42 protein-coding genes, 4 pseudogenes and 1 riboswitch are annotated in these 57,671 nt (G+C 61.1%); of the genes and pseudogenes, 26 read left to right on the plus strand and 20 right to left on the minus strand.

The genetic code is table 11. From position 1 onward, the window contains the following. Positions 1-49 precede the first annotated feature (49 nt). The 4 genes from EPN59_RS01780 to glnA form a co-directional block, all read right to left on the minus strand. Positions 50-2,140, minus strand: coding sequence for a prolyl oligopeptidase family serine peptidase (locus EPN59_RS01780; RefSeq protein ID WP_293033966.1), 2,091 nt, complete (start codon positions 2,138-2,140; stop codon positions 50-52). Positions 2,141-2,249: 109 nt separating this feature from the next. Next, the gene (gene ntrC, locus EPN59_RS01785) at positions 2,250-3,803 is read right to left on the minus strand and encodes a nitrogen regulation protein NR(I) (protein WP_293033965.1); all 1,554 of its coding nucleotides are present in this window, start codon (positions 3,801-3,803) and stop codon (positions 2,250-2,252) included. Between the two features lie 37 nt (positions 3,804-3,840). Then, complete coding sequence (gene glnL, locus EPN59_RS01790; protein ID WP_293033964.1) at positions 3,841-4,983, minus strand: nitrogen regulation protein NR(II); 1,143 nt, start codon at positions 4,981-4,983, stop codon at positions 3,841-3,843. Between the two features lie 240 nt (positions 4,984-5,223). Next, complete coding sequence (glnA, locus tag EPN59_RS01795; RefSeq protein ID WP_293045392.1) at positions 5,224-6,639, minus strand: type I glutamate--ammonia ligase; 1,416 nt, start codon at positions 6,637-6,639, stop codon at positions 5,224-5,226. Between the two features lie 500 nt (positions 6,640-7,139). Between glnA and EPN59_RS01800 the strand changes: the two genes are divergently transcribed. Further along, complete coding sequence (locus EPN59_RS01800) at positions 7,140-7,604, plus strand: rhodanese-like domain-containing protein (RefSeq protein ID WP_293043101.1); 465 nt, start codon at positions 7,140-7,142, stop codon at positions 7,602-7,604. A gap of 31 nt (positions 7,605-7,635) precedes the next feature. Here the strand turns inward: EPN59_RS01800 and EPN59_RS01805 are convergent, their stop codons facing one another. From EPN59_RS01805 to hrpA, 4 genes are all read right to left on the minus strand, one after another. Then, complete coding sequence (locus EPN59_RS01805) at positions 7,636-8,469, minus strand: molybdopterin-binding protein (protein ID WP_293043103.1); 834 nt, start codon at positions 8,467-8,469, stop codon at positions 7,636-7,638. Positions 8,470-8,528: 59 nt separating this feature from the next. Continuing rightward, complete coding sequence (locus tag EPN59_RS01810) at positions 8,529-9,350, minus strand: EI24 domain-containing protein (protein WP_293043105.1); 822 nt, start codon at positions 9,348-9,350, stop codon at positions 8,529-8,531. A 118-nt stretch (positions 9,351-9,468) separates the two neighbouring features. Beyond that, a complete protein-coding gene (locus EPN59_RS01815) occupies positions 9,469-10,482 on the minus strand; it encodes a beta-propeller fold lactonase family protein (RefSeq protein ID WP_293043107.1) in 1,014 nt (337 codons plus the stop codon). A 160-nt stretch (positions 10,483-10,642) separates the two neighbouring features. After that, complete coding sequence (gene hrpA, locus EPN59_RS01820) at positions 10,643-15,364, minus strand: ATP-dependent RNA helicase HrpA (protein ID WP_293045395.1); 4,722 nt, start codon at positions 15,362-15,364, stop codon at positions 10,643-10,645. Between the two features lie 23 nt (positions 15,365-15,387). Here hrpA and argA point away from each other — a divergent pair, with 23 nt between their 5' ends. Together argA and EPN59_RS01830 are read left to right on the plus strand one after the other, a co-directional pair. After that, a complete protein-coding gene (gene argA, locus EPN59_RS01825; RefSeq protein ID WP_293034264.1) occupies positions 15,388-16,767 on the plus strand; it encodes an amino-acid N-acetyltransferase in 1,380 nt (459 codons plus the stop codon). 63 nt (positions 16,768-16,830) lie between these two features. Then, a complete protein-coding gene (locus EPN59_RS01830) occupies positions 16,831-17,106 on the plus strand; it encodes an oxidative damage protection protein (RefSeq protein ID WP_293034265.1) in 276 nt (91 codons plus the stop codon). Positions 17,107-17,223: 117 nt separating this feature from the next. Here EPN59_RS01830 and EPN59_RS01835 read toward each other — a convergent pair whose 3' ends face one another. From EPN59_RS01835 to EPN59_RS01850, 4 genes are all read right to left on the minus strand, one after another. After that, a complete protein-coding gene (locus tag EPN59_RS01835) occupies positions 17,224-17,703 on the minus strand; it encodes a metallophosphoesterase family protein (protein WP_293034266.1) in 480 nt (159 codons plus the stop codon). 112 nt (positions 17,704-17,815) lie between these two features. Beyond that, positions 17,816-18,190: a cupin domain-containing protein gene (locus EPN59_RS01840; RefSeq protein WP_293034267.1), complete on the minus strand. Its 375-nt coding sequence runs from the start codon at positions 18,188-18,190 to the stop codon at positions 17,816-17,818. After that, a complete protein-coding gene (locus EPN59_RS01845) occupies positions 18,187-19,572 on the minus strand; it encodes an FAD-containing oxidoreductase (protein WP_293034268.1) in 1,386 nt (461 codons plus the stop codon). Before EPN59_RS01845 ends, EPN59_RS01840 begins: the two co-directional genes overlap by 4 nt. Before the next feature lie 271 nt (positions 19,573-19,843). After that, a complete protein-coding gene (locus EPN59_RS01850; protein WP_293034269.1) occupies positions 19,844-20,038 on the minus strand; it encodes a hypothetical protein in 195 nt (64 codons plus the stop codon). A gap of 685 nt (positions 20,039-20,723) precedes the next feature. Between EPN59_RS01850 and EPN59_RS01855 the strand changes: the two genes are divergently transcribed. Beyond that, a complete protein-coding gene (locus EPN59_RS01855) occupies positions 20,724-20,996 on the plus strand; it encodes a hypothetical protein (RefSeq protein ID WP_293034270.1) in 273 nt (90 codons plus the stop codon). A gap of 172 nt (positions 20,997-21,168) precedes the next feature. Here the strand turns inward: EPN59_RS01855 and EPN59_RS01860 are convergent, their stop codons facing one another. After that, a complete protein-coding gene (locus tag EPN59_RS01860) occupies positions 21,169-21,495 on the minus strand; it encodes a hypothetical protein (protein WP_293034271.1) in 327 nt (108 codons plus the stop codon). Between the two features lie 795 nt (positions 21,496-22,290). Between EPN59_RS01860 and EPN59_RS01865 the strand changes: the two genes are divergently transcribed. The 11 genes from EPN59_RS01865 (at position 22,291) to EPN59_RS01915 (ending at position 35,084) form a co-directional block, all read left to right on the plus strand. After that, positions 22,291-23,364, plus strand: a complete 1,074-nt coding sequence (locus EPN59_RS01865; protein WP_293034272.1) for a substrate-binding domain-containing protein — start codon at positions 22,291-22,293, stop codon at positions 23,362-23,364. A 105-nt stretch (positions 23,365-23,469) separates the two neighbouring features. Next, on the plus strand, positions 23,470-24,579 hold the full coding sequence (locus EPN59_RS01870; RefSeq protein WP_293034273.1) for an ABC transporter substrate-binding protein: 1,110 nt from the start codon (positions 23,470-23,472) through the stop codon (positions 24,577-24,579). 29 nt (positions 24,580-24,608) lie between these two features. Continuing rightward, positions 24,609-25,433: an ABC transporter permease gene (locus EPN59_RS01875; RefSeq protein ID WP_293034274.1), complete on the plus strand. Its 825-nt coding sequence runs from the start codon at positions 24,609-24,611 to the stop codon at positions 25,431-25,433. A gap of 20 nt (positions 25,434-25,453) precedes the next feature. Next, entirely contained in the window at positions 25,454-26,344 is an 891-nt protein-coding gene (locus EPN59_RS01880) for an ABC transporter permease (RefSeq protein WP_293034275.1), read from the plus strand. Further along, positions 26,341-27,381 (plus strand): ABC transporter ATP-binding protein, encoded by a 1,041-nt coding sequence (locus EPN59_RS01885; protein WP_293034276.1) that lies wholly within the window; start codon positions 26,341-26,343, stop codon positions 27,379-27,381. Before EPN59_RS01880 ends, EPN59_RS01885 begins: the two co-directional genes overlap by 4 nt. A 54-nt stretch (positions 27,382-27,435) precedes the next feature. Next, positions 27,436-28,263 carry a phosphodiesterase gene (locus tag EPN59_RS01890; protein ID WP_293034277.1) on the plus strand — a complete coding sequence of 276 codons (828 nt, stop codon included), beginning with the start codon at positions 27,436-27,438 and terminating at the stop codon, positions 28,261-28,263. Between the two features lie 340 nt (positions 28,264-28,603). After that, the gene (locus tag EPN59_RS01895) at positions 28,604-29,815 is read left to right on the plus strand and encodes an MFS transporter (RefSeq protein ID WP_293042525.1); all 1,212 of its coding nucleotides are present in this window, start codon (positions 28,604-28,606) and stop codon (positions 29,813-29,815) included. Between the two features lie 73 nt (positions 29,816-29,888). Further along, the gene (locus tag EPN59_RS01900) at positions 29,889-30,026 is read left to right on the plus strand and encodes an entericidin A/B family lipoprotein (RefSeq protein WP_293042523.1); all 138 of its coding nucleotides are present in this window, start codon (positions 29,889-29,891) and stop codon (positions 30,024-30,026) included. Between the two features lie 166 nt (positions 30,027-30,192). After that, positions 30,193-30,322, plus strand: a riboswitch (TPP riboswitch). 198 nt (positions 30,323-30,520) lie between these two features. Continuing rightward, complete coding sequence (gene thiC / locus EPN59_RS01905; protein WP_293042520.1) at positions 30,521-32,452, plus strand: phosphomethylpyrimidine synthase ThiC; 1,932 nt, start codon at positions 30,521-30,523, stop codon at positions 32,450-32,452. 208 nt (positions 32,453-32,660) lie between these two features. After that, positions 32,661-32,882, plus strand: coding sequence for a glycine zipper 2TM domain-containing protein (locus tag EPN59_RS01910; RefSeq protein ID WP_293042518.1), 222 nt, complete (start codon positions 32,661-32,663; stop codon positions 32,880-32,882). Between the two features lie 600 nt (positions 32,883-33,482). Then, positions 33,483-35,084 (plus strand): L-lactate permease, encoded by a 1,602-nt coding sequence (locus EPN59_RS01915; RefSeq protein WP_293042516.1) that lies wholly within the window; start codon positions 33,483-33,485, stop codon positions 35,082-35,084. Positions 35,085-35,193: 109 nt separating this feature from the next. Here the strand turns inward: EPN59_RS01915 and bamC are convergent, their stop codons facing one another. The 4 genes from bamC to xylA form a co-directional block, all read right to left on the minus strand. Next, complete coding sequence (gene bamC / locus EPN59_RS01920; protein WP_293042513.1) at positions 35,194-36,450, minus strand: outer membrane protein assembly factor BamC; 1,257 nt, start codon at positions 36,448-36,450, stop codon at positions 35,194-35,196. Positions 36,451-36,815: 365 nt separating this feature from the next. Beyond that, entirely contained in the window at positions 36,816-37,304 is a 489-nt protein-coding gene (locus EPN59_RS01925) for a hypothetical protein (protein WP_293042511.1), read from the minus strand. Positions 37,305-37,554: 250 nt separating this feature from the next. Continuing rightward, positions 37,555-39,045, minus strand: a complete 1,491-nt coding sequence (xylB, locus tag EPN59_RS01930) for a xylulokinase (RefSeq protein ID WP_293045398.1) — start codon at positions 39,043-39,045, stop codon at positions 37,555-37,557. A gap of 29 nt (positions 39,046-39,074) precedes the next feature. Then, positions 39,075-40,397 (minus strand): xylose isomerase, encoded by a 1,323-nt coding sequence (gene xylA / locus EPN59_RS01935; RefSeq protein WP_293042505.1) that lies wholly within the window; start codon positions 40,395-40,397, stop codon positions 39,075-39,077. A gap of 362 nt (positions 40,398-40,759) precedes the next feature. Between xylA and EPN59_RS01940 the strand changes: the two genes are divergently transcribed. Beyond that, the gene (locus EPN59_RS01940; protein ID WP_293042502.1) at positions 40,760-42,022 is read left to right on the plus strand and encodes a DNA-binding transcriptional regulator; all 1,263 of its coding nucleotides are present in this window, start codon (positions 40,760-40,762) and stop codon (positions 42,020-42,022) included. Between the two features lie 20 nt (positions 42,023-42,042). After that, a complete protein-coding gene (locus tag EPN59_RS01945) occupies positions 42,043-43,122 on the plus strand; it encodes an aldose epimerase family protein (protein ID WP_293042499.1) in 1,080 nt (359 codons plus the stop codon). A 60-nt stretch (positions 43,123-43,182) separates the two neighbouring features. Here the strand turns inward: EPN59_RS01945 and EPN59_RS01950 are convergent, their stop codons facing one another. Both EPN59_RS01950 and EPN59_RS01955 read right to left on the minus strand, forming a co-directional pair. After that, complete coding sequence (locus EPN59_RS01950) at positions 43,183-44,037, minus strand: 3-hydroxybutyryl-CoA dehydrogenase (protein ID WP_293042496.1); 855 nt, start codon at positions 44,035-44,037, stop codon at positions 43,183-43,185. A 478-nt stretch (positions 44,038-44,515) separates the two neighbouring features. Beyond that, positions 44,516-45,085 (minus strand): annotated as a pseudogene (locus EPN59_RS01955) (IS5 family transposase); the annotation flags it as partial. Between the two features lie 52 nt (positions 45,086-45,137). On the opposite strand from EPN59_RS01955, the gene EPN59_RS01960 reads away from it, so the two are divergent. From EPN59_RS01960 to EPN59_RS01995, 9 genes and pseudogenes are all read left to right on the plus strand, one after another. Continuing rightward, positions 45,138-45,761, plus strand: a complete 624-nt coding sequence (locus EPN59_RS01960; RefSeq protein ID WP_293042494.1) for an isochorismatase family protein — start codon at positions 45,138-45,140, stop codon at positions 45,759-45,761. Next, positions 45,758-47,731 (plus strand): anthranilate synthase family protein, encoded by a 1,974-nt coding sequence (locus EPN59_RS01965; protein WP_293045400.1) that lies wholly within the window; start codon positions 45,758-45,760, stop codon positions 47,729-47,731. Before EPN59_RS01960 ends, EPN59_RS01965 begins: the two co-directional genes overlap by 4 nt. An 18-nt stretch (positions 47,732-47,749) precedes the next feature. Then, entirely contained in the window at positions 47,750-49,219 is a 1,470-nt protein-coding gene (locus EPN59_RS01970; protein ID WP_293045403.1) for an MFS transporter, read from the plus strand. A 62-nt stretch (positions 49,220-49,281) separates the two neighbouring features. Beyond that, positions 49,282-51,015 (plus strand): AMP-binding protein, encoded by a 1,734-nt coding sequence (locus tag EPN59_RS01975; RefSeq protein ID WP_293045405.1) that lies wholly within the window; start codon positions 49,282-49,284, stop codon positions 51,013-51,015. Positions 51,016-51,107: 92 nt separating this feature from the next. Beyond that, entirely contained in the window at positions 51,108-52,679 is a 1,572-nt protein-coding gene (locus EPN59_RS01980; RefSeq protein ID WP_293045408.1) for a thioester reductase domain-containing protein, read from the plus strand. A 12-nt stretch (positions 52,680-52,691) separates the two neighbouring features. Then, positions 52,692-53,009, plus strand: a pseudogene (locus EPN59_RS01985) (LysR family transcriptional regulator); the annotation flags it as partial. 548 nt (positions 53,010-53,557) lie between these two features. Further along, positions 53,558-54,079: pseudogene (locus EPN59_RS19690) on the plus strand (MFP transporter); the annotation flags it as partial. Further along, positions 54,009-54,715: pseudogene (locus tag EPN59_RS01990) on the plus strand (ATP-binding cassette domain-containing protein); the annotation flags it as partial. The pseudogenes EPN59_RS19690 and EPN59_RS01990, both read left to right, overlap by 71 nt. Then, on the plus strand, positions 54,712-56,154 hold the full coding sequence (locus tag EPN59_RS01995) for a TolC family protein (RefSeq protein WP_293034050.1): 1,443 nt from the start codon (positions 54,712-54,714) through the stop codon (positions 56,152-56,154). The pseudogene EPN59_RS01990 and the gene EPN59_RS01995, both read left to right, overlap by 4 nt. Positions 56,155-56,333: 179 nt before the next feature. Here EPN59_RS01995 and EPN59_RS02000 read toward each other — a convergent pair whose 3' ends face one another. Beyond that, the gene (locus EPN59_RS02000; RefSeq protein ID WP_293034049.1) at positions 56,334-56,900 is read right to left on the minus strand and encodes an acyloxyacyl hydrolase; all 567 of its coding nucleotides are present in this window, start codon (positions 56,898-56,900) and stop codon (positions 56,334-56,336) included. Between the last annotated feature and the right edge of the window lie 771 nt (positions 56,901-57,671).

A 57,671-nucleotide genomic window follows, 5' to 3' on the forward strand; every position in this document is an offset into this window, starting at 1 on the left:
GCTCCGAGCGGCGAATCTGAGCAGCGAATCTGAGCGAAAAACGCACGCCTCACCACGCCCCGGCGAGCGTCTTCCACAGGAAGCGGAAAACGAGCGCGTCGTACTCGGCGCGCTCCAGCGCATCGCTGCCGGGTCCGTGGCCGCCTTCCGTGTTCTCCAGATACCAGACATTCGCGTGCCCCTGCGCCTGCATGCGCGCGACCATCTTGCGCGCGTGACCGGGATGCACGCGGTCGTCGCTGGTCGAGGTCGTAAAGAGCGACGGCGGATACGTCACGCCCGCCTGCACGCGCTGATACGGCGAATACGCGGCCAGCGCACGCGCTTCGACGTCGTCTTCGGGATCGCCATATTCGTCGATCCACGACGCGCCCGCGTGCAACAGCGGATAGCGCTGCATATCGAGCAGCGGCACTTCGCACACCACCGCGCCGAATAGCTCGGGCCGCTGCACCATGCACGCGGCGACGAGCAGGCCGCCGTTGCTGCCGCCCTTGATCCCGAGTTGCGCGGCAGTCGTGAAGCCCTCGGCAACGAGCTGCTGCGCGACCGCGATGAAATCGTCGAACGAACGCTGCCGATGCTCGCGCTGCGCGTGGACATGCCAGGCGCTGCCGTATTCGCCCCCGCCGCGAATATGCGCGACGACGGTAATCCCGCCCTGCTCCATCCAGCCGATCCCGGAACTCACGAGATACTGCGGCGTGAGCGCAATCGCGAAGCCGCCATAGCCGGTCAGCAGACACGGCGCGGGCTGGCGCGAATCGACGTCGATCGCCGCGCGCGGACCGATCACCGTAAACGGCACGCGCGTGCCGTCCGCCGACTGCGCATGCGAGCGGATCACGGCGAGCGGCGCGGCATCGAACTGCGTCGGCCAGCGGTCGATTAATTCCCATTCCTGAAGATCCGGCTTCGCGATATCGGCGAGCCAGTATTCGGGCGGTTGAAGGTAATCGTCGACATCGACGAACACTTCGTCGTCGAGCGTGTCTTCGACCGGCGCGACATCCACCTGCGCCGCCTGCAACCCCGCTCGCCCCGGAAACATGCGCGAGCGCCACGACCTCGCGCCATCGTCCGATGGCGGCTGCCACAGCATCGTGCAGCTTTGCACGTCGTCGAGCCAGGAGACCACGAGGTAGTGCTTCGTATTGGTCCAGTCGCACGCGGACGTAACCGGCGTCGGCGTGAACAGCGCCGTCATCGTGCGGTCGCCCGCAAGGAACGCATCCTCGCGGATCACGAGCAGCGCACCGCCCGGATGCGTGACGCCCGCGCAGGTCCAGTCGAGACGCGGCTCCAGCAGCAGCCAGCCTTGCCATGCGCCGACCGCGACATGCGTCGGCAAGTCGTACTGCTGCCATGCGCCGTGCGGGTCGAGCCAGTAGTTGTACGCGTCGAAGAAATCGACGTTGCGCACCACGTCATGACGCCGCTCGACGGGATCGTAATCGGCTTCGACGCCGATATCGTCGAATTCGCCGCGAAACACGACGGGCGCTTCGGCGAGCCGCGTGCCGCGCGTCCAGCGCCGCACTTCGCGCGGATAGCCCGAGCGCGTGAGCGTGCGGCGGCCGTTTTCCCAGCCCACGTAGACGGTGTCGCGATCGATCCACGAGATCGTGTGCTTGCCCGCCTTCGCGATCGTGAAGCCGCCTTCCACGAACGCGCGCCGCTCGATATCGAACTCGCGCACGATCACCGCATCGGCGCCGCCGTCCGAGAGCTGGATCAGCGCGCGGTCGCCGTCCGGATAGAGGATGTCGATGCCCGCGCAGACCCACGGCACGTCTTCGTCGCGTCCTAGCGCATCGAAGTCGATCAGCGTCTGCCACTGCGCCTTGCCCGCGCGCCAGTCGGCCCACGGCGCACGGCGCCACAGGCCCTTGGGATTCGTTTCGTCTTCCCACAGATCGTAGGCCCACTGTTGCCAGCGGCTCGGGATCACGGGACGCTCGCGCGGGAGATACGCCTCGCCAAGACGTTTTTGCAGCGCATCGAAACGCGCGCCGCCGTGCCATGCGGCACGCGTGCGCGCGTTCTGTTGCTCGACCCATGCGCTTGCGGCGGGGTCGTCGAGCGATTCGAGCGAAATAAAGGGATCGGCCTCGGCGGGCCAGGCGGAATTCACGGGCATGATCGATTGCTGGCAGGAAACAGCGTCGATTATGCCCTGAGCGCGCGACTGCACGTGAGCGCGACGGCGCGTATCGATCCGCATTTGACGCCGGATCGATACGCCCTTGTCACTCCAGATCGAGTTCCTGGATCTTGCGCGTGATGGTGTTGCGGCCGATGCCGAGGCGCTCGGCGGCCTCGACCTTGCGGCCGCGCGTGAAGTCGAGCGCCTCGCGGATCACGGCGGCCTCGAAGCGGCGCGAGAGCGCGTCCATGACGTCCGCGCTGTTCTCGCGCAGCAGCCGCGCGACTTCGGTGCGCAAGCCGGCTTCCCAGACGGCCGCCGCCGCAGACGCCGCAACGCCTCCGGCAAGGCCGCCCGCAGTGCCACCAGCGCCACCGATAGCGGTCCCGCCCGGCACGCCGGCAAGCGCTGCCGCGCCGGCGAGCGACGTGGTACCCGATGCCGCCGCGTGCATGGCCTCGCCGTTCACGGTCACGGCAGCCGCGTCAACGGTCGCGCCATGCGCGGGCACGAGATCCGGCGGCAGGTCCTTCAACTCGATCGTCTGCGCGGGCGCCATCACCGTCAGCCAGTTCGCGAGATTTTCCAGTTGGCGCACGTTGCCCGGGAAAGGCAGCGAAGACAGATACGCAAGCGCCTGGTCGGACACGCGCTTGGGCTCGACGCCCAGCTCGCGCGCGCTCTTTTGCAGGAAGTGGCGCGTGAGCAGCGGGATGTCTTCGCTGCGCTCGCGCAGCGCGGGCAGCCGCAGACGGATCACGTTGAGGCGGTGATACAGGTCCTCGCGGAACAGGCCCTGGCGCACGCGCGTTTCGAGGTTCTGATGCGTCGCCGCGATCACGCGCACGTTCGCGCGCAGCGGATTGTGCCCGCCCACGCGATAGAACTGCCCATCCGAGAGCACGCGCAACAGACGCGTCTGCAGATCGAACGGCATGTCGCCGATTTCGTCGAGGAACAACGTGCCGTTCTCGGCCTGCTCGAAGCGGCCCTGGCGCATCGACTGCGCGCCCGTGAACGCGCCGCGCTCGTGGCCGAACAGTTCGGATTCGAGCAGATCCTTCGGAATGGCGGCGGTGTTGAGCGCAATGAACGGACCGTCCGCGCGCGGGCTATGGCGGTGCAGCGCACGGGCCACCAGCTCCTTTCCGGTGCCCGACTCACCCGTGATGAGCACGGTCGCCGCCGAGTGCGAGAGCCGTCCGATGGCGCGGAACATGTCCTGCATCGCGCTGGCCTGGCCGAGCATCTCGGGCGCTTCGGCCGGACGTTCGTCCTGCGGATGCTCGCCGCGCATGCTCTCGTCCACGGCGCGGCGGATCAGTTCCACCGCACGGTCGATGTCGAAGGGCTTGGCCAGATATTCGAACGCGCCGCCCTGGAACGCACCCACGGCGCTGTCGAGGTCGGAAAACGCGGTCATGATGATGACGGGCAGCCCCGGCAGGCGCTCGCGCACCGTCTGCAGCAACTCGAGCCCCGAGCCGCCCGGCATCCGGATATCGGATACGAGCACCTGCGGGCTGTCGTTGTCGAGCGCGCTCACGGCCTCGCGCACGTTCGAAAAGCTGCGGGTCGCGAGATTCTCGCGGGCCAGTGCCTTTTCCAGCACCCAGCGGATCGACTGGTCGTCGTCTACTATCCAGATCGGCTTCATGAGGTCGGTTAGAAGTCCTGTTGACGTGCGGGCAATGTCAGTAGTCGAGCGGCAGCAAAATCTGGAACTCGGTGTGCCCCGGGCGGCTTTCCACCTCGATCAGCCCGTCGTGCTGCTGCACGAAATTCTGCGCGAGCGTGAGACCGAGGCCGCTGCCGTCCTCGCGCCCCGAAACGAGCGGATAGAAGATGCGGTCGCGGATGTCTTCGGGAATGCCCGGTCCGTTGTCGGTGATATGCAAGTCCAGTGCCAGCTTGCACAGGCGCTTGGAAATCGTGACCTTGCGCGCGACGCGCGTGCGGATCTCGATGCGCGCATCGCCCTGCGAGATGCGTTCGCGCAGCGCCTGCGCCGCGTTGCGCACGATGTTGAGCAACGCCTGAATCAGCTGCTCCTTGTCGCCGCGCAGATCGGGCACGCTCACGTCGTAATCGCGCTCGATCGTGAGGCCGCGCGGAAACTCCGCGAGGATCAGCGCGCGCACGCGCTCGCACACCTCGTGGATGTTCACGTCGCCGACGATATGCGGATGCCGGTGCGGTTCGAGCAATCTGTCGACGAGCGTTTGCAGCCGGTCCGATTCCTTGATGATGACCTGCGTGTATTCGCGCAGTTCGTCGCGATGCAGCACGCCCAGTTCGAACTCGAGCAGTTGCGCCGCGCCGCGAATGCCGCCGAGCGGATTCTTGATCTCGTGCGCGAGATTGCGGATCAGATGCTTGTTGACGGCCGTGAGGTCGTGAATGCGCTCCTCGCGGTCGCTCTTCAGGTGCCGTTCGATCTCGAACAATTCGAGCACCACGTAATCGGGCGCGCTTTCGAGAAAGCCGACGATCGCGTGCACGTGCAGCGGCTCGCGGCCCGGGCGTTCGAGCATCGCGTCGAGGCGCGTCGCGTGAAAGCGGTGCTCGGCAATCGCGGTGATCGTCGAGATCAGTTCGTCGGCGTTCGAAAACAGATCGGGCCAGGCCATCTGCGCCAGCTGACGGCGCGAGAGGTCGAGCATCGCCTCGGCGGAAGGATTCGCGAACGCCACGCGCAGCGTGCGTTTTTCGAGCACGAGCACGACCGTCGGCAGCGCCTCGAAGCCGGGCAAAAAACCCGAGTCGACGAGTTGCGCGTCGTCCGAAAGCGATTCCGCGTGGCCCTTCCTGGCCTTGATCAGATTCTTGAGCACCATGTGGCTGGCCGGGCGCCTTGAGGCGCTCCGGCAATGTCTTTGTCGTTTTGACCCGGCGCGCGAGCGCGCAGGGCCTCGGCGCAATAGCTCAATAAGCCGCGCAACGAAAAAGGGACGGCGACGCCGTCCCTTCGTGATTGATCGCGGCTATCGCGCGCATCTAGCGAGCGCTTCAGAGCACTACGCGGAGCACTTCAAAGCGCTTCGCCGCGTCGTCGCGAGCGAAGCGCCGTCGCCGAATTACAGCGAGTAGTACAGCTCGAACTCGACCGGGTGCGTGGTCATGCGCACGCGTTGCAGTTCGCTTTCCTTCAGATCGAGGTACGCGTCGATCATGCCGTCGGTGAACACGCCACCGCGCGTCAGGAATTCGCGATCCTTGTCGAGCGCTTCGAGTGCCTGGTCGAGGCCCGCGCAGACGGTCGGGATCTTTGCATCCTCTTCCGGCGGCAGGTCGTACAGGTTCTTGTCGGCGGCTTCGCCCGGGTGGATCTTGTTCTGCACGCCGTCGAGACCCGCCATCATCAGCGCCGAGAAGCACAGGTACGGATTGGCCATCGGGTCCGGGAAGCGCGTTTCGATACGGCGGCCCTTCGGGTTGCTGACGTGCGGAATGCGGATCGACGCCGAACGGTTGCGCGCCGAGTAAGCGAGCTTGACCGGGGCTTCGAAGTGCGGCACGAGGCGCTTGTACGAGTTCGTCGTCGGGTTCGTGATCGCGTTCAGGGCGCGGGCGTGCTTGATGATGCCGCCGATGTAGAACAGCGCGAATTCCGAAAGGCCTGCGTAGCCGTTGCCCGCGAACAGGTTCTGGCCGTCCTTCCAGATCGACTGGTGAACGTGCATGCCCGAACCGTTGTCGCCGACGACCGGCTTCGGCATGAACGTCGCCGTCTTGCCGTACGTGTGCGCGACGTTGTGGATGATGTACTTCATCTGCTGCGTCCAGTCGGCGCGCTCGACGAGCGTCGAGAACTTCGTGCCGATTTCGTTCTGGCCCTGGCCCGCCACTTCGTGGTGGTGCACTTCGACCGGAATGCCGATCTGTTCGAGCAGCAGGCACATTTCCGAGCGGATGTCCTGGAACGTGTCGACCGGCGCGACCGGGAAGTAGCCGCCCTTCACGCCCGGACGGTGGCCCGTGTTGCCGCCTTCGAGTTCCTTGCCCGACGACCACGGCGCTTCATCCGAGCCGATCTTCACGAAGCAGCCCGACATGTCCACGTTCCACTGGACCGAGTCGAAAATGAAGAATTCGGGTTCCGGGCCGAAGAACGCCGTGTCGCCCAGACCCGTGCTCTTCAGGTACGCTTCGGCGCGCTTCGCGAGCGAGCGCGGATCGCGCTCGTAGCCCTTGCCGTCCGCCGGCTCGACCACGTCGCAGGTCATCACGAGCGTCGACTCTTCGTAGAACGGGTCGATAAACGCGGTGTTCGCGTCCGGCACGAGCAGCATGTCCGACGCCTCGATGCCCTTCCAGCCGGCAATCGACGAACCGTCAAACGCATGGCCGCTTTCGAACTTGTCTTCGTCGAAGTGCGAGACCGGCACCGAAACGTGCTGTTCCTTGCCGCGCGTATCGGTGAAACGGAAGTCGACAAACTTGACGTCTTCGTCCTTGACGAGTTGCATGACGTCGGCCACGGATTTACTCATAACCTTTTCTCCTGATTAACGATTTCGGCGTACTTGGCCGCCGTCCCAATACGTTTGATCCTGCTTGATCCCGCTTGATTCTGCTTGATTCCGAGCCTGACCCGCTTCTGCGGGCTGGCCCAGGCTGGCTGCGAATCGATCGCGACCGTTAAAGCAGCTTCCATGCCAGCCACGCGCCGCACACCCACGTACACGCCAGGCAGATGCGAATCCCTTCATCGACGCAAGCCTGACGGGAAAGTCCGACCGGCTGATGCCGTCGCGCGAAGCCGGTACAGCCGCCAGAAAAAAGCACCGCTTTCGTGCAATCCCAACATTGGCGCACCGAATGCTGCTCATTATGGTGCAAACCAGAATTTTTGCACCATTCGAATGCGCGAAGGGATGCGTCATGTGCGCCCGCCGGCCGCTTCGGCGCCGGGCTGGGGCGCGCCGCCCGGCGTAAATGCCGCGCGCTAGAATGATCTTCTGGTCCAGCAAGAAACAGGAGATCCGTTGCCATGACTACGCTCGAACAGTTGTACGCCCAGGCCGACAAGCGCCACATCGAAAATCAGCTGCCCTACGCGGGCGCGGTGGCGCCCGCCGAGGCATTCGAGCTGCTGCAGCTCGACCCGCGTGCGCGCCTCGTCGACGTGCGCACGCGTGCGGAACTCGACTGGGTAGGCCGCCCGTTGATCGGCGACGGGCAATACGCTCATGTCGAATGGACCCGCTACCCGGGCGGCGTACCCAACGCCGAATTCCTCGCCCAGTTGCGCGCTTGCGTCGAACCCGACACGCCGGTGCTGTTTCTGTGCCGCAGCGCCATGCGTTCGAAACTGGCGGCCATCGAAGCCGCGAAGGCCGGTTTCACCCAGGCCTACGATCTGCTGGAGGGTTTCGAAGGCGACAAGGACAGCCAGGGCCATCGCAAGACCGTGTCGGGCTGGTGCTTCCGCGGCCTGCCGTGGATCGGCGCCTGAACGCCGCACGGCCAATCGCACATTGCTCAGCTCAACTGCCGGCACGCGGCTCGCCACTGCCCGCCTCTGCCGGTTCCACGATATCTCCGCCGAGCAGATGCACGCCTTCACGCAACTTCACGAAGGCCGCCGCCACCGCTTCGGGCTCGCCCTTCACGCCCAGATCGATGTGCCGCCGCGCGTAGATGCCGCCGCGCTCGTCATCGCCGACACTCGGCAGGCTGAACACGCGCACGCCCGGGAAATCCTGTTCGATGTGCTCCATCAGCGGCGTCAGCGTCGATTCAGGCAGTTCGAACACCAGCAGCGACTTCTCCGCATGCGGCGTCTGGTGATGCAGGTGCGCGTATTTCGTGTCGAGCACCCATTCGATCATCGGCCAGGCCATCACAGGAAAGCCGGGTACGAAGTAGTGCTCGCGAATCGAAAAACCGGGGATCTTGTTGTAGCCGTTCGGAATGATCTCCGAACCCACGGGAAACGCGCCCATGTGGAAGCGGCGCTGGCTCTCCGGCGAGTCGAAATCGACCGGATCGCTGCCCTTGTGCGTGTCGGCGATGCGCTCGCTGATGGCCGTGCGCGCCTCCGGATGCAACGCGAGCGGCACGCCGAGCGCCGCTGCCGCGCACTGTCGCGTGTGGTCGTCGGGCGTCGCGCCGATGCCGCCCGTCGAAAACACGATGTCGCCCGACGCGAAGCTGCGCCGCAGCGTTGCCGTGATCCGCTGACGATCGTCGCCGACGTATTCGGCCCATTCGAGTGCGAGACCGCGCGCGCGGAGCAATTCGATGATTTTCGGCAGATGCTTGTCCTGGCGGCGGCCCGAGAGAATCTCGTCGCCGATGATGATGACGCCAAATGCCATGTGTCGCCTCGTTGTTGTAGTCGCTGGATGTGAAAAGTCAGTGCAGGGTCAGGGCACGATCAGGGCACAGCGGGCACGTTGTGCTGCGCCTCGGCGCGCATGCGCTGGAGCGCGCGCAGGCAGTAGTTGCCGAACCAGAGCGCCGTGAATACGAGAATGAATGCGTAGATCCAGATGGTCAGCGCGGCGACCGCCGGAAAGAGCACGACGAGCCACGCCGACGAAACCCAGATCGCCGTGGGCAGCGAGCCGAGCAGCCCGCTCACGATGCCGATCGCGAGCAGCGGCAGTCGATAGCGGCGCACCAGCGCCCGGCGCTCCTCGGCGCTCGCGTGCAGCGCGAGCGCGTCATAGGTCATCACGCGATACGTGAGCCAGCCCCACAGGAGCGGCGGAATCAGCGCGAAGAACGGCGGCACGAGCCACAACGGCAGCGTGACGATCATGAGCGCGATGCAGACGAGCGTGGTCCCCAGCGAGTACGCGAGACTGCCGTACCAGCTTCCGCCGCGCCGCATTTCGAGCGTCGCGTACTGCCGGGCCGACAGATAGCGGATCACGCGCGGCATCGAGAGCGCAACGATCAGCAGCAGCACGGTCACGACGATCAGCGGAATGGCGACGGCAATCACGACGAGCGGCGCGATCACGGCGCGCATCGCGCCGAAGCCGACCCAGTCGAACAGGTGATAGAGCGTGGCCGTGAAGCCCCAGCTTTGGAGCCAGATGCGCGCGGTGTCGATCAGCGGCTGCCAGAAGGCGTAAAGCAGGCCGCCCCACACGATGGCCGCCACGAGAAACGGCACGAACGTGAGCCACAGCATGACGGGGTGAAACGCGCTGGCAAGCGCGCGTCCGAACGAACGCATCAGATCATTCATGCGGGCGGAGAACGTCGGCGGGATGGGCGGAGAACATGGAATTCGTGGGCGCGATTGACTATAGCCCGAAGCATAAACCAGCACGCGCGCGACGGGTGAAGCGCGATGAAACCTCCGATCACGCGCCGTTCGGCGCCATGACGGGCGCGCGGTCGTAGAAGTAGATGCCGTGCGGCGAGCGGCCCACGGGAATCGTCTTGATGAGCTTTTTCGTGCGCATGTCGATGACGCCGACCTGCTTCGCGAAGCGGAACGTCACCCACAGATAGCGCTTGTCGGCCGAGAGTTCCATATCATCCGGCCCCGGCAGCAGATCGCCGATCTCGCCGGTTTTTTCGAGCGCGACTTCGTCGACGATGCTGATCGTGTTCGACACGCGGCTCGACACCAGCACATGGCGGCCGTCCGCGAGCGAGCGGAAATTGTGCGCGGCCTTGCCCACCGCGATCTGCTTGACGATTTTCTGGTTGCGCCAGTCGACGACGGCAACGTAGTCGGCGCCCGTCATGCCGACGAGCAGGTACTTGTCGCCCGGCGTGAGCCACAGGCCCGCGGGCGCCGCGCCGACCGCCATTTTCCACAGCACCTGTTGCGAAGGCAGATCCACGGCCGCGAGCTCGCCCGACGACTGGAGCGACACGAATACCGTGCGGCTGTCGCGGGTGAATGCGAGGTGGCTCGGCATGGCCGAGAGCGGCAGACGTTTCGCGACCGTGAATACAGCGCCGCCCGCGTAGTGATAGATGTCGAGCCGGTCGAGGCGCAGAGCGGTCGTGACGAACCACTTGCGGTCGGGCGAGAAACCGAGCTGATACGGATCTTCGACGTTCTCGACGAGCAGTTGCGGCTTGCCGGTTTGCGGATCCACGAACAGCAGGTTGTTCGAGACCGAATTCGCGACGATGAGCGAGCGGCTGTCCGGCGTCGGAAAGAGGTGATGCGGCTCCTTGCCGGTCGGCACGGTGCCCATGACCTGATGCGTCTGCGCATCGATCAGGCTGAGCGTGGCGTCGCCCGAATTGAGCACGATGATGTTGTTCGCCTGCGCGGCCGGCGAGACGAACGATGCGCAGACCAGTGCGCCCGCAGCGGCTAGACGGCCGGCGGCGCGGCGAAATTCGGAGTTACGCATGGGCATTCACGTGGCGGGAGGAGCGTGATTGTAGAACGGCCCGTTTGTCGCAGGATGGCCGCGCTGCGGCGAAACGCACCTTATGCGGCAAACCGTCGCGCGCCCGCGACACGGACGTTCTTCCCCCCATTGAACGCCCGCTCGGCGCACGCGCTCGCCCTCAGCGCTGCATCGATTCCCAGACCTTGTAGAGCCGCTTGACCGACACGGGCATCGGCGTGCGCAGCTCCTGCGCGAAGAGCGAAATGCGCAGTTCCTCCAGCAGCCAGCGGAACTCCGAAAGACGCGGATCGAACACGCCGCCGCGCTGCGACAGCGCACGCTGATACTGCTGCATGAGCGGCTGGAATTCGGCGAACTGGCGGGCGTCGCGCGCGGCGTCGGCGCGCAGCTTGTCGATGCGCAGCGCAATGCCCTTCAGATAGCGCGGAAAGTGCACAAGCTGCGCATAAGGCGTATCGACGATGAAGCGCTTGCCGGTCAGCGCATCGAGCTGCGCCTGCATGTCGGCGGCGGCCTGGCCGAATGCCTTGGCCTGCACGAGCTTCTTCGCCACGCTCGCGTATTCGGCAAGAATCTGGCCCACGAGCCGCGCAATCTCCTGCGCGAGCAGCGAGAGGCGTCCGCGGCCCTCGTCGCGGCGTGCGTGGAAAGCCGCGTCGTCAGCGGGAAGCGGATCCTGAAGGCAGGCACGGTCGAGTGCAAGTTCGATCAACTGATCGCGCAACTCTTCCTGCGTCGCGCGCGCCATGAAGTGCATCGCCATCTCGCGCAGTCCTGGCAGGTTCTTCTCCAGATAGCGGATCGGCTCGCGCAGCTGAAGCGCGAAAAGACGTCTCAAGCCCGCGCGATGGATGCGCGCCGCTTCCTCGGGCGAATCGAACACTTCCACGTCGCAATGCGTGCCGCGATCCACGAGCGCCGGATAGCCGAACAGCGTCTGTCCGCCACGGCGGATTTCCAGCAGTTCAGGCAGCTTGCCGAAATTCCAGGTCGTGAGATTCTCGTAGAGCGCCGTGGCCGTGGTTGTGGCCACCGTTTCTGCCGCATCGGAGGGCGCGCCCGTGCGCGGCGCCGCGCCCGGCTGCGCGCGTTGCTCGGGCACGCTCTCGCCTGCCTGCGCGACCTGGGCCGTTGCGCTCGCAGCCAGTTTCTGAAACTGCTGCTGTGCCTGCGCGCCCAGTTCGGCGCGCAGTTGCGCGAGATTGCGGCCCATCGCAAGCTGGCGCCCGTGCTCGTCGATCACCTTGAAGTTCATGAACAGGTGCGCGGGCAACGTTTCCAGCTTGAAGTCCGCCAGCTTCAGCGCGATCTGCTTCTGCTCGCGCACATCCTCGATCAGCGCTTCCAGCAGACCGCGTGCGCCAAAGCGCTCGCCCGACACGCGCTCGGCGAAACCCGCCGCGTAGTCGGGCAGCGGCACGCAATGGCGGCGCAATTTCTGCGGCAGCGACTTCAGCAGCAGTTGCGCCTTCTCCTTGAGCATGCCCTGCACGAGCCACTCGCAACGCCGCGCATCGACCTGATTGAGCGCGTAGAGCGGCACCACGAGCGTTACGCCGTCGCGCGGCGAGCCCGGCTCGAAGTGATACGTGAGCGCCATCGCGACGCCCGACATCGTCATGCGCTTCGGAAACAGATCGGTCGTGACGCCGGCCGCCTCGTGGCGCATGAGGTCGTCGCGCGAGAGATACAGCAGGCGCTGCTTGTCTTCGGGCTGGCCGCTTTTTTTGACTTCATCGCGATACCAGCGCTCGAACGATGCGCCCGAATAGATGCCCTCGGGAATCGCCTGATCGTAGAAGCCGTAGATCAGTTCGTCGTCCACCAGCACGTCCTGGCGGCGCGACTTGTGCTCGAGCTGCTCGATATCGGCCAGCAGCTTGCGGTTGTGCGCAAAGAACGCGAGCTTCGTGTCGAACTCGCCTTCCACGAGCGCGCCGCGAATAAAGAGTTCGCGCGCGCGGGCCGGGTCCTGCCTGCCGAACGCCACGCGACGGCGCTGATACACGGGCAGGCCGTAAAGCACGCCGCGCTCATAGGCGCTCACCTGGGCCGCACGTTTTTCCCAGTGCGGCTCGGAAAGCGATTTTTTCAGCAGATGCGCGCCGACCTTTTCGAGCCACTCGGGCTCGATCTTCGCGATACAGCGCGCGTAGAGGCGGCTCGTTTCGACGAGTTCGGCGGCGACCACCCAGCGCCCCGCCTTCTTCACGAGCGCCGAGCCTGGCCACAGATGGAACTTGATGCCGCGCGCGCCGAGAAAATGCGGCTCGTCGTCGGCTTTCAGGCCGATATTGCCGAGCAGGCCCGTCAGCAGCGCGTGGTGAATCTGCTCGTACGTCGCCACCGATTCGTTGATCCGCCAGCCGTGCTCGCGCACGACCGTCAGCAGTTGCGAGTGAACGTCGCGCCACTCGCGCAGCCGCAAATGCGAGAGGAAGTTCGCACGGCACGAATCGATCAGTTGCCGGTTCGACTTCTTGTGCGCGACGGCCTCCTCGAACCAGGCCCAGATCTTGAGCCACTGCAGGAATTCGGAGCGCTCGTCGGCGAAACGGCGGTGCGCCTGGTCGGCCTGCTCCTGCGCTTCGATCGGCCGGTCGCGCGGATCCTGCACCGATAGCGCGCTCGCGATGATGAGCACTTCGCGCAGCGACTGCTCGTCGCGCGCGCCGAGAATCATGCGGCCCACGCGCGGATCGAGCGGCAGACGCGCGAGTTCGCGCCCGAGCGGCGTCAGCGCGTTGTCGTCGTCGACGGCGCCGAGTTCGCCCAGCAGTTGATAGCCATCCGCAATCGCGCGGCCCGGCGGCGGTTCGATGAACGGAAATGTTTCGATCGCCGTGAGATGCAGCGATTTCATGCGCAGAATCACCGCCGCGAGCGACGAACGCAAAATTTCCGGATCGGAAAATTTTGGGCGCGAAAGGAAATCCTGCTCTTCGTACAGGCGGATGCAGATACCGTCCGCGACGCGGCCGCAGCGGCCCGCGCGCTGGTTCGCGGCCGCCTGCGCAATCGATTCGATCTGAAGCTGCTCGACCTTGTTGCGGTACGAGTAGCGTTTCACGCGCGCAAGGCCCGTATCGACCACATAACGGATGCCCGGCACCGTGAGCGACGTTTCCGCGACGTTGGTGGCGAGCACGATGCGGCGCGCGTTCGACGGCTTGAATACGCGCTCCTGCTCCTGGGCCGAAAGCCGCGCGAAAAGCGGCAGGATTTCCGTGTGCGGCGGATGATGCTTGCGCAGCGCCTCGGCGGCGTCGCGAATTTCGCGCTCGCCCGGCAGGAACACGAGCACGTCGCCCGAGCCTTCGCGGCACAGTTCGTCGACGGCGTCGACGATCGCATCCATCAGATCGCGGTCGCGCGCCGACTCGCGCTGCGGCTTGCCTTTTTCGCGCCCCGTCGTGCCCTGGGCGGCCTTCACCGCCGGGCTGTCCTCGACCACCGGCCGGTAGCGCACCTCGACCGGATACAGCCGCCCGCTCACCTCGATCACGGGCGCGGGCGTCTCCTCGCCGCCGAAATGGCGTGCAAAACGGTCGGCATCGATGGTCGCCGAAGTCACGATGAGCTTCAGGTCCGGCCTGCGCGGCAAGATCTCTTTCAGATAGCCGAGCAGGAAGTCGATGTTGAGACTGCGCTCGTGCGCCTCGTCGATGATGATCGTGTCGTAGGCCTTGAGCAGCGGATCGGTCTGCGTCTCCGCGAGCAGGATGCCGTCGGTCATCAGCTTGACCGACGCGCCCGCCGAGAGGTTGTCCGTGAAGCGCACCTTGTAGCCCACCACCTCGCCGAACGGCGTGGCGAGTTCGTCGGCGATCCGGCGCGCCGTGGCCGACGCCGCGATCCGGCGCGGCTGCGTGTGGCCGATGAGCCCCGTGCCGCCCGCGCCCAGGCCGCGCCCGAGCGCCAGCGCGATCTTCGGCAACTGCGTGGTCTTGCCCGAGCCGGTCTCGCCGCTCACGATCACGACCTGGTTTTCGGCGATGGCGCGCGCGATTTCCTCGCGGCGGCCGCTGACCGGCAGCGCTTCGGGGAATGTGATCGGCGGAACGGGATTCGGCTCGACGACGCGGCGTGCGGGGTGCGCTGTGCGTTCTTTGTGTTCTTTGCTTTCCTTGCGTTCGCCGTTTGCCGCGGACGCAGGCGTGAGCACGCCCGCCTGTGGCTGTGCTTCGCGCGAGACGCGCGCTTCGGCCGGTTTGGACGCGCGCGGCGCCGTGGCCTGCGGCGGGCGAGGTCTGGCGTCGCGCGATCCTGGCGAAGACGCGCGCGGCGCGGCTGGACGGTCGCCCGACGGCTTCGGCGGCTGCGCGTCGCGCCGCTCGGTGTGCGCTCCGCGTGCTGGCGACGGATTGTCGTTACGCGGCTTCGCGGATTGCTCGCGACGCGGTTTATGTTGCTGCGGCTGCGATTGTTGCTGCGGCTGCGGTTGTGACTGGGATTTCGCCTGTGCATCGGCCTGTTGCCCCGCCTGCCGCTCGCGCGGGTGCGCCGGTTGCTCGCGCTCGCTCCCGAATTTCGCCTGGGACTTCGCTTTCGGCTGCGCTTGCGGCTGCGCTTTCGGCTGCATTTGGCGCTGCATTTCAGGCTGCTTTTCGCCCTTCGTGAACTGCTTTTCGCGCTCCACAGGTTGCGGCTGCGGCTCCGGCTGAGCGAGCGGTTTATCCGCGCGCTTTTGCTGGTTGCGCGCGCCGCCAGGCGGTCCGCCACGCACGAGTTCCGCGAGCCGTTGCGCCGACGCGGGCTTCGGCGCCTCGGCATAGCGCTGCGCACCGCGTTTTTCGTGCGCACCATCGCGCGCCGCGCCGGTCTCGTCGCGGCTGTTGCTGCCCTGCCCGCCGACAGGTCTTTTGGGTACATTCGACATGGGGGCGCATTATAATCCCGGGCATGAATTCCCAAACCGACCTCGTCCCCGCGCCCGCAGGCTCGCCGGCTTCCTCCGGCGCCGCGGAGTCCGTCTCGCAGCACGCGCAGTTCGTCGACTGGATGCGATCGGTCGCACCCTACATTCACGCGTTCCATAACAAGACGTTCGTCGTCGGTTTTGGCGGCGAGGTCGTGCACCAGAATCTGCTCAACGCGCTCGTCGCCGACATCGCGCTGCTGCAGGCCATGGGCATCCAGATCGTGCTCGTGCACGGCTCGCGCCCGCAGGTCGAGGAGCAGATGAGCCTGCACGGCGTCGAATCGGAGTTCTCGCACGGCATGCGCATTACCGATGCGCGGGCGCTCGAATCGGCGAAGGAAGCTGCGGGCGAAGTGCGTCTCGACATCGAGGCCGCGATCAGCCAGGGTCTGCCGAACACGCCGATGGCGCACGCGCACATCAGCGTCGTCTCGGGCAACTTCGTGACGGCGCGGCCCGTGGGCATTCTCGACGGGGTCGACTTCCAGCACACGGGTCTCGTGCGCAAGATCGACGCCGACTCGATCAGACATTCGCTGGCTAGCCGCAAGCTCGTGCTGCTCTCGCCGCTCGGCTTCTCGCCGACCGGCGAGGCGTTCAATCTGTCGATGGAAGACGTTGCCTCGGCTGCGGCCATCGGACTGCGCGCCGACAAGATTATTTTCCTCACGGAAACACCGGGCCTCATCGACGCGGAAGGCGAGCTGATCCGCGAATTGTCGCTCGACGACGCCTACAAGCTGCACGAAAGCGGCACCGTGCTCGGCGACGCGGCCTTCTATCTGAAGCACTCGATTCGCGCGTGCCGCGGCGGCGTCGGCCGTGCGCACATCATTCCGTACGCGCTCGACGGCAGTGTCCTGCTCGAACTGTTCCTGCACGACGGCGTGGGCACCATGATCTCGTACGAGAACCTGGAGAGCCTGCGCGAAGCGACGCCGGACGACGTCGGCGGCATTCTCACGCTGATCGAGCCGCTCGAAATGGACGGCACCCTCGTACGGCGCGGGCGTCACCAGATCGAGCGCGACATCGACCACTTCTCCGTGATCGAGCACGACGGCGTGCTGTTCGGCTGCGCGGCGCTGTATGCCTACCCGCAGGAGCGCATCGGCGAGATGGCGTGCCTGACCGTATCGCCCGAAGCGCAAGGCGTGGGCGACGGCGAGCGCCTCTTGCGCCGCATCGAGCAGCGGGCGCGGGCGCGCGGCCTCACACGCATCTTCGTGCTGACGACGCGCACCGAACACTGGTTCCTCAAACGCGGTTTCGTAAAGGCAACGGTCGACGATCTGCCCGAAGATCGCCGCCGGCTCTACAACTGGCAGCGCAAGTCGCTCGTGCTGATGAAACAGCTTTGAGCGTCCCCATCCACCGATGAAGCGCGACACCCCCCACACATACGACAACAGGAGTAGCAAAGCATGGCCCGTATGATCCAATGCGCAAAGCTCGGCAAGGAAGCCGAGGGTCTCGACTTTCCGCCGCTGCCCGGCGAACTTGGCAAGCGCATCTATGAGAGCGTTTCGAAGGAAGCCTGGCAGATGTGGCTCAAGCACCAGACCATGCTGATCAACGAAAACCGCCTGAACATGGCCGACCCGCGCGCGCGTCAATACCTGATCAAGCAGACGGAGAAGTTCTTCTTCGGCGACGGCGCCGACCAGGCAGCGGGCTACGTGCCGCCGACCGAAGGCTGATCCGCGCCTCGGCCTCGCCCAATCGCGACAAGTCGCCTACCGGCATGAAGAAATCCGCGCCCCGAGCGCGGATTTTATTTGTGCACGCTGATTGCACGGGTTTGCGGCGGTAGCGCGTTACGCGACCAACTGTGCATGCTCGACGCTCAGTTCGCCCGATTTTCCGATAGTCAACATCGCAGCCGTAACGGGCAGCCTGAAACGGCGTGGCCCCGCGCTGCCCGGATTCACATAGAGCACGCCATCGCGAGCCTCCAGCGAAGGCTTGTGCGAATGACCGCTCACGACCACCGCAATGCCGCGGCTCGCGGGGTCGTCGCGCAGATCAGGTAATTCGTGCACGACCGCGATCTTCACGCCGCCGATTTCCAGCACCGTTTGCACCGGAAGCGCTTCAGCCCATGCTCCGCGATCGTTGTTGCCGCGTACTGCGGTCAGCGGCGCAATCACGGCGAGTGCCGCAAGCACGGACGAATCGCAAATGTCCCCCGCGTGAACGATCGCGTCACAGCCGGCAAGAAAACGCAGCAGTTCGGGCCGCACCAGATTGTGCGTATCGGAAACCAGGGCAACGCGAAACGGGTTTGGTACAGGCATGAGTTGCGCAAGCGCGGTCTGGCACGCGAAGGGCGTGCAAATAGGGTTCAGGCGCGATTATCGTCGATGGTGTTCAGCGCCTGGGTAAGATCGGAAACCCGCAGCCCCGGTTTCAGGCCTCACTCTCCGCCTCGCCCTCATCCGCACTGAAGTAAACGGTGAGCCAGACAGTCGGCGCCGTCTCGTCGGTCCACGCCACGCGATGCCGGCAATGCGCCGGAATGTACACGTAGTCGCCCGGCAGCAACTGCCGCCGCACGGGCATGTCGGCTTCGAATTGCAGGGCTGCGGCGCCCGTCAGCACCACCACCCATTCGTCGCGCGGATCGTCGTACCAGAATCCATCCGGGCTCGTCTGTCCTGTCGATATGATCCGTTCGATCATCAAACCGCGCTGCGTCACGAGCCGGTCGATGCGCTCGCTCGTCGCCTCGTGTTCGATGCCCACGAACAGGTTGCCGGACGCACCCGGCGAGATCGCGCTCATTTCAGTGGCCTCAGTCCGTCGAGCAGCGTCGGCACCAGCTCGCTCACGGTCGGGTGAATATGCATCGCAAACTGCAGCGTCGTATACGGCGCATCGGCAGTCATGATGTCGATGAACGTGTGGATCGCTTCGTCGCCCTCGATGCCGAAGATCGACGCGCTCAGTATGCGCTTCGTCTGCGCATCCACCAGCGCCTTCATGAAACCATCCGTCTCGCCACGCTCGCGGGCGCGGCCCACGCGCGACATCGGCATGGTCGAAACCAGCGCAGGCCGCCCGCTTTCGCGCACTGCGCGTTCGCTCATGCCTACGCGCGCGAGCGGTGGATCGACGAACACCGCATAGGCCGGGATACGCGCGTCGGCGCTGCGATTGCCGTCATCGAGCAGATTGGCCGCGATGATCTGGTAGTCGTCGTACGAGCTATGTGTAAACGCGCCACGCCCGTTCACGTCGCCAAGCGCCCAGACGCCTTCGACCTTCGTGCGCAACTGCCCGTCGACTGGGATGATGCCGTGCGCGTCGCGTGCGATGCCCGCCGCTTCCAGCCCCAGATCATCCGTGTTCGGGATGCGTCCCGTCGCGAACAGCAGGTGCGAGACGTCGAGCACCGCATCGTCGAGGGCAATGCGTGTGCCGCCGTCGCCGAGCGGCTCGACGGCGCGCGGGGCCGTTCCGAAACGAAACTCGACACCCTCGCGCGCCATCACCTCCTGTACCGCAAGGGCGACATCTTCGTCTTCGCGCGCGAGCACGCGCGCACCGCGCACGAGCACCGTGACGCGGCTGCCGAAACGCCGGAAGATCTGCGCGAATTCGAGCGCGATATAGCTGCCGCCGACTATAGCCAGATGCGACGGCAGCGTATCGAGCGCAAGGATCGAGGAGTTGGTTTCGTATCGGATACGTTCGAGGCCGGGAATCGACGGCACCGAGGCGCGCGTGCCGGTATTGAGGAAAATTTCCGGGGCATCGAGTGCGAGCGCCTCCCCTCCGGCTGCCTCGACGCTCACCGCATGCGGCCCCGTGAAGCGCGCGTGTCCCTGAAACACCGTGACGTTGGGCGTCGCACGCAGCCAGCGCTCGACGCTGTCGCGTGAAGCGCCGATGATGCGGTCCTTGCGCGCCTTCACGAAAGCAAGATCGACACGCACATCGCCGTCCACCTGCACGCCAAAGTCCGCTGCATGGCGTGCGACATGCGCGGCGCGCGCGCAGGCGACATAAGCCTTGGTCGGCGTACATCCGACGTTCACACAGGTGCCGCCGAACGCAGCGCGCTCGACCACCGCGGTCTTGCGGCCGCTCTTGCCGAGGCGCACGGCAAGCGCAGGCCCGCTCTGCCCCGTGCCGATCACGATTGCGTCGAAATGTTGTGACATGCCGCCTCTCCTTCGTGAGTTTGCGTGAACGCAGTGCCCTGACCGCAGTGCCCTAACGATTCGCGGCATCTTACGCCTGTCGTTCTAACGACGACGCCCGCGCGCACGTGCGCCGCCAGGCGATATCGAATGACATTTTTCCCGTAAGGAAATCAGCAACAAAAGAGCCGCCCCGCAGCGCGGGACGGCTCGCGGACTCACGCTACGACACTAAACAAGCAGTGCCGGCGCGAGTCAGGGGATCAGGGTTTCGTACCGGCAATCCGGGGCTTCAGTGAACGCACTCGCCATGCGCAGCGCACAACAGTTCGCGCGAACGTTGCAGCGCGGCACGCGCACTGCGCGTGGCGACGATCAGTCCGACCTGGCTCAGATTGAAGTCGGTCGAAACCATCATCTGCATCAGGTCCACCATGGGTAAAACCAGTGCAGGTTGAAATAGCTGGCGTTCGATAAAGGATTTCATGATGGCTCCCGCTTCGCCATCGCCTCCTGCGGGATGCCATGGCGTTTCCATATGTGTGCCATTCTAGAAACCCGTCATTCCCCGATAAATGGGCCGTATACGAAGTCACTTATCGCGCAAGACGAACAATCGACGCAGAACAGCCGCACGAAGCCGGCTGCGCAACATTTTCCCGAACCAGATTCCCTTTCGCACGCAGCACCCGCTGCACCGCATCACCACAAAACACGTCAATTCGTGCGATGAATTCCTGAGTCGTATGAGCAGCAACGGGAAACTGAATCTGGCAGCGCGCATTCGACGTCCGCGTCGTGATCGGCTTCGCACGGCTTCTCGCGAACTGCACCGTGACACAAGTGCAGGCTCACATAAGCGGCTCGCACAAGGCGTCCCGGACCTCGGCGTGCGCAGCCACTGCGAGCGCTTCCGTTCGTCCTACCTGGTTTCCAGGTCGGCGCCAGATCGGCAACCGTGTCGCCCACAACCAGTCTGCCGCGCTGTCCCGGTTGCAAACGCAACCGTTATCGCCCGGCTGGTGCCGTTCGGCGCGTGAATGTGCTGGCTGATTGACACACAGTCGTTGCAACGCGGCGCAGCATCGTGCGGCGCATCGCGTCATCCCGATTATTTTGGGTTGCAATCACTACTATGACGCGGCGACAATGCACCGGTATCTGGAGGATCTATGAGAGGACTCGTCCTGCTAGCCGGAGTCAGCGTGCTGGCAGCGTGCACATCGGTAACCGATGTGCACTCGCAACAAGATGGGCATTTGATCGTGACGAGCCGCGCACGCTGGAACATCGTGTCCTGGAATCGCGTGCGCAACGCCGGTATCGGCGAGGCACAGGCCTACTGCAAAAAATTCAGGAAGGAAATGCACACCGTCGAAATGCACACCGAGGGGCTGCGCGACGTAACGGCGCAATCAGTTGTATTGATCTTCGACTGCATCTGAGCCGGTACGTCCACTGCCTGGCGCTGCGGGCCACCACGTTGAGCTGGCCGGGCATGCCATCCGATCCGCAACCATTTCCAATTGCGACGTCATTCTCGTTGTCGCAATAAATTATTGCCCTTCTCCCTACTATTCAGACAGCATTCCCAGGATACACTGGCGACACATTTCGTTACGCTTCGTCGCAGGTGGTTACATGGTGACCGCATTTCTCATTGTGTGTCCGTTCGGGATTCTTGCCCTGTTTGGTTTCGCCCGGATGATCGATCCGCGCACGGGTCGATTCCGACACCGATAATCCCTGCCGCTTCAGCCGTTGTTCGCATTGGCTTCCCGAATCCTCGGCCACATCGGTCATTCGGCACGACGCGATCAACCGGGTTCGCCGCATCGCCGCGGTGGAAACCTTCGCGCAGCAACGCCCGTCTCCTTCCCCGTAGTTGCACGCAAGCGCAATGCGCCCGGCCTGTTGGCCCGCTCGCGCTGGAGCAGTTGCCATGCAGCGGTACGCCTTCCCGGCGTGACGCTTGCGCGAGCGGCACCGGTACAACACCGGCTCTGTCCTGCGCACAACCCACACCGCTCATCTGAATCTCCCAGGTCGCCTCGCGTGATCTGTGTCGCCAACACGCAACTGAGTCGCGCTCGATACCCGCAGCGAACGATACATTTGCATCACTAATGATTTGACTGACACTCAAACGAAGCACGTCTTGAACCGGTCGCTGAAAAAGCAAAACCCGCGAAACCTCAGGCTTTCGCGGGTTTGCTGGATTTCCCGGACTGGGCGGGAGAATTCTTTGGTGCCGGGGACCGGACTCGAACCGGCAAGCCGTAAGGCGGCGGATTTTCGTCACACCACGTCTTTCGACGCCGCGCGCATCGCTCTGCGCGCGTTCGTGCGCTGGACTATGCCTTCGCCCTAGCCACGCACAGCGTCTTGCACGCTGCGCACCGCCTTAGGCGCCCCCCGTCTAGTCTCTACACCTTCCGCGCCGCCGCGCATGCGCAGCAACCGGCTTGGCTCGGCGTTGCCTCGGCGCCGTTCGCGCTCTCGCGCCGTACGGCCCAGGGGGTTCGCCGAATTTGAGGGGTTCTGCACCGGCCGTTTCTGGCCGGGCACTCAAATTTCATTTAAGTCCGCTATGTTTACCAATTTCATCACCCCGGCAAGGGCGGACGCGATTCTACCATTGCCCCACGCCGTCCCCAAACTCGGCGCGTCATCTGCACGTCACACGCTATTTCCATAATCCGCCTCATTGAAAACGTTTACAACGTCAGGACCGCACACATGACGTCAACCATCAAGGATGTCGCCGCACATGCGGGATTCTCAATCGCCACCGTTTCGCGGGCGATCAACGCGCCTCACACCGTCAATCCGGTCACGCTCGCCAAGGTGCGCGAGGCCATCCAGGCGCTGAAGTTCCATCCGAGCCCGCTCGGCCGCCAGTTGCGCGGCGAGCGCACGCGCCTGATCGGCGTCGTCCTGCCCACCCTCGCAAACCCCGTGTTCGCCGAGTGTCTGCAGGGCATCGACGAACTCGCCGCCGAGCAAGGCTTCCGGCTCATGCTGATGACCACGCAGTATGACGAACAGCGCGAGCGCCACGCGATCGAGACGTTGCGCGCACAACGCGTCGAGGGCCTCATTCTGACTGTCGCCGACGCGGACACGCATCCCCTGCTCGACGAACTCGACGCCGACGGTCCGCTCTACGTGTTGATGCACAACGACACGAAGCGCCGCCCGTCGGTATCGGTCGACAATCATCGGGCCGCCAGCGACGGCGTGCGCATGCTGATCGCGCACGGCCATCGCCGCATCCTGATGCTCGCCGGCACGCTCGCAGCGTCCGACCGCGCACGCCAGCGCCATGCGGGTTACACGCACGCGATGCAGCAGGCTGGCCTTACGCCCGCACCGGCACTGGAAATCGACTTCAACGCCGACGAACTCGCACCCGAGGTGCTCGCGCACCTGACGGACGGCCAGCAGTCTCCCACTGCCCTCTTCTGCAGCAACGATCTGCTTGCCATGGTTGTGATGCGCGGTCTGCGCCGTGCACGCATGCGCGTGCCGCAGGACATGTCGATCCTTGGCTTCGACGGTCTCTCGATGGGCGAACTGCTTGCGCCAGCGCTCGCGAGCATCGGAACGCCAAACCGCGAGATTGGCCGGGCGGCATGGCAGAAGCTGATGGCGCGCATCGTCGGCGAATACGCTGACGCGCCGCTCGCACTCACGTTGCCGCATACGCTGCGCGAGGGCGGCACGATCGCCGCCATCGCGAACACGCCACTCGCCCGCGCCGGTCAGGCACCGGACGCATCGCGCGAAAGCGACGACGCGCTGCTGCCTTGATGCTCCCCTGATCCTTTCACCGTGCCGTGCTGCGCGCAGCCCGGCGGCACAGTGCCAGTAACGCGCAGTACCCACAACGTTTCTCACCCGACCCGGACATCTGACATGACTCGCCGATTCGCCTCATCTATTTCGTTATCCTTCATTTCAGTACGCGTAGCCGTCCATGCACTTGCCGCGCCGCTCAAGCGCGCTTCGCGCGCACTTCCGGCCGCAGCCGCCGCTGCATCGATCGCCCTCGCCGCAGGCATCGCGACGAGCAGCGCCGCCCACGCCGGACAAACCGCGATCTGCTACAACTGCCCGCCCGAATGGGCCGACTGGGCGAGCCAGATCAAGGCGATCCAGAAGGAAACCGGCATCCGCGTGCCGTTCGACAACAAGAACTCCGGCCAGGCCATCGCGCAGCTGATGGCCGAAGCAAAGAGCCCGGTTGCGGACGTCGTGTATCTGGGCATCTCGTCGGCGGTCCAGGCGAAGGACAAGGGCCTGGTCACGCCGTACAAGCCCGCGCACTGGGACGAGATCCCGGCGAACCAGAAGGATCCGCAGGGCAACTGGTTCGCCATCCATTCCGGCACGCTCGGCTTCCTCGTGAACAAGGACGCACTCGAAGGCAAGCCGGTCCCGGCTTCGTGGGGCGATCTGCTCAAGCCCGAATACAAAGGCATGATCGGCTATCTCGATCCGTCGAGTGCGTTCGTCGGCTATGCGGGCGCAGTGGCCGTGAATCTCGCGCTGGGCGGCACGCTCGACAATTTCCAGCCCGCCTTCGACTGGTTCGGCAAGCTCAAGGCCAATCAGCCCATCGTGCCGAAGCAAACGGCCTACGCGCGCGTGCTCTCCGGCGAGATTCCAATCCTGCTCGCCTACGATTTCGACGCCTATCGCGCGAAGTACAAGGATCAAGCGAACGTCGAATTCGTGATCCCGAAGGAAGGCACGATTTCGGTGCCGTACGTCATGAGCCTCGTGAAGAACGGCCCGCATGCCGACAATGGCAAGAAGGTGCTCGATTTCGTGCTCTCCGACGAAGGCCAGAAGCTGTGGGCCAATGCGTATTTGCGTCCGGTGCGCGCGAGCGCGATGTCGCCGCAGATCGCCGCGAAATTCCTGCCAGCGACCGAGTACGCACGCGCGAAACCGGTTGACTTCGCGAAGATGGCCGCGCAACAGAAGGCGTTCGGCGAGCGCTATCTGCAGCTCATGCACTGATCCCGCCACGCACCGATACGCTCACCGACATGCACGACATCACCTTTCCCCTGCGCTGGCGCGCGGCGCTCGTCGCACCGGCGCTCGTGATCTTCCTCGCGTTCTGGCTGCTGCCGATGGCGGCGCTCGTCCAGGTGAGCGCGGACGGTCATTTCGTCGAGACTTATCGCGCGCTGCTCACGAATAGCCGCTACATGGAGAGTCTCGCCGCGACGATCGCACTGTCCGCAGCCGTCACGGCGGCCACGCTCGCGCTCTCGACGATCTGCGGCATGCTGCTCGTGCGGCGCCAGTTTCCGGGGCGCGCCGCGCTTGTGGCGTTGCTCACGTTTCCGCTCGCGTTTCCGGGCGTCGTCGTGGGCTTCATGGTGATCATGCTCGCTGGACGTCAGGGGCTGATCGGTGCGCTCGCGTTGCGCCTCACCGGCGAGCGCTGGGTGTTCGCCTATTCGATGGCCGGGCTCTTCGCGGGTTATCTGTACTTTTCGATTCCCCGCGTGATCGTGACGGTGATGGCCGTCGCGACGAAGCTCGATACATCGCTCGAAGAAGCCGCGCGCTCGCTCGGCGCAACGCCCTGGCACATCGTGCGCGACGTGATCCTGCCCGCGCTCGCACCGGGCCTGATCGCGGCGGGCGCCGTGTGCTTCGCGACCGCCATGGGCGCATTCGGCACGGCGTTCACACTCGCCACCGACATCGACGTCCTGCCGATGACCATCTACACCGCGTTCACCCTCAACGCGAACATGGTGACGGCCGCGGGCCTGTCGATCCTCCTCGGGCTGGTGACCTGGGCCGTGCTCACCGTCGCGCGCAGCCTGACCGGCTCGGCTGTCGCGGCCACCGCATAAGCAATATCGGGGAACCGCACATGAACTCAGTCGTCACGCCTGTCGCATCCACCGCACGGAGGCGGCGCGCGCTGCCCTCCGCCCGCACATGGCTCGCGTTCGCGCAATGGTGCGTCACGCTCGCCACCTGTGCTTTTCTGATCGTGCCCGTCGTGATGTCGATCGTCGCCGGCCTCACGGTCAACTACTTTCGCGGCATCTCGAGCGGCTTCACCTTGCGCTGGCTCGATCAGGTCTGGACGCAATATCACGAGTCGGTGTTCCTCTCGCTCGAAATCGCCGCCGCCACGCTCGTCATCACGCTCGTGGCGGGCGTGCCCGCGGGCTATGCACTCGCGCGCAGCCGCACACGCCTCTCGCGGCTGATCGAGGAACTGCTCGTCATGCCCATCGCGCTGCCGGGCCTCGCCTCGGCGCTCGCGCTGCTCGTGGTGTACGGCGGCTTCACCGCATTTCGTTCGAGCACCGCGTTCATCGTGGTCGGCCACGTGGTGTTCACGCTGCCGTTCATGGTGCGGCCCGTCGCAGCCGTGTGCGCTTCGGCGGACCTGCGCACGCTCGAAGAAGGCGCCGCAAGCCTCGGCGCAACTTTCATCCAGCGCTTTGTCACGATCGTGCTGCCCAATGCGCGGGCCGGCATCGTCGCGGGTGCACTCGCGGTGCTCACGCTCTCGATCGGCGAATTCAATCTCACCTGGATGCTGCACACGCCCGACACGCGGACGCTGCCGGTCGGTCTCGCCGACGCCTACGCATCGCTGCGCATCGAAGTGGGCAGCGCCTACACGATCCTCTTCCTCATGATGACGCTACCGCTGCTCGTGGCAATGCAATGGCTCGGCGTGGACGCATCGGGCGGCCAGATCAACCGCAAGGCCCGCAAGCGCCATACCAACAAGGATTCCCGATGAAACTCGATTCCATACCGATCACCCTCACGCGTTGCGCGAAGACGTTTCGCGGCGCGCGCGTGCTGGAGCCGCTCGATCTTGCGATTGGCGCGGGCGAAACGCTCGTGCTGCTCGGGCCCTCCGGCTGCGGCAAAACGACGACGCTGCGCCTCATTGCCGGGCTCGAATCGCCCGACGCGGGCGGCAGCGTGAGATTCGGCGACGACGACGTAACCGCCCTGCCCATCGAGCGCCGCAAGGTCGGCATGGTGTTCCAGAACTACGCGCTCTTTCCGAATCTCACGGTGCGCGAGAACATCGGTTACGGCCTCAAGATCCAGAAAGTGCCGACCCATACCGCACGGGAACGCGTAGACGAACTGCTCGCCATGATGCGTCTCGAAGCGCACGCCGATAAAAACATCGCCCAGCTTTCGGGCGGTCAGCGCCAGCGCGTCGCGCTCGCCCGTGCGCTCGCACCGCGTCCACGCGTGCTGCTGCTCGACGAGCCGCTCACGGCCCTCGACGCGCGCCTGCGCGATGCGCTGCGCAGCGACATGAACGCGCTGCTGCGCGAACTCGGCGTGACGACCGTCTACGTCACGCACGATCAGGCCGAAGCGATGGAGCTTGGCGACCGCATCGTCGTGATGAGCGCGGGCCGCATCGAGCAGATCGGCACGCCGCGCGACATCTACTATCGTCCGGCGAGCCGCGCGGTCGCGCAGTTTGTCGGCACGCTCAACCGGCTCGCGGGACAATGGCAGGACGGCATGCTGCGCACGACCGGCGGCGCCGTGCCGGCCGCCGCGCCGCACATGGCGGGTGCGAGCGAGCTGTATTTCCGCCCCGAGGACGCGACGCTCGACGATCCCGCTACCGCGCAACTGCGCGGCGTGATCGGGCGCACGACGTTTCTCGGCGAACGCACGCGCCTGACGATCGAGGGCGCGACGCACGACACGCTCGTCATCGATGTCGCCGGGCGCGTCGAACTCGCCCCAGGCACGCCGGTCGGGCTGTCAATCGAAGCCGGCGCACTGATCGCGCTCGCATAGTTTCTGGCGACAATTGCATTGACGACAATTGCGCCTTACCCGGAGAGAACCCCCATGCTGCTCGCCCAGATCAGCGACCTTCATATCAAGCAACCCGGCGCACTCGCCTACCGGCGCGTCGATACCGCGGCGCGTCTTTCGCGCACGATTGCGCGGCTGAACGCACTCGCGCCGCGCCCGGACGCGGTCGTCATAACCGGCGATCTTGTCGACCGCGGCTCGACCGAAGAGTACCTGCACCTCAAGGCGCTGCTCGCCCCGCTGGAACTGCCGTACTGGCTCATGGTCGGCAACCACGACGCACGCGAGGCGCTGCGCGAAGTCTTTCCCGAACGCGCCGAACTGCGTGCGGGCGGCGAGTTCGTGCAATACGCCGCCGATATCGGCGAGATGCGACTGATCGCGCTCGATTCCATGCAGCCCGGGCAAAGCGCGGGCACGCTGTGCGCGCAGCGGCTCGCATGGCTCGCGGCGCAGCTCGACGCCGCACGCGCGCGTCCCGTGATCGTCGCACTGCATCACCCGCCGTTCGATTGCGGCATCGGCCACATGGACGCGATCCGGCTCGACGACGCAGCGGCGCAGGCACTGGAAGCGCTGATCGCGCAGCATCCGAACGTCGAGCGCGTGATCTGCGGCCACGTTCATCGGCCGATGTTCGTACGCTTCGGCGGCACGATCGCTTCAGCCGTGCCCGCACCCGCGCATCAGGTGACGCTCGATCTCGCGCCCGGCGCGACCTCTACCTTCACGCTCGAACCACCCGCGTTCGCACTGCATCGCTACGATCCGCGCGGCGGCGTCGTTACCCACCACGCGTACGTCGATGAATCGGAGGGCCCTTATCCTTTTTACGAACCCTCGGGCGGCCTGATTCCCTGAACGCAGCGCGCGGGATGCACACGGGTACATACAACCCGTGTGCATCCCGCTGGTATTCGCCGCTGGTATTCGCCGCTGGTATTCGCCGCCGGTATCCGCCGCCGGTATCCGCCGCTGGTATCCGCCGCTGGTATTCGCCGCTGGTATTCGCGCCGGTATCCGCCGCCGGTATCCGCCGCCGGTATCCGCCGCCGGTATCCGCCGCTGGTATCCGCCGCTGATATCCCCGCCGGTATCCGCTGTTCACAGGCGCGATCACGCTCGCTCCGGTATGATCGGCACCCTTGATTCCAGCCTTTCCAGCCTTTCGTTTCACCGGCTGCCGCCCGCTCCTGACCCCATGTCCACTTCCGTTTCCGCACCCGCTGGCGACAACCCGTCATTGCGCAGCCTCCTGCTCCTGCTGGCGACCATTGCGGGCGTCTCGGTCGCGAGCATTTACTACAACCAGCCGCTACTCGACGACTTCCGCAGATCCTTCCCCGAGAGTTCCAACTGGATTGGCGCGGTGCCCGCCGCCACGCAGCTCGGCTATGCCGCCGGGATGCTGCTGCTCGCGCCGCTTGGCGACCGCTTCGACCGCCGCCGCCTGATCCTGCTGCAGATCGCGGGCGTCTGCATCGCGCTGCTCGTCGCCGCCGCTGCGCCGAACCTTGCCGTGCTGATCGGCGCAAGCCTCGCGATCGGTGTGCTCGCAACCATCGCGCAACAAGCCGTTCCCTTCGCCGCCGAACTTGCGCCGCCCGAGGCGCGCGGCCACGCCGTGGGCACCGTCATGAGCGGCCTGTTGATCGGCATCCTGCTCGCGCGCACCGTGGCCGGGTTCGTCGGCCAGTACTTCGGCTGGCGCGCCATGTTCGGCGTTTCCGTCGTCATGCTGCTTGCGCTCGCGGTCGTCGTCGTTCTGAAGCTGCCGCGCAGCCAGCCCACGTCCACGCTCGGCTACGGCAAGCTGCTCGCCTCGATGTGGCATCTCACCGTCGAATTGCGCGGACTGCGCGAAGCCGCCACCACGGGCGCGTTCCTGTTCGGCGCATTCAGCATGTTCTGGCCCGTGCTCACACTGCTGCTCGCGGGCGAGCCGTTCCACCTCGGGCCAGAGGCGGCCGGACTCTTCGGCGTGGTCGGCGCGGCGGGCGCCATGGCCGCGCCGGTTGCGGGCCGCTTCGCCGACAAGCGCGGCTCGCGCGCGATCATCACGATGTCGCTCGTGCTCATGGCGCTCGCCTTCGTGATCTTCGCGTTTTCGGGCAAGAGCCTCCTCGGGCTTGTGATCGGTGTGATCGTGCTCGACATCGGCGTGCAGGCCGCGCAGATTTCGAACCAGTCGCGCATCTACGCGCTACGGCCCGAAGCGCGCAGCAGGGTCAACACGGTCTACATGGTCGCGTACTTCATCGGCGGCGCGGCCGGGTCCGCGGTCGGCGTGACGACCTGGCACATGTTCGGCTGGGTCGGTGTGTGCATCGCCGGGCTCGTGTTCACGGCGCTCGCGGGCTGGGTTCACGTGGCCATGCGACCTCGCCCCGGGCAACGCGCCCAGACGTCGTGACGAGCCGGAGCCCGAGCGCCCAGGCACGCCGCATGCGGCACAGCGCGTGACTTGATGCGCCGGAGGAACGCTCATGAAACGCCTGATTGCATTGATGCTCATTGCCGCCTCAGCGGGCACGATCGCCGCCTGCAATACCATGGCGGGTGCCGGGCAGGACTTGTCCGCAGGCGGTCACGCCATTACGAACAGCGCGGAAAAGGCGAAATAAGCGGAGAAGTAGCCGCCGACGTCTCGGAAAATCGCGCAAAAGCGATCACGACCTGTTTCGGCCCGCAGCACTCGTCCAATTCATGTTGCAAGCGCGCCACCATCGGCGCCGCATACAGGGGCAAGCGTCACTTGCCAGATTGTCGCAACGCGGTGTATCGTTTGCCCTGCTTACGCGGGGGTCCTGCGTCATGCGCCGTATCGAACGAAAGTCGAGCGGCGTATTGCGCGGGTGAGAAATACCCTTTGAACCTGATCTGGATAATGCCAGCGCAGGGATGCGTCCGGATTTCGCGGCAGCACCGGCCTCACCTCTTCAATGCGAAATTCGTCCACGTTCCGTCTCGCCTCCTGCTAAGCCATCGTTTTCAAATAGCTTTGCATGAGACCGGAGTAAGCCGCTAAAGCAGCCACTCTGGTCGACCGCCGTACCGGCATGAGACCAGAGTAAGGCGCTTAAGCGCCAGCTCTGGTCGACACAGGAGAGAGAGAGTCATGAACGCGAACCCGAAGTTCGTTTCCGCCAACGCGCACGTCGACGAAGCCGCGGTAGCCCCGCTGCCCAATTCCCGCAAAATCTACGTGACTGGTTCGCAGCCGGACATTCGCGTGCCGATGCGCGAGATCACGCAGTCGGATACGCCCACCGCCTTCGGCGGCGAGAAAAACCCGCCGATCTACGTCTACGACACCTCGGGTCCCTATACCGACCCCGAAGCCAGAATCGACATTCGCACCGGCCTGCCCGCACTGCGCGAGCGCTGGATCGAGTCGCGCGGCGACACCGAAGCGCTGCCGGGCCTGACTTCGGAATACGGCCGCGAGCGCGCCGCCGATGCGGCCACCGCCGAACTGCGCTTCCCCGGACTGCACCGCACGCCGCGCCGTGCGAAGGCCGGCAAGAACGTCACGCAGATGCACTACGCGCGCCAGGGCATCGTCACCCCGGAAATGGAGTTCGTCGCGATCCGCGAGAACCAGCGCCGCGCCGAATACCTGGAAAGCCTCAAGGCGAGCGGCACGAACGGCGCAAAGCTCGCCGCGATGATGGGCCGCCAGCACGCGGGCCAGGCGTTCGGCGCAGCCGCATACGGCGCCAATCCGCTACAGGAAATCACGCCCGAATTCGTGCGCGAGGAAATCGCGCGCGGCCGCGCGATCATCCCGTCGAACATCAACCACCCGGAAAGCGAGCCGATGATCATCGGCCGCAACTTCCTCGTGAAGATCAATGCGAATATCGGCAATTCGGCCGTGACGTCGTCGATCGGCGAGGAAGTCGACAAAATGACGTGGTCGATCCGCTGGGGCGGCGACACGGTCATGGATCTGTCCACGGGCAAGCACATTCACGAAACGCGCGAGTGGATCATCCGCAACTCGCCGGTGCCGATCGGCACGGTGCCGATCTATCAGGCGCTCGAAAAGGTCGACGGCAAAGCCGAAAACCTCACGTGGGAAATCTTCCGCGACACGCTGATCGAGCAGGCCGAGCAAGGCGTCGACTACTTCACGATCCACGCGGGCGTGCGCCTGCAGTACGTGCCGCTCACGGCCAACCGCATGACGGGCATCGTCTCGCGCGGCGGTTCGATCATGGCCAAGTGGTGCCTCGCCCATCACAAGGAATCCTTCCTTTACGAGCACTTCGAAGAGATCTGCGAAATCATGAAGGCTTACGACGTCGCCTTCTCGCTCGGTGACGGCCTGCGTCCGGGCTCGATCTACGACGCCAACGACGAAGCGCAGCTCGGCGAACTGAAGACGCTCGGCGAACTCACGCAGATCGCGTGGAAGCACGACGTGCAGGTCATGATCGAAGGTCCGGGCCACGTGCCGATGCAGCTCATCAAGGAGAACATGGACCTGCAGCTCGAGTGGTGCGACGAAGCGCCGTTCTATACGCTCGGGCCGCTCACGACCGACATCGCGCCGGGCTACGACCACATCACCTCGGGCATCGGCGCCGCGATGATCGGCTGGTTCGGCACCGCGATGCTCTGCTACGTGACGCCGAAGGAGCATCTTGGCCTGCCGAACAAGAACGACGTGAAGGAAGGCATCATCACGTACAAGCTCGCGGCGCACGCGGCCGATCTCGCGAAGGGTCATCCGGGCGCGCAGGTGCGCGACAACGCGCTGTCGAAGGCGCGCTTCGAGTTCCGCTGGGAAGATCAGTTCAACATCGGCCTCGACCCGGACAAGGCGCGCGAATTCCACGACGAGACGCTGCCGAAGGACTCGGCGAAGGTCGCGCATTTCTGCTCGATGTGCGGTCCGCATTTCTGCTCGATGAAGATCACGCAGGACGTGCGCGATTTCGCGGCCAAGCAGGGCGTGAGCGACGAAGAAGCCTTGAAGAAAGGCATGGAAGTGAAGGCAGTCGAGTTCATCAAGCAAGGCGGCGAGATCTATCGGCGCCAGTAACGGCTGATACGCGTTCGAAACCCCGGCAGACTCGGTGAAATGTGGGCCTGCCGGGGCTTCAATGCGCGAAACACTCTTTTACGACTCCAACCGCTCACTGACAATCGAGCACATCCGGATACGGGTTCGCTGGATACGATGGGTGTAGTAGCGGTGCAGCCTGCGTCCCGCACAGGCCGCGCCGCTCGAAACCACCCCGGAGTCAAACATGAAAACCCTCGGACGCGCACGCACCCTTCTTACCCTCACGGCGCTCGTGACGGCCATCTCGAGCCTTTCCGCCTGTGACAACCTGTCGAGACGCGACCGGGACACCATAATCGGTGCGGGCGTTGGCGGCGTGGCCGGTGCGGCGCTCGCCGGCGGCGCGCTCGCGACGGTCGGCGGTGCGGCGGTAGGCGGCATCATCGGCAACCAGGTCGGCAAGTAAGCGCACGCGCGCTGGCACGGCGAACGGCACAACATCACACCAGACGCACCTCTAGCGACAGGCAAAAACGCAAAGATCAGAGAGGCTGAGCGGCGCATTCCCGGTTCACGGGATGCGCCGCTTCTCTTTTCGGGCACGGCAACCACGCGAAACACACCTGCGCGCTTCATCCACTCCACATTCGCAAACACGTAGCGCGCGCACCCATTCCGGGCCGGGGGCGGGATGTGCCTGTGCGCCCGATGCGCTGCTGTCGCTGTCATGTCTATCCCGCATGCTGTCCGCGGCCCGTCCGGGGCTGAAACGCGCCCGCCGTGTCGTTGTTTTTTGCGGCCTTGGCAGGCGCAAACGCGGGCCGCGCACCCCGCGTCAAATCGCCGTCCGTGCCCGGCCGCAACATCGTTGCGGCCGCAAATGCCGCACGCCGATCGGGGCTTGGCGGTAGTTTCCCTGCTTGACGCCGGTTCCGTCTTTTATATGCTGCTAGGGGGCATCGGGGAGTGAAGCAATATTTTAATTACACACCCGTCTTCACCAGCGCCCCCGCGTACCGGAGAACATCTTTCGCGCCGAATCGAACACGCAAAAAGAGGAGACGTCATGTTCCACCAGTTGTTGACTCCAATCGGCAATTCGCTATTCCTGTCCTTCTTGATCGCCGCCTTGCCGATCATCACCGTGCTCGCCCTGCTGGGCTGGGCGCGGCGACCCGCGTGGCAGGCTTCGCTCGCCGGCCTCGTCGTCGGCCTGCTCGTCGCGATCCTCGGCTGGCAGTTCCCGGTCGGGCTCGCGTTCAATTCCGTCTTCGCGGGTGCCGTGTTCGCGCTGTGGCCTGTCATGTGGATCGTCGTCACGGCGATTCTGCTTTACAACATCGCGCTGCGCTCAGGCCGGTTCGCCGCGTTTCGCATGTGGCTGCTCGATCACCTGCCGAACGACCGGCGCATCGTGCTCGTCGTGGTCGGCTTTTCGTTCGGTGCGCTGTTCGAGGGCATTTCCGGCTTCGGCACGCCAATCGCGATCACGAGTTCGCTGCTGATCATGCTCGGTTTCCCGGCACTCGAAGCACTGACGTTCACGCTGATCTTCAACACCGCGCCGGTGGCATTCGGCGCGCTCGGCGTGCCGATCACCGTGCTCGGCGCCGTCACCCATCTGCCCGCCGATGCGCTCGGCAAGATGGTCGGCCGCCAGTTGCCGTTCTTCGCACTGGCACTGCCGTTCTACGTGATCGGCATCTACGCGGGCTTTCGCAACATGCTGCGCGTGTGGCCGGTCCTGTTCGTCGCGGGCGGCAGCTTCGCGCTCACGCAGTTCGTCACCGCGAACTTCATTAACTACAGCCTGACCGACGTTCTCTCGTCGCTCGTTTCGCTGATCCTCACGATTGCATTCGTGCACGTGTGGAAACCCGCTCCCGATCCGAAGTTCGAGATCAAGGTCGACCGCTCGAAGGAAGTGCGCGCCGACGTGCCGGGCGTGCAAGGCTGGTATCCGTGGCTGATCGTGTCCGTGGTCGTGATTCTGTGGACGATCCTGAAGGTGTTCACGCACGGCGAGGCGAAGATCCCCTGGCCGGGCCTCGACAAGGCCGTGTTCATCACGCTCTATAACACGCCCTATGGCGCGATCTGGGACTTCCAGCCGCTCGCCACCGGCACGGCCATTCTCGTCGCCGCGCTGATCACGGCGTTCATCGTGCGCCTGAAGTTCTCGGACTTCTGCTGCGCGATCTCCGACACGTGGGTCCAGACGCGCATCGCCATCTTGACCGTGGCGACCATCGTCGGTCTCGCCTATCTGATGAACTACTCGGGGCTCACCTACACGCTCGGTCTCGGCGCGGCTTCGGTGGGTGCGTTCTTCCCGCTCATCTCGGCGTTCCTCGGCTGGGTGGCGGTGTTCCTCTCGGGCAGCGACACCTCGGGCAACGCGCTCTTCGGCAACCTGCAGGTGGTCGCTGCGAAGCAGTTGAACCTGAACCCCGTGCTGATGGCGGCAACCAATTCGTCGGGCGGCGTGATGGGCAAGATGATTTCGCCGCAGAACATCTCGACGGGCGTCGCCACCACCGACCTCAAGGGCAAGGAAGGTCACGTGTTCGCGAAGACCTTCAAGCACTCGATCCTGCTGACCGTCCTGCTCGGCATCCTCGTGTGGCTGCAGCAAAACGTGTTCACGTGGATGATTCCTCCGCACTGAGCGCCGTTGTGCACAGCGTAAAAAAAATCCGCCTGCGTGTGACGCGCAGGCGGATTTTTTAATGGAGGCCCGGCGTGCGGGCCCGCGGCCCGTTCGGGCCGCGAAAGCGTTACTGCAGTTGCGAGACGACGAGGTTCATGATCTCGCGAGCCGGGTTCGACGTATCGATCTTGCCGGCGTCGTCGACGATCGCCACGCGCGTCTGGGTCTCGGTAATGGCGCGGACGTTCAGCTTGTACAGCTTCGCGATCTTCTCCTTGCGGCCATGGAACACCTGGTCCCAGAAGCCCTGCGAGTCGGAAGTCATGTCCTTCGGGTCGACGTAGCGCACGTAGTAGATGCCCTTCGTGCGATCGCGCTCGTCCACGGTGAAGCTCGCGCGGTCGAGCGCGATGCCCACACGCAGCCACGCGCGGTCATACGACTCGCCGAGCGTGAGTTCCGTCGACGTGTACTGGCCGCCCGACGGCGACACGCCGCGTCCCGACTGCTGCGCGGAAGCAGCGGCGTCCTGCGCGGCGAAGTTGGCGTTCTGTGCGGCAACGGCAGCAGCAGCCGGATCCGCCTTCGACTTCGTCTTGTCGGCCTTGTCGGTCGGCTTCGCGTCCGCTTCGGCGACGGCCTGCACGTCGGGCACGCCCGGCTTCGCATTCGCGAGCGTTACCATCAGGCGCTTCAGGTATTCGGTTTCGAGCGCGGGATCGTTGGGCTTCGGCGCCCACTTCGTGCTGTCGTTGTTGACGCCACCAACCTGCTCGCTCAAACCCTTCTGGCTGATGAAGATATAGGTGCCGCCGGCCGGCGACGTTTCGAGACGCGTGCGGTACTTGTTGCGCTCGGCCCCGACATACGAATTGCCCATTGCCCACGACAGCGTGTTGCGGATCAGGCCGTCGCTGATCTTCTGGTGCGTTTCGTTCCAGTCGGTCTCCATGACGCCCTTGTCGCGCTGGTCGACCACCAGCAGGAAACCCTGTTCCTGCCAGAAGCGGCGCACCTGCGGCCAGACCTCGTCGGGCTTCTTGTTGTCGATGACGAGCCAGCTTTCCGTGCCGTCACGCTGGATATGCATGCCCGCCACCTGCGGGAGCACGCGCGTATCGTCGACCGACGACGGCGCTGCGGTCTCGACCCGCTGGAGCGCGGAGAGCGAAGTCTCGCCGCCCGCGGGCGGCAGCGAACGCTGGTCGGACGTTTCGTCGAGCATGTTCGGCGGAATGGCCAGCGACGACTCCTTGGCCTTCGTTTTGATGTCGCTGCGGTAATCGGTCTTGGGAGCCGACGGCGAGCTGCAGCCGGCGACCAGCCCGCCTGCCATCAGGAATGCGACAGCGCGGATGGCAAGACGTTGATGAAAATCACTCATGTTCGGGTAATCCCTCGGCTACGCCACGGCCAGTTTGCGTGGATCAACCAATTATTTTACCGGTCCCGGGAGCCCCTGTGCAAAATCCGCGCCCCGTCACTGATCGACGCACCGGCAATGACGCCGCTATTGCATTCTTCTTGATTCCCGAGCAGGTTCGCGCAAAACCCGAAATCCGGATTTTCACTTTGATATCAATGCACTGGCGACCTTTTTTTGCGTTCGGATGCGGTCTGCGCGCCATGGTCGTGGCCGTCCGGTGCGAGTCCGTGAAACGCACCATCAGCCATAAAAAGGTTCGGAGCGCTTTATGCGCACGCGCAAATGGAGGCGGAAGCCGCCTCACGTGATTCGTCCGTGCGGTGTCAGTCGGACGGGGCGCCCGGATCGGGCATGGTCTTCGCAAGCGACGCCGGCGCGAGCCAGCGAAACGACTTGAGGCCCGACGCGTCGAACGTGCATTCGGCGGCGGCGGGCGTTTGCTTTGGCTTTTTGATGCCGAGTTTCTGCGTAAGTACGTCGACCGGCGTAGTGGGTTTGGGTTCGGCACTGGCCGCCGAAGCCTCCGAGGGCGCTGAGGCCGCCGACGCAAGCGCCGCCTTTGCGTCCGAAGCGTCCGAAGCGGCATCTGCAACGGCTTGATGCGTCGCTTCGAGGTGACCTTCGACCACGACGCGGCTACCGCGATACGCGACTGCAGTGTGCGTGACAGAAAGCTCGCCATGCGACGCGTCCGCGAGGCGGCTGCGCATTTCCTGTTGGCACGCGCTGGAATTGCGGTACTGCGTGGCGCATCCTGCGAGCAAGGCGGTAGTGGCCGCGAGGCCGACGAGACATACTTTCCGGGTAATCATTGCTGCTCCGTTTTCAGGCTGCAGCAAGTGTAGCGTAAGACCCCATGCGCCTTGCGGGGCGCCCGCACCGCGCATGCGGGCTTGCCGTCTTCCCATCCGCTTACGCGGCGAAATTTCGCGGCGGGAGGCAGCGCGTTTGCGATCTTGCCGTCAACGGCGATTCGCCCCTGACACGACGTCGAAACAGAACTGCTTATCTTCATGCACGGCTACACCGGCCGGGCAGCTTTCTGCTTCCCCGGCGCCCCAATCAGGCTCCGGTGGCAAAAACAGGTTCGAGCGCGCGATAGAGCGCGCGGAACGTCGGTCGACGTGCCTCGCGATACCAGGCGTGGCGCGCAGCGTCCGGTTCGCGCACGGCCAGTACAGTCGGTTGCGGACACACCGATTCCAGCGTCGCGGCCGGTTCCAGCGCAAGGTGCGCAAGGCGCGCCGCACCGAGCGCCGGCCCGACTTCGCCGCCCGCGCGCAGCGTCAGTGCGCGGCCGCTGATATCGGCTAGCATCTGCGTCCACCAGGCGCTGCGCGAACCGCCGCCGATCACCGTGATCGAATCGGGCACAAGCCCGGCGGCGTGCAACGCATCCATGCCGTCGAGCAGCGCGAAACCCACGCCTTCGAGCGTTGCATTCGCAAGATCGGCGCGCGTGGTCTGCGCCGTCATGCCATAAAAAACGCCCTTCGCGTTAACGTTGTTATGCGGCGTGCGCTCGCCGCTCAGATAAGGGAGAAACCACGGGCGGCGCGCATCGGTTTGCGCGTTCGAGTGCGCTTCGGCATCGGCGAGCAAGGCCGCCACGCTTTCGTAACCCGTGCATTGCGCGGTGAAATCGAGGCAACTGGCGGCATTGAGCATCACCGACATCAGATGCCAGGTCTGCGGCAGCGCATGGCAGAAGCTGTGGACGGCCGATTCGGGATTCGCGCGAAAACCGTCCGATACCGCGAAATAGACGCCGGATGTGCCGAGCGACAGCATCGCATCGCCGGGGCGCACGATCCCGACGCCAACCGCGCCCGCCGCGTTATCGCCGCCGCCCGCGACCACGGGAATTTCGCGCAGCCCGAATTCGCGCGCCAGTTCCGGGCGCAGCGTGCCGGTGATCCGGTTGCCCTCGAAGACCGCGGGCATCTGCTCGCGCGCAAGCCCGCATGCAGCCAGCAACGCATCGCTGTAATCGCGCTTCGCGATGTCGAGCCACAGCGTGCCGGAAGCGTCCGATGCATCCGTCGCGAATGCGCCGGTCAGCAGATAACGCAGATAATCCTTCGGCAACAGAACATGCGCGATGCGCGCGAACACTTCGGGTTCATGCTTGCGCACCCACAGCAGCTTGGGCGCGGTAAAACCCGGCATCGCAAGATTGCCCGCGATGGCATGCAGTTCCGGCATCGCACGTTCCAGTTCGAGACATTCGACATCGGAACGGCCATCGTTCCACAGGATCGCGGGACGCAGCACTGCACCGCCTGCATCGAGCAGCGTCGCGCCATGCATCTGGCCGGTCAGGCCGAGTGCCTCGATACGTGCAGGCTCGACGCCCGCAGTCGCAGCCTGCGCGAGCAACGCGCGCAGCGCGGTCTGCGTGGCGCGCCACCAGTCCTGCGGCGCCTGCTCGGACCAGCGCGGCTGCGGCCGGCTTGCCGTGAGCGGCGCGCTCGCGCTGCCGAGCACGCCGCCCGCGCGGTCCAGCAGCACGGCCTTCACGCCCGACGTCCCGAGATCGATACCGATGAACATGTCTCTATCCTTGCCGGTCTCGCCAGCGGCTAGCGCAGCCCGTAAATCGCCTGATTGACGATGTTTTCGAGCCGCTCCTGCTGACCGCTCGCGTGCTGCGGATTCATGCCGTGCGCGGTGGCATCGGCGGCGAGCGAAGACAGCGAATAGCCGCCCGCGAGGATCTTGCGGCCGAACTCCGTATCCCAGCCCGAATAACGTTGCGTGCGAAACTGTTCGAGACGGTCGTGTTCGACGAGCACCGCGGCGCGCTCCAGCGCGATTGCGAGCACATCCATCGCGCCGACGTGGCCGTAGAAGAGATCTTCGGCGTCGCTGCTCTGGCGGCGCACCTTCGCGTCGAAATTCATGCCGCCAGTCGAGAATCCGCCATGACGCAGGATTTCGTAAAACGCGAGCGTGAGTTCTTCGACGCTATTCGGGAACTGGTCCGTGTCCCAGCCGTTTTGCTGATCGCCGCGGTTCGCGTCCACGCTGCCGAACACGCCGAGCGCGAAGGCCATGGCGATTTCGTGATGGAACGAGTGGCCCGCGAGTGTCGCATGATTGGCCTCGATATTGACGCGGATTTCGTTTTGCAGGCCGTATTGCGCGAGAAAACCATAGACCGTCGCGACGTCGTAATCGTATTGATGCTTGGTGGGCTCCTGCGGCTTCGGCTCGATCAGCAGCGTGCCCTTGAAACCGGTGCGGTGCTTGTGCTCGACCACCATCGAAAGGAAGCGCGCGAACTGCTCGCGCTCGCGCATGAGGTCGGTGTTGAGCAGCGTGTCGTAACCTTCGCGGCCACCCCACAGCACATAGTTTTCGCCGCCGAGCTTGCGCGTGGCGTCGAGCGCATGGCACACCTGCGTCGCGGCATAGGCGAACACTTCGGGATTCGGACTGGTTGCCGCGCCGCCCGCATAACGCGGGTTCGAAAAGAGATTTGCCGTGCCCCACAACAGCTTCACACCGCTCGCCTGCTGACGCTCGCCGATGTAATCGACCATGCGCGCGAAATTCTCGGTGTAGTCCTTCAGGTCCTTGCCCTCGGGCGCGACATCGGTGTCGTGAAAGGTATAGAAAGGCGCGCCGAGCTTCGAGAAAAACTCGAACGCGGCGTCGGCCTTCTGGCGCGCGCGCTCCATGGCGTCGCCCGGCTGCTGCCACGGACGATGAAACGTGCCCTGCCCGAAAATATCGACACCGGGCCACACGAACGTATGCCAGTAGCACACGGCGACACGCAGATGCTCTTCAAGGGTTTTGCCGAGGATTTTCCGCGAGCGGTCGTAATGGTGAAAAGCGAGTGGATTGTCCGACTGCGGGCCCTCGTAGCGGATCGCGGGAATATGTTCGAAATACTGCATGGCGACTCCTCTCATGTTGCGGCGCAACGGCACGCGCCCGGCTGTGTGAGAGCCATACTGCCCGCGCCGCACGGCGAGGGGAATTGCGAAATTGCGGGAGCCCTATAACGTTTCCTGCCAGCCGCACGCGTGCCGCCCACGCGCCGCAAAATGTCGGCCTAAAATAACTGCACGCTTAAAAGGCAAAAACCCGAAGCGAAACCCGAGCCGAAGCCAGAGCCAAGACAGCGCCGCGTGAACAACACACACGCGACCGCCCGCACAAGGAACAAGGAACAAGGAACAAGGAACAAGGAGACGATGGCGTCGACAGCCCCGCGCCCGCCAGCCACGGCCCGCCGCGATGTCGCGCCCGACATGCCATGAACCGCGCCCCCGCTTCCCAGACGCCGCACCGCATCGCGCTGCTCTTCAACGCGAATAAGGTCTATGACCGAGAGATCATTGCGGGAATCGGCCATTACCTGCATTCGACGCGCGTTGCGTGGGACCTGTTTCTCGAAGAGGACTTCCGCTGCCGCCTCGCGGGCATCGAGCGCTTCGACGGCGACGGCATCATCGCCGACTTCGACGACCCCGCCGTGGCCGAGGCGCTGATCGGCTGTCGCCTGCCGGTGGTCGCAGTCGGCTCCTCGTTCGAGGACCCCGCGCACTACCCGCCCGAGCTGCCCTATATCGCCACCGACAACGCCAAGCTCGTCTCGCTCGCATGGACGCATCTGATCGGCGCAGGACTGCCGCATCTCGCGATGTACAGCCTGCCGGTCGCGCAGGAGAACCGCTGGGCGCAGGAGCGCGAACTGGCCTTCCAGAAGCTCGCGCAGGACGAAGGCGTCGCCGCGCCCGTCTATCGCGGACTCGCGACGAGCGCGCCCGCCTGGAACCAGGCCATCGAGCAATTGAGCGAATGGCTGCACAGCCTGCCCAAGCCGGTCGGCGTGATCGCCGTCACCGACGCGCGCGCGCGGCATCTGCTGCAGGCGTGCCTGATCCACGGCATCGCGGTGCCCGAACAGGTCGCGATCATCGGCATCGACAACGACCCGCTCACGCGCACGCTCACCCGCATTCCGCTGTCGTCGGTGATCCAGGGCACTGAGGAAATGGGCAAGACGGCGGCGCACCTGCTGCACCAGATGCTGCGCGGCGCGCGTTTTCCCGGACGGCGCATTCTGGTTCCGCCGGTCGGCATCAACGTGCTCGAATCGACGAAGCACGAACCGCTCTCAAGCCCGCACGTCATGCGCGCACGGCACTTCATCCGGCAATACGCATGCCAGGGCATCAAGACCGAACAGGTCGCGGACTACGTCGGCATTTCGCGATCGTCGCTGGAAGAGTATTTCCGGCGCGAACGCCAGTGCACCGTGCACCAGGAAATCCTGCGCCACAAGCTCGACGCCGCCAAGGCGATGCTCGCCTCGCGCGACGCGGCGAGCGCCGAAGTCGCGATCCGCTGCGGGTTCACTTCGCTTCAGTACATGTACGCCGTGTTCAAACGCGAACTCGGTTGCACGCCGCGCGAGTATCAGGACAGCGTTGCGCTTGCACCCATGTCTGCCCCCGCATCTTCGTCGCCGTCGCCAGCGTCCGCGCGCCCGGATTCCGGCCACGGCCGCCAATAAATATCTCCCGCTCGAGCCCCATGAACAGCTTCGCCCATCTGCCCGCCGAACCCTGGGGCACCCTGCCCGGCGGCGATCCCGTCCGGCTCTACACGCTGCGCAACGCGCAGGGCATGAAGCTGACGATCAGCGATCTCGGCGCGACACTCGTCTCGTGGCTCGCGCCCGACCGCGCCGGGCGCCTCGCCGATATCCTGCTCGGCCACGACACGCCCACCCAATACTACGCAGCGAGCACTTACATGGGCGGCCTCGTCGGGCGCTGGGCGAATCGCATCGGCGGCGCGCGCTTCACGCTCGACGGCATCGAATACACGCTCGACCGCAACGAGAACGGCAACTTGCTGCACGGCGGCGCGAACGGCTTTCATCGTGCGATGTGGCAGGTCGAAGACGATCGCGGCGCGCTGGCGCTGCGGCTCGACTCGCCGGAAGGCGACGCCGGATTTCCCGGCAACGTGAGCGTGCAGGTGCGCTATACGCTCGACGACGAAGGCACGCTCACGATCGACTACGAAGCCGTGAGCGACGCACCGACGCCGCTCAATCTCACGAGTCACGCGTACTTCAATCTCACCGGCGAGCCCGGCTCGGATATTCGCGGACACGTTCTCACGATCGACGCCGATGCGTTTCTCGAAGTCGATCCGCAGTTGATCCCGGTCGGCATCGCCGACGTGTCGGGCAGCGCCTTCGATTTCCGCCACGGTGCGCCGCTGGGCGCGCGGCTCGACTGGCCGAACGCGCAGCTCGCGCGCACACGCGGCTTCGATCATTGCTACGTGCTGCGTGAACCGGCTGCCGAACCAGGCACGGCGCGCGCGGTGCGCAACGTTGCGTGCGCATACGATCCGGGCAGCGGTCGCGAACTGAGCGTCGCGACCGACCAGTGCGGCCTGCAGTGCTATACGGGGAACTATCTGGACGGCATGCCGGGCCGCCATGGCGCGGCGTATGTGCGCCATGCGGGCCTGTGCCTCGAAGCGGGCGGCTTCCCGAACCAGATCAACATGGAAGCCCCCGAGCGCGACGCCGTGGTGCTACGCCCCGGCGCCACGTATCGTCAGGTCACGCAGTACCGCGTGGGCGTGCGCACCTGAACCGCCATGCGGGCCGGCGCACGTCGCGCTTGACACGATCACCGCGCGATCACCGCACGCTCACTTGTCGTAGCGATACACACCTTGCCCGGTCTTGCGGCCGAGCTGGCCCGCCGCGACCTTCTCGCGCAGCAGCGGACAGGCGCGATACTTCGAGTCCCCGAAGTCTTTCAGGAACACGTCCATCACGGAGAGGCACACGTCGAGACCGATCAGGTCCGCCAGCGCGAGCGGCCCAATCGGATGATTGGCGCCGAGCTTCATGCCGGCGTCGATCTCCTCGGCGCTCGCCGTGCCTTCCGCGAGCACGAAGAACGCTTCGTTGATCATCGGCACGAGAATGCGGTTCACCACGAAGCCCGGTGAATTCTTCACGTCGATGGGCGTCTTGTCGAGGCGCTTCGCGAGTTCGTGGACGTCCTGCGCGATCTGTGCGCGCGTCTGCAAACCGCGGATCACTTCCACCAGCGGCATCATCGGCACCGGATTGAAAAAATGCATGCCGATAAAGCGCGATGGATCGGCCAGCGTCGTTGCGAGCGCCGTGATCGAAATCGACGACGTGTTCGACGCGATGATCGCATCCGGCCGCGCAGCGGCTTCGATCTGCTTGAGAATGCGCGTCTTGAGTTCGGCGTTCTCGGTCGCGGCCTCGATCACGAGATCCACGCCCGCGAGACGCTGGTAATCGGTGGACGTTTCGATGTGCGTGAGCGCCGCGTCGCGCACGTCGGCGGCGAGCTTGCCCTTCGAAACGAGCCGCTCGAGGCTGTGCGTGAGCGTCGCCACGCCTTTTGCGAGCGCTGCGTCGGTCACGTCGATCATCACCGCCTTCAGGCCCGCGACCGCCACCGCCTGCGCGATACCGTTGCCCATCGTGCCCGCACCCACGATCCCCACCGATTCGATAGCCATGTCTCGTCCTCGCTCTTCTGTCTGCGACGCCGGCGCATCGCGTATCTGGAATGCCGGTGGTGCGGTGCACCAATGTCTGACAGTTTAGCGGGTGTGGGGAATGGGTGGTGCGGGTGTGGGCGCGCGTTCGGCGCTGAAATGGCGCGAAGTGCCGCACTTCGAGTGACGCTTCGTCGGCAGGGTTGGGGATGCTCTATCCGATTCATCGGTGGTCGGTGCGTTCGTACGCGTCCGAATTTTGAAAATTTTTCGTGCCCGCAATGTGCGCATCACAAATGAAAAACATCATATGTCGTGTTTAGTGGTGCGAATCTGTAATTTTTGGACACACCAACGCTTCGTTAAACATTTTTAGCGAAGCCCGATTTTTTAACGCAGCCATTCCATTTCCGATTCTTTATTAATCTGGAGATTCAAATGAAAGAGCTTACCGCCTCTGAAATTTCTTCCGTCTCGGGTGCCGATGGTCTGGAGCGTGTTAGGCACTTTGGATAATAGGTGCGGCATGAACAAGCATAAGCATGGCGAAGACGACGAAGTGCAGGCCTGCGAGAGTTTCAGGCAGACGCTCGTAGTCGCGTGCCAGCCGCCTGAAGCGGTTCAGCCATCCGAAGCCGCGCTCGACCACCCAGCGGCGCGGCAGCAGCACAAAGCCTTTCTTCGCCTCGGGCAGTTTGATGACCTGCAATTGCATGCCTTCGTCGCGCGCGGCCTGCGCAGCCGTGTCACCCGTATTGCCCTGGTCAGCAAAGGCGAGTTTCACCGTCTGACCCGTGACGTGCTGAACTTGACGCGCAAGCTCGCCCACCTGCGCACGCTCCTGCTCGTTGGCAGGCGTAATGTGCACCGCGAGCAGCATGCCCAGCGTATCGACAGCCATATGAACCTTGCTGCCCCGCTTGCGCTTGTGGCCGTCATAGCCCGCGCGCGGTCCGCTTTCGCACGTGGACTGCAACGTGCGTCCATCCAGAATCACTGCACTGGGCTGAGCCTGGCGTTCCTGCGCCACGCGCAGCACCGAACGCAAATCGTTGACCATCGCCTCGAAGCCAGGTTGCCAGGTTTCGCTGCAAATACCTAACACCCTCTAGGAGAGTGCAATGGCAAATATCCCTAGTGTCATCACTTATAAGCTACCTGAGTTCGCTGAGTTCCCGTCAAACATAGCGAAATGGAAAGTAGATACCAATAGGGCTGTCCTGTTGATACACGACATGCAAAAATATTTTATTCGATCATTTGATGATGAAATTAAAATTAAATTGATCAAGAATATTTATTTAATAAAGAATTGGTGCATCGAAAATAATATACCTGTTGCCTACTCTGCTCAACCCGGAGGCATGAACGAGGAGCAGCGTGGATTATTAAAAGATTTCTGGGGCGCGGGCATGAAGATAGCCGCAGAAGATCGAGAGGTTATTGATGAAATCTCGCCAACATCAGAAGATTGGCAATTTGAGAAATGGCGATACAGCGCATTTTATCGTTCAAATCTGCTTAAAAAAATAAAAGAAAACAAAAGAGATCAACTCTTAATAACTGGGGTGTATGCCCATATTGGAGTCTTGGCAACAGCAGTAGAATCTTTTACCAACGATCTTGAAACATTTGTGGTAGGGGATGCCATTGCAGATTTCTCCCATAGCCATCATCGACTGACAATGGAATATGCCGCAGAACGTTGCGCCGTCGTAATCCCCACTCAGGATATTTTGTCATGAGCACGATAAATTCGTCTGCCACTATTAATACCAACGAATTTGCATCAATTTTCTCCCCTTCCCCAGAGCCATTTGCCATTCTATATCGACCAGAAAGCTCCCCCAATGAATCAGTGGATATATTCACCTGCGATGTAAAAATCGCAGAAGAGATCGGTGAAATTACAATTAACAGAAATCGCAACACAAACGGAGATAACTTCTACTCCACTCTTGTACTAATTCCGTATAGACAAATCAAGGAGAGAGGGTTTGACTTTGTTGATGATCATACGCCTCTTGTTGTCATGGAAGTCAAAACTCAAACAAAACTACCTAAAAAACTTCTTGTTGAATATATTAATAACATCCCCATTACGCTAGACGAAGGACGCTACGACATAGACGATGATGAATATGGGAAGATAGCCAGATCGATTATTACTGAGGAAATCAGGAAAGGCGCTGGCGCCAACTTTGTATTAAAAAGATCTTACATATCAAAAATTAATGGCTACGACATTCAAAAGGCCCTCTCAATTTACAAGAATGTGCTAGAGCGGGAGATGGGAGCATATTGGATTTTTATTGTCTATACCGGCGATATGACTTTAATAGGAGCAACTCCAGAACGGCATGTAAGCCTGTCCGAAAGGAAGATAACGATGAATCCCATCAGTGGGACATACCGTTATCCGAAAACCGGCCCCTCAGTTAGAGGGCTGCTGGACTTTCTGGAGGACAATAAGGAAGTAGAAGAACTTTACATGGTAGTAGATGAAGAGTTGAAGATGATGTCTCGAATTTGTGACGCAGAACCAACTCTCACGGGGCCGTATATAAAAGAAATGACAAAATTAGCCCATACGGAATATCTCATCGAGGGAACAACTTTTCTGAGCCCACAAAAAATAATTAAAGAAGCACTTTTCGCCCCCACTATTACAGGCAGCCCCCTGGAGAACGCCTTTCGCGTAATAAAAAAATACGAGCCAAATGGAAGAGGATATTATGGAGGGGTAATCTCGCTATTCGGCTCAGATAAAAATGGACTTGATTACATCGACTCATCAATATTAATTAGAACAGCGCAAATTGATACTTCCGGCGAGCTTAAGATAAGCGTAGGATCAACTTTGATTAGAAGTTCCAACCCCATAACGGAGGCTTTTGAAACCACAACAAAGGCCGCAGGATTATTGTCGGCAATAAAACAAGCACAGAACGAAAATAACTCAAACAGCCCTACCTTCAATAGGATTAATTTTCACGAACTACCAGAGGTCCAGAACTCACTAAAGTCGCGCAACAGTTTTATATCGAATTTCTGGCAAAAAGAATTCAAGCAAAAGCATCGATATGTTAGCTCCCTTCAAGGGCTGAAAACGTTAATAGTTGATGCAGAGGATACGTTTACGTCCATGCTATTCCACCTTATTCGAGCACTTGGGCTGAATGTTGTGGTGGCTAAACATGACGAACACTACAGTGTTAAAAATTTTGATGTTATTGTACTTGGCCCGGGGCCAGGAAACCCAGAGAACAAGAGTGACATTCGGATTATCAATATTGAAAAAACAATAAAAAATGTCATTCTCGAAGGAATTCCATTTTTGGCTATTTGCCTGAGCCACCAAATACTTTGCTCGCATCTTGGGATCAATATCTCCCTAAACGAATCACCCAGCCAAGGACTACAGAAAGAGATCGACCTGTTTGGCGATAAAGAGCGCGTAGGATTTTACAACTCCTATACTGGAATATCCACAGCAAATAAATACTCGATGGATCGGCTGGGATTAATTGAAATATCCAGGGATGAAATCACAAATGAAGTACATGCCGTAAGAGGAGAAACGTTTTCATCAATGCAATTTCATCCCGAATCCATCTTGACTCAAAATGGAGTTGATATTCTAGAAAAAAGACTCGTCGAAATTTTTTCAAAGAAAAATAAAAACACCCTTAGACCGGCGTTAGCCTCCCAATAATTAATCAAAAGGACGGACATGAATCAGATAATATCTGCAGAGCACAAAGCAGATAGTAGAGCCTGGCTTGGACTCACGGTCGTTTTAAGCCTGGTTTTGCTGGTTGCCATGGATGGCTCTGTGTTGTACCTGGCAATGCCAAAAGTTGCCGCATCACTACAACCAACGGCCGACCAGGCATTATGGATATTAGATATATACGGATTCATTGTGGGATCGTTATTAGTGGCTTTCGGAAATATCGGAGACCATTACGGCAGACTCAAGTTGCTAGTCGCAGGATCATTAACATTTGGACTGGGTTCAACTCTTGCGGCATATTCAACGTCGGCAGAAATGCTAATCATATCGCGGGCTATCATGGGGCTCGGTGGTGCAACACTATTACCCTCTGGGCTTGCTATTGTAAGTAACCTATTTTTAAATCCTCGACAACGTGCACAGGCAATAGGGATTTTTGCGGCCACATTTGCCGGAGGATTCGCAATTGGTCCAATTATAGGAGGTACTTTACTAAGCAGGTACGATTGGGGAGTGGTTTTTTTAATTAATATACCAGTTATTTTTTTATTTCTTTTAGGAGCCTGGAAACTGCTTAAAGACGTTAAGCAAGAAAATTATGGGAAAATCGATCTATTGAGTTTAGCGCTTTCTTTTGCTGGAATTTTATCTTTTATATATTCATTGAAGCATGGTGCCGCAGAAGGAATATCACTGAGCCAGATTGCCATCGGGCTTTTTGGCGCGGTTACTTTATCTTGGTTCATAAGACGCCAAAAATACATAAAGCACCCCTTGCTTGATCTTTCTTTATTTAAAGATCGAATTTTTTTAATTGCGATCGGCACCGGATTATTGTCCTTAGTGGTATGGGCAGCATCGGGCTATTTAACGGCAACATATCTACAATCAGTTCTCGGATATGATGTATTAACCGCCGCATTCCTGGCCATACCTGGAGCATTAGTTCTGACCGCGACTTGTATTTGGACCAACGAAATTGTTGAGAGAGTTGGCAGGAAGAACGCGCTTATTATGACGCATATTCTAATAAGTCTTGGCGTTCTTATATTGCTTTGGACTACTACGGATAACGGTGTTGCCGCATTCATCGCCTCAACGATGATTGCTGGGGTTGGATATGGCCTTTCCTTTAGCTTAGTTGCAGAGATAGCAGTTTCTGCAGTTCCCAAAGAAAGAGCTGGAGCCGCAGCCTCTTTGGCAGAGACTAGCAATGAAATAGGAAATGCCCTTGGTATTTCTATACTGGGATCGTTGGCTGCTTTTCATTTTAGGATATATGGCCCAGATATTGCCGGCACATTTAATGAAACTCTTATCAAAGCTGCGCAGTCAGCGGAGATCATTGATGAAGCCAGAAAAACATTCGTCGATGGCATGCATATAGCCCTCGGGGTAGGCGGAAGCATCACGCTGGCATTAGCGATTTTGGCGATATTTTGGTTGCCCAAGAAACTTCCTGAATAAACCATCTTAACAATAGCCTAAATGGTTTTAATATGCGCCTAGCTCGAATTGTCTCTCAAGTAATGCAAAAGAATACAAACCGCCCTGCTATTGGAGAGCGTGAAGTAAAATATATCACAGATAAAAAAACAGGTCAGGTTCGCATAGAACTGCTAAATAGCTATAGGACAATTACGTTTGGCCAAATGTGGGCCAAAGCGGAGGCAATTGCAAATAATTGGTATCGCAGCAGTCACTCTATTCTGAGGGATGGAGATCGAGTCGCAATAATTTCGTTTACTAGTGGCGACTACGCCACTATAGATCTCGCTTGCATTCGTCTCGGCGCGGTATCAATACATTTGCAGGCGAATTCATCTCATGAACAATTAAAATTAATAATTGAAGAGACTAGCCCAAAGATAATTGCTGCGAGCATCGAATATTTAGAAACTGCGGTAAGTCTTGCAAAATCAATCGATTCAATCAGTCAAATTGTTGTCTTTGACTATCATCACAATGTTGATGAGCACTCGGCCGTTTTAAAAAAATTTAGTGATGAATTGATTGACTCAGATAGAAAGATCTTCATTGAATCATTAAGTGAGATCATTCAGGCCGGTGAAAAAATGCCTGCTGCGCCATTCCCGGACGATGCGGAAAATAACGATCCGCTATCTATGCTTATTTACACGTCTGGTAGCACTGGTTCCCCCAAGGGAGCTATGTATACAGAAAAATTAGCATCTGGTATGTGGGGAGGTTCTTGGTCAAAAATCTTTTCGGATGAGATTGCAATCACCATTCACTATATGCCAATGAGCCATGTGGCTGGGCATTCATCCCTCAAGAATACTCTTGCACGAGGGGGGTGTAGTTATTTTACATCCAGGAGCAACTTATCTAGTTTTTTTGAAGATATCTCTTTAATACGACCAACAGAGCTATCGTTGGTACCTCGCGTCTGTGAATTGATTTATCAGAGATACAATAGCGAATTACTTAAAAGAAAAGCTACCGAAAAAAACGATATTGATGTAGAAGAGAATCTAATGAAAGAGTTTAGATTTAAACTCTTGGGCGGACGAGTTGCCTGGGCTGGATGTGCATCTGCTCCGCTTTCCAAATATCTGTCGGACTTCATTGAGTCTGTTCTGGGAATAGAGCTTCATAGTATTTACGGATCTACTGAGGCCGGCGTTGTCTGGATGGATAATAAATTAATGAAGCCCCCAGTAATTGATTATAAAATAATTGATGTTCCTGAACTAGGATATTTGACGTCCGATAAGCCATATTCAAGGGGTGAGTTGTTATTAAAAACTGAGTCAATAATACCGGGCTACTACAAAAGGCCGGAGCTAAATGCTGAAATATTTGATGATGAGGGATATTACATAACTGGAGACATAGTTAAGGAGGTCAGTGATGGGAATCTTTATTTTGTGGATAGACGTCGTAACGTTGTCAAGCTTTCCCAAGGTGAATTTATCGCCACAGCTAATCTGGAAACAATTTATGGAGCTAGCCCGCTGATTAAGGATATTTTTATTTACGCCAACAGCGAATGGTCGTCTCCCTTGGCGGTAATTGTGCCCACTTCCGATGTATTGAAACAACATAATGAAAAAGAATCTTTCGTCAAAAGATTAATACGAGATTCTTTGCGAGAAATAGCAAAGAAATCTGCCCTTAAAAGCTATGAAATTCCAAGAGATTTTTTGATAGAGAAAATTCCTTTTGTCTTGAATGGTTTGTTATCTGACCACGGCAAGCCGATTTGGCCAAAACTGCGCTCACACTATATTGATCATTAACTCGTCTTTATGAAAGCTCCCTCAATAAAGAAGCGGAGACATTACTTGATATATATAAAAATGGAGAAGAGCAGAGCGCACTTGATACGTTGATGCGTCTTGCACAAGGACTGGTTGGAGAAGTAGATGCAGGTGAGATTTCTCCAGATCTCTCTTTCCGAGAAATCGGCGGCGATTCTTTGTCGGCGGTACATTTTTCCCTTACTATTGAAGATATATTTGATGTAAGGCTGCCGATAGATGTTTTAATTAGCCCCGCTTATGATTTAGCGCATATCGCAAAATATATAGATGCCAAACGCAATCGAGAGACTGCTAGACCAGGATTTAGCCTAATTCATGGGGCAGCACCAACAGTAATATATGCCAACCAGTTAAAACTGGATAGATTTTTAGGCGAGAAATTTAGAGATGGTGCCGCGACAGTTCAAAGTGCTGGAAAAAAAACAAAGGTACTTTTGACAGGTGCTAGTGGATATCTTGGGAGGTTTTTGTGCTTGAGGCTAATGGAGGAATTGAGCAAAACTGGGGGCGAATTAATATGCATTGTTAGAGCCAAGGACGACGAGTCTGCTAGACGACGTCTTGAAGAGTCATTTGGAACAGCCGATAGTACGCTGACTTCAAAGTATAAATCGCTTGCTAATGAATATTTGCATGTTATGGCCGGAGACATTGCAGAGAGCAAGCTTGGATTGTCCGAAGAAAGCTGGGGTTATTTGGCCGCCGAAGTTGATGCGGTATTTCATGTTGGAGCTTTGGTTAATCATGTTTTACCGTATAAGGATATGTTTGAGGCCAACGTTGTCGGTACCGCAGAGCTTATAAGTCTCGCCCTTAATACGAAAATTAAACGTTTTACTTTTATGTCTAGTATTGCTGTTGCTGCTCCTTCAGATAAAGATCCAGCATTGGATGAATATTCGGATATCAGGCAGAGTTTAGCGTATCAGAATATTGATAACTCATATGCAAATGGTTATTCGCTAAGCAAATGGGCAGGAGAAATCCTACTTCGTGAAGCTCATGAGCTTTACGGTTTACCAGTGACTGTCTTCAGGTCTAGCATGATTCTGGCTCACCGTGAGTACAGAGGGCAGATTAATGTACCTGATATGTTTTCCCGTTTACTTTATAGCATAATAAATGCCAGGTCCGCCCCCCTCTCCTTTTATAAAAAAAGCAGCGATGCACCGCGACCGCATTATGATGGATTGCCGGTTGATTTTACTTCAACCGCTATTATTAATCTATCAAATGAAAATTCAAATAAATATATAACGTACAATTTGGTTAACCCCCATGATGATGGCATTTCTCTTGATACAATTGTGGATTGGCTCCAAACCTTTGGCTTTGATATCAAACGTACGGAGCAGTATAACGAGTGGATTGGCGGATTTGAGTCTTCCCTGAAACAATTTCCCGACAGTCTTAAGGTTCACTCCTTTTTACCTCTTATTGATTCAATCCAGGAACCTCAGAATGCGGTCTCGGGATCTGTTATTCCGTCTGATCGATTCAGGGAGGCAATGAAACGACAAGGGGGCGAGGTAGAGGATTCATTCATTCCCCGCATAACAAAATCTCTTATCTGGAAATATATTTTGGATTTCAAGGAATTAGGGCTGTTTGTGGATGATATTCCCGTGAAGCAAGAATAATAAGATGGAGTAATGGGAATTCGGCACCTTCGTTGTTTTCTCGCAGTTGCTGAAGAACTTCATTTCGCGCGTGCAGCGGAGAAACGGCATATCGGGCAATCCCCGCTGTCACGCACGATTAAGGAATTGGAAGAGGATTTGGGCGAACAACTATTTGTTCGCACCAGCCGCAGTACTCAGCTGACGCGAGCAGGCAAGCTGTTTCTGGAACACGTGCCGCGCGTATTCACCGCGTTGCAGCAGGCACGCGACAGCTTGAAAGCGGCGGCCAGTGGCTTCCAGGGCCAATTGCGGCTCATTCACCGCATCGCGACTAACCCCGGGATCACGCTCGCTGACGTAGTGGTTCAACTTCCCGGCCTGGATTCGCACAAGCTACGCCAACTCGTCACTGAACTCTGCCGTCAGGACATCCTGGAATTAACCCATCAGCAACGGGATATAGCAACGCCCGAATCTGCATATCTATAGTCATGCTAATCCCATACGTATTTGTGCTCACGTGGCTCATTCCAGAAACCAAGGGCCTTTCAAAAAGCGAAATCGCGTCCCTGGTGGAATCCGCGAGGCTGTCATCCATCCCTCGAATCAAAAAATACTCTGGATACGCTTTTGTTGTTTCAATGTTTTTACCCATAATTTTATTTACCTCTGCATTCGTAAAACTGGGGATCATCCCGGGTGAAATGTCTTTCATTTTTCCTTTGCGGATAGCAATGCTTTCGATGCTTTCGATAATTTCAAGCTATTTTTTGAAGTCATTATTCAACACCCTTATCTTCAAACCCGCCATCTATGAGCAGTTGCACAAGCAACCACATCCCCCAAGACCATCCGCATAACAGCCCACGCTCCAGCACCGCATTCGCTCGAATTTGATGGCCCCACTATTTCGCCCCGAAGCCCTTCAGGGATCCCGCACACGTACACTCGGAGAAATCGTGCTGGTGCGGCCCGTGTCCTTCACGCTTCTAACGGCCACGGCAGTATGCATGGCGATGTCCGTTATCTTGTTCTTCGTCTTCGGCACTTACACGCGCCGCACAACGGTTAATGGGGTGATCATGCCCGATTCCGGGCTCGTCAAAGTCTACGCTCAACAATCAGGCATTCTGAACAAGCGCGAAGTCGTCGAAGGCCAGCGCGTGACGCGCGGTCAGGCGCTCTACACGCTTTCGACTGATTTACAAAGCTCGGTTGGCGGCCTGACCCAGGCGGCGCTCATCGCGCAGACGCTTCAGAGCAAGGCATCGCTCGAACAGGAGATGAACAAGACGAAGCTCTTGCAGCGCGATGAGCACAATACGCTACGAACGAAGATCGACAGCCTGCGCGCCACACTCGGTCGAATCGACGAACAGCTTGCCGCGCAGCGGATCCGCACGTCCATCGCTGCTGACGGCACGATTACGCCTGGCGAATCAGTTGCGATCGTCGGGCCGTCGGGTTGCGGTAAAACCACCCTTGTCAACGTTCTGCTCGGCGCACTCGAACCGACCAGTGGCGTGATTCGTATCGGCGGCATCGAACTCGGCCGGCTTGGCCTCGAACGGCTGCGCACGCTCATTGGCGCTGTGATGCAGGACGACGTGCTGTTCGCCGGATCGATCGCCCAGAACATCAGTTTCTTCGATCCGGATGCTGATTCGCAGTGGATAGCCGAATGCGCGCGGCTCGCCGCCGTGCACGACGATATCGCCGCGATGCCGATGGGCTACAACACACTGGTCGGTGACATGGGAACCGTGTTGTCGGGAGGGCAGAAGCAACGCGTGTTGCTCGCACAAGCGCTCTATAGGCGACCGAAAATCCTCGTGCTCGACGAGGCGACGAGTCACCTCGATCTGCAGCGGGAACAACACGTGAATGCGGCCGTCAGCAAACTGAAAATGACGCGCATCATCGTTGCGCACCGTCCCGAAACGATCGCGTCAGCATCGCGTGTCGTGATGCTCGACGGCGGCAAGGTGGTGTTCGATCGGCAATCGGCAATTGAGCACCGCGCACACCCGGCAGCGGAGTCATTGCCGCGATGAAATGTCAATGTCGCATAGTCCGCAGTGTGTCTTTCGCCCTGCTCGCACTTGTACCAGCGGCGCCGGCTCAGGCGTTCGACATTTTCCGAACCGGCGATACCTCATCGGCCACGCCTGCCGCACCGCTGTTGAGCAACGCGTCGTGCGTATCCGAACCCGTCGACCGCCCACTGGCGTTGGAAGACACGCTTCTCCAGGCGATCTGTTCGCATCCTCAAGCGCGGCAAGCATGGGCGAACGCGCGCGCGCAGGCCGCGGCCGTCGGCATCGCCAAGGCCGCATACCTGCCAACGCTGAATGCCACGGCGGGCATCGATCGTGACACGCGTTCGACGACCTACGACTATGGCGCGACCGGACTTGGCTCGCAGGGCAGATCGCAGCGATCCTCCACCCAATATGGAATCTTGAACTTGAGTTGGGTGTTATTCGACTTTGGGAAACGCAGTGCTGATTTGCGGCAAGCACGCGAACTGCTCGCTGCTGCCAACGCGGTGCAGGACGACACGCTGCAGGCGGTGTTCTTCAGCACGGCGCGGGCGTACTACGCCGTGCGCGACGCACATGCGTCCGTTGATGCCGCATGGCAGACGGAACGGATCGCCGACGAGAGCCTGGCCGCTGCACGCGCAAAGCACGATGCAGGAGCCGGCACGCTGAGCGACCGGCTGCAGGCGCAAACAACCTACCGCCGTGCAGTACTCGACCGCGTCAGCGCCGAGGGCGACGCGCGCACGGCGATAGGCGAACTCGCCGTGTCGATGGGACGCGACGCGAATACGCCGGTGCAGATCATCGCGGCAGACTCGGTGCCCGATGAAAATGCCGTCGCCGCAGGCGTCGATGCGCTGATCGACGAAGCAAAAATGCGCCAGCCGAAACTCGCTGCTGCCCGCGCGAGGCTCGCGGCCGCTCGTGCAAACGTCGAGGCAGTGCGCGCGCAGAGCCGGCCGACGATTTCGATGACTGGCAGCCTCACGCAGAACAACCCTTCAACTCGACAGCAAGCCGATTCGTTTTCGATCTCACGCAGCCGTAGCAGCAAGATCGGCGTTCAACTGACGATCCCATTGTTCGAGGGCTTTGCATCCGGTTATCGCTTCGCCCATGCGCAGTCCCTGGCCGACGCGCAGGAAGCGGATCTGCACAATACCGAGCTACAGGTATCACTCGACGTCTGGCGGAGTTATCAAGCGCTGCAGGCTGATGCAATCAACCTGACAACCTCGAGAGACCTGCTTGATGATGCGCAGCGCTCACTAGAAATCGCACGCGGACGTTACAAGGAAGGTGTGGGGACATTCATCGAATTGCTGAATGCCCAAACGGCGCTCGCCGATGCCCAGAAGCAGCGCGTGTTGGCGGTATCGAAGTGGAGAACTGCGCGGCTCAGTCTGGCTGCAAGCCTCGGAAAACTGGGTCTGTGGACAATGGATTAACGTGTTCGACTCGCGGACAACCCTCATCGCGGTTCGGCGAAAAAATTCCGCCGACATGCTCGTGTCCATGCCTCGCGTCGCCCCATTACGATCAGCGCCGATAGCCGTTTCTGAGTAATGGCAGTTCCGTCCTCCGCTACCTTCTGCTCACCGTTCTTGATCCGATCAAGGGCATCGCGCTAGAAGTTGTACTGCAGATAGATCTGCGTGAAGTTGATGCCCGGATTCGGCCTCTTGATGCCCGCGTTGGACAGGTGCTGGAAGCGGACACCGGCCTGATAGTTCTGGCGCTCGCCGAATTGCGCGCCAACGCCAAACGTCTCGGAGAACTGGAAGGCAGTCGACACAGTCCGGCCAGGCGCCACATAGACGCTCGACAGCAGACGCACCCCAGGGCCCGCCTCGAAGTACGGACGGATCCATCCCGTGTCCTTGATGATGCGGAACATCGGTGTGATGCCGAACTCCCAGATGCCTCGGGCCGATGCATTGGAAGGCGTTGCATGCCAGTACGCGACGTGGCCCTCGCCGACCACGGTGAAATGAAAGCCGCCAACATGCCACCATTCCCAGCCGGGATCCCAGACGACGCCGAGATCGAATTTCTTCAGGTCATGGTCACCGATCCCTCCACCAAGCTGGACGCCGAACCGATCAGCGTGCGCGCTTGCGGATCCAAGACCCAGCAGAGCCGCCAGCACCCCGCGCGCGCAATAGTCCTGCCACGGCAATTTCTTTTCTTTCATGGAAGCCCCGATGCGAAGGTCAATCTAACGACGCTGGAGCGAAGTCCGCCGGGGCGCGAGCGTCGCGCAACCGCCTTGGCATTTGGGCAGTTGCGAAAGTCGTCGTCGCCCGGGGCCGCGAAGCGACCCGCCGTGCGTCAAATCGGCCTGAGCCGGCTTGCGCCATGCGCCGGACGATCCATCCGTCCGACACACAGCGGACCGAAAACTAACGGATCCGCATTGATGGATAAACCTTGAAAGCGGCGATTCATCGTTGCGCATTCCACACCGGCCCAATAAAGCCACTCAACCCAAACCCGTTCTTTGCATTGTAGGCAAGATCATTAAGCGAAGACAGCGTATTGAGTTGTCCACACCACAATCGAGCCATTTCCGAAGAACGGCGCCAGTTTAGACTTCTATTGGTAATCGTGCGTCTATCGTGTCTCGACCGCTTTTGCACCGCACAATATTGTGAGCATTACACTGTCATAGCTTCGGAGTCGCTGACGGGAGGCTTTCGACACGTAGCACAGAAGCGTCCCAACGATGTATTAATTACCTCACTTATCGGCATATTATGCTGAAGAATTAAATCTGCCATATTTTCATTTTTATACTAGATTTAAGTGTCTGAAAATTACCGAAATCCGACAAACGCTATCTGACTGACAATGCTAATTCATGCTGTATCACGTCGGAATGAATAAGCACATCCGTTCAACCGGGATTAGCGCGCATGGATATGCGGCATCCAGTTTCGTCGTTGAATTCGATGGACACGCGGGC

It is taken from the genome of Paraburkholderia sp., assembly GCF_004298475.1.
In the GTDB taxonomy this organism is placed as follows: Bacteria; Pseudomonadota; Gammaproteobacteria; order Burkholderiales; family Burkholderiaceae; genus Paraburkholderia; species Paraburkholderia denitrificans.

Excerpts from the sequence above, each read along its gene's own strand:
- EPN59_RS01830 (WP_293034265.1), top strand. The coding sequence starts at position 16,831 with ATGGCCCGTATGATCCAATGCGCAAAGCTCGGCAAGGAAGCCGAGGGT.
- EPN59_RS01945 (WP_293042499.1), top strand. The coding sequence starts at position 42,043 with ATGAACAGCTTCGCCCATCTGCCCGCCGAACCCTGGGGCACCCTGCCC.
- EPN59_RS01810 (WP_293043105.1), bottom strand. The coding sequence starts at position 9,350 with ATGAATGATCTGATGCGTTCGTTCGGACGCGCGCTTGCCAGCGCGTTT.
- EPN59_RS01805 (WP_293043103.1), bottom strand. The coding sequence starts at position 8,469 with ATGGCATTTGGCGTCATCATCATCGGCGACGAGATTCTCTCGGGCCGC.
- EPN59_RS01875 (WP_293034274.1), top strand. The coding sequence starts at position 24,609 with ATGCACGACATCACCTTTCCCCTGCGCTGGCGCGCGGCGCTCGTCGCA.
- EPN59_RS01980 (WP_293045408.1), top strand. The coding sequence starts at position 51,108 with ATGCGTCTTGCACAAGGACTGGTTGGAGAAGTAGATGCAGGTGAGATT.
- EPN59_RS01970 (WP_293045403.1), top strand. The coding sequence starts at position 47,750 with ATGAATCAGATAATATCTGCAGAGCACAAAGCAGATAGTAGAGCCTGG.
- EPN59_RS01780 (WP_293033966.1), bottom strand. The coding sequence starts at position 2,140 with ATGCCCGTGAATTCCGCCTGGCCCGCCGAGGCCGATCCCTTTATTTCG.
- glnA (WP_293045392.1), bottom strand. The coding sequence starts at position 6,639 with ATGAGTAAATCCGTGGCCGACGTCATGCAACTCGTCAAGGACGAAGAC.
- bamC (WP_293042513.1), bottom strand. The coding sequence starts at position 36,450 with ATGAGTGATTTTCATCAACGTCTTGCCATCCGCGCTGTCGCATTCCTG.
- EPN59_RS01885 (WP_293034276.1), top strand. The coding sequence starts at position 26,341 with ATGAAACTCGATTCCATACCGATCACCCTCACGCGTTGCGCGAAGACG.
- thiC (WP_293042520.1), top strand. The coding sequence starts at position 30,521 with ATGAACGCGAACCCGAAGTTCGTTTCCGCCAACGCGCACGTCGACGAA.
- EPN59_RS01845 (WP_293034268.1), bottom strand. The coding sequence starts at position 19,572 with ATGTCACAACATTTCGACGCAATCGTGATCGGCACGGGGCAGAGCGGG.
- EPN59_RS01915 (WP_293042516.1), top strand. The coding sequence starts at position 33,483 with ATGTTCCACCAGTTGTTGACTCCAATCGGCAATTCGCTATTCCTGTCC.
- glnL (WP_293033964.1), bottom strand. The coding sequence starts at position 4,983 with ATGGTGCTCAAGAATCTGATCAAGGCCAGGAAGGGCCACGCGGAATCG.
- EPN59_RS01940 (WP_293042502.1), top strand. The coding sequence starts at position 40,760 with ATGAACCGCGCCCCCGCTTCCCAGACGCCGCACCGCATCGCGCTGCTC.
- EPN59_RS01865 (WP_293034272.1), top strand. The coding sequence starts at position 22,291 with ATGACGTCAACCATCAAGGATGTCGCCGCACATGCGGGATTCTCAATC.
- EPN59_RS01950 (WP_293042496.1), bottom strand. The coding sequence starts at position 44,037 with ATGGCTATCGAATCGGTGGGGATCGTGGGTGCGGGCACGATGGGCAAC.
- EPN59_RS01925 (WP_293042511.1), bottom strand. The coding sequence starts at position 37,304 with ATGATTACCCGGAAAGTATGTCTCGTCGGCCTCGCGGCCACTACCGCC.
- EPN59_RS01895 (WP_293042525.1), top strand. The coding sequence starts at position 28,604 with ATGTCCACTTCCGTTTCCGCACCCGCTGGCGACAACCCGTCATTGCGC.
- EPN59_RS01800 (WP_293043101.1), top strand. The coding sequence starts at position 7,140 with ATGACTACGCTCGAACAGTTGTACGCCCAGGCCGACAAGCGCCACATC.
- argA (WP_293034264.1), top strand. The coding sequence starts at position 15,388 with ATGAATTCCCAAACCGACCTCGTCCCCGCGCCCGCAGGCTCGCCGGCT.
- EPN59_RS01855 (WP_293034270.1), top strand. The coding sequence starts at position 20,724 with ATGAGAGGACTCGTCCTGCTAGCCGGAGTCAGCGTGCTGGCAGCGTGC.
- EPN59_RS01995 (WP_293034050.1), top strand. The coding sequence starts at position 54,712 with ATGAAATGTCAATGTCGCATAGTCCGCAGTGTGTCTTTCGCCCTGCTC.
- EPN59_RS01850 (WP_293034269.1), bottom strand. The coding sequence starts at position 20,038 with ATGAAATCCTTTATCGAACGCCAGCTATTTCAACCTGCACTGGTTTTA.
- EPN59_RS01975 (WP_293045405.1), top strand. The coding sequence starts at position 49,282 with ATGCAAAAGAATACAAACCGCCCTGCTATTGGAGAGCGTGAAGTAAAA.
- EPN59_RS01870 (WP_293034273.1), top strand. The coding sequence starts at position 23,470 with ATGACTCGCCGATTCGCCTCATCTATTTCGTTATCCTTCATTTCAGTA.
- EPN59_RS01960 (WP_293042494.1), top strand. The coding sequence starts at position 45,138 with ATGGCAAATATCCCTAGTGTCATCACTTATAAGCTACCTGAGTTCGCT.
- hrpA (WP_293045395.1), bottom strand. The coding sequence starts at position 15,364 with ATGTCGAATGTACCCAAAAGACCTGTCGGCGGGCAGGGCAGCAACAGC.
- EPN59_RS01835 (WP_293034266.1), bottom strand. The coding sequence starts at position 17,703 with ATGCCTGTACCAAACCCGTTTCGCGTTGCCCTGGTTTCCGATACGCAC.
- EPN59_RS01840 (WP_293034267.1), bottom strand. The coding sequence starts at position 18,190 with ATGAGCGCGATCTCGCCGGGTGCGTCCGGCAACCTGTTCGTGGGCATC.
- xylB (WP_293045398.1), bottom strand. The coding sequence starts at position 39,045 with ATGTTCATCGGTATCGATCTCGGGACGTCGGGCGTGAAGGCCGTGCTG.
- EPN59_RS01860 (WP_293034271.1), bottom strand. The coding sequence starts at position 21,495 with ATGGCAACTGCTCCAGCGCGAGCGGGCCAACAGGCCGGGCGCATTGCG.
- EPN59_RS01890 (WP_293034277.1), top strand. The coding sequence starts at position 27,436 with ATGCTGCTCGCCCAGATCAGCGACCTTCATATCAAGCAACCCGGCGCA.
- EPN59_RS02000 (WP_293034049.1), bottom strand. The coding sequence starts at position 56,900 with ATGAAAGAAAAGAAATTGCCGTGGCAGGACTATTGCGCGCGCGGGGTG.
- ntrC (WP_293033965.1), bottom strand. The coding sequence starts at position 3,803 with ATGAAGCCGATCTGGATAGTAGACGACGACCAGTCGATCCGCTGGGTG.
- EPN59_RS01880 (WP_293034275.1), top strand. The coding sequence starts at position 25,454 with ATGAACTCAGTCGTCACGCCTGTCGCATCCACCGCACGGAGGCGGCGC.
- EPN59_RS01965 (WP_293045400.1), top strand. The coding sequence starts at position 45,758 with ATGAGCACGATAAATTCGTCTGCCACTATTAATACCAACGAATTTGCA.
- EPN59_RS01815 (WP_293043107.1), bottom strand. The coding sequence starts at position 10,482 with ATGCGTAACTCCGAATTTCGCCGCGCCGCCGGCCGTCTAGCCGCTGCG.
- xylA (WP_293042505.1), bottom strand. The coding sequence starts at position 40,397 with ATGCAGTATTTCGAACATATTCCCGCGATCCGCTACGAGGGCCCGCAG.
- EPN59_RS01900 (WP_293042523.1), top strand. The coding sequence starts at position 29,889 with ATGAAACGCCTGATTGCATTGATGCTCATTGCCGCCTCAGCGGGCACG.
- EPN59_RS01910 (WP_293042518.1), top strand. The coding sequence starts at position 32,661 with ATGAAAACCCTCGGACGCGCACGCACCCTTCTTACCCTCACGGCGCTC.